Below are 55,844 nucleotides of genomic sequence, written 5' to 3' on the forward strand. Positions count from 1 at the left end.
AGCTCCTCCGCGAGCTCACCATCGACCCCGCCCGCAACTACCAGCCACTCGGCCGACCACCCGGACCCCAACCCCACACAAACAGAAGACCGGACCCCGACCCGGGGTCCGGCCTGTCCGGGATCTCCTGAGAGATCACACTGCGCGCCTGTAGGGATTCGAACCCCAAACCTTCTGATCCGTAGTCAGATGCTCTATCCGTTGAGCTACAGGCGCATGCCGCCCGGCACCGGGCCGAACGACTGGTCGAGGATAGCCGACCCCTGCGGCCAGGCCGAAATCAGTGTCCGCCCCCGGTGCCGCCGGGACGACCGAGACACCGGAAGCGGCCCTTCCGTGGCCGGGCAGGAATCAGGCTCGGGTGTCCCGACGACCACACCGCTTCGGTCATGAAAAGGCCGAAGCAGAGCCCTCGAGGAACGCCTTTTCCCGCTCAACTGAGCCGTTGTGACGGACCCCACCCGCCGTTGAACGTTCCAATGTGAGGGTGCGGACGGGTCGGGGTACGGTCGGCCCACCCTCGGGGCCGGAGCGGGTCCGCACCGCCTCCGCGGGGGCCACCCAGAGTCGCCGACAACGACGCCGAGCGAGCCACCGCGACTGCGCGAGAAGGAACCGTTGATGACCGCCACCCAGGCACCCACGACCGACCCCGTCCCCACCACCGGCACCGCTCCGACGACCCACCGGGGGATCCTCGACTTCGTCGCCGAGGTCGCCGAGCTGACCCAGCCCGCCCGGATCCACTGGTGCACGGGGTCCGACGAGGAGTGGACCGAGCTCACCGACACGTTGGTCTCGACCGGGACGTTCACGCAGCTGAACCCGGCGATCAAGCCGAACTCCTTCTACGCCGCCTCCGACCCCATCGACGTGGCCCGGGTCGAGGACCGCACCTACATCTGCTCGGTCGACCCGCGCGACGCCGGCCCGACCAACAACTGGATGGACCCCGGCGAGATGAAGGTCCTGATGCGCGACCTCTACCGGGGGTCGATGCGGGGCCGCACGATGTACGTCATCCCGTTCGTGATGGGGCACCTCGACGCGGAGAAGCCGATGTTCGGCATCGAGCTCACCGACTCGGCCTACGTCACCGCCTCCATGCGCGTGATGGCCCGCATGGGCTCCGCCGTCCTCGAGCGGATGACGGAGCTGGACGCCGACTTCGTGCCCTGCATCCACTCCGTGGGCCACCCGCTCGAGCCCGGCCAGGCCGACGTCGCCTGGCCGTGCAACGACACGAAGTACATCGTGCAGTTCCCCGAGGAGCGCGCGATCTGGTCCTACGGCTCGGGGTACGGCGGCAACGCGCTGCTCGGCAAGAAGTGCTACGCCCTGCGGATCGCGTCGGTGATGGCCCGCGACGAGGGCTGGCTCGCCGAGCACATGCTGATCCTCAAGCTGACCTCCCCTGAGGGCACCGTGAAGTACGTCGCGGCGGCGTTCCCCAGCGCCTGCGGCAAGACCAACCTGGCGATGCTGCAGCCGACCATCCCCGGCTGGAAGGTCGAGACGCTGGGCGACGACATCGCCTGGATGCGGATCGGCGAGGACGGCCGTCTCTGGGCGGTCAACCCCGAGTACGGCTTCTTCGGCGTCGCACCCGGCACCAACGAGCACACCAACCCCAACGCGATGCGCACCATCAACAAGGGCAACTCGGTCTTCACCAACGTCGCGCTCACCGAGGACGGCGACATCTGGTGGGAGGGCCTGGAGAACCCGCCGGCGAAGGCGACCTCCTGGAAGGGCGAGCCGTGGACGCCGGAGTCCACCGAGCTCTCCAGCCACCCGAACTCCCGCTACTGCACCCCGATCACGCAGTGCGACATCCTCGCCCCGGAGTACGACGACCCGCGCGGCGTCCCGATCGACGCGATCCTCTTCGGCGGCCGGCGCAAGACGACGGTCCCGCTCGTCTTCGAGGCCCGGGACTGGGCCCACGGGACGTTCCTCGGCGCGACGCTCTCCTCGGAGACCACCGCCGCCGCGGTCGGTGCGGTCGGCGTCGTGCGCCGCGACCCGATGGCGATGCTGCCCTTCATCGGCTACAACGCCGGCGACTACTTCAGCCACTGGATCAGCGTCGGGAAGGACAACGACGAGGCGAAGCTGCCGCGGATCTTCTACGTCAACTGGTTCCGTCGCGACGACGAGGGCGGCTTCCTCTGGCCCGGCTTCGGCGAGAACAGCCGGGTGCTGAAGTGGGTCGTCGAGCGCATCGACGGCCAGGCGGCGGCCGTCGAGACCCCCATCGGCCACGTCCCCGCGCCGGGCGCGCTGGACACCGACGGGCTCGACCTGGCCGAGGACGCCCTGGCCGCCGCGCTGGCGGTGGACGTGGAGGAGTGGCGGGCCGAGCTGCCGCAGATCCAGGAGTGGTTCGAGAAGTTCGGCGACGACCTGCCCGCGGTGCTGTGGACCGAGCTGGACGGCCTGCGCTCGCGGCTCGAGGGCTGACCACACGTCGTACCGGAGGGCCCCGTCCGCCGGACGGGGCCCTCCGGCGCGTCACCTGTGGAATCATCAGCCACAGGAGTTGACGCTTCGGGGGCCCGGTCGGAAGGAGCAGGCGCGGCGTGGAGACCATCGGCCCTGAGGACCGCGCGCTGTTCGAGTCCGCCGGCACCGCGCTCTTCGAGGAGCTGGTGGCGGCCGGCGGGCTGCCGACCACCGACCGTCGGCTCGTCGAGGGCGGCGAGCTCGCCCCCGCGCTCGAGCTCCTGCGGGACCTCGGCCTCGCGCGCCAGTCGGCGGACGGCGTCCGCTGGGAGGCGCAGGACCCCGGTGCCGCCCAGTCCCGCGTGGTGTCCCCCCTGGGCCAGGAGGGTGCGCGCCTGCTCTCGGAGTCGTCGCAGTGGGCGACCGCCTTCGGGACGCTCACCCATGCGTGGCGGCGCGCGCCGGGAGCGGTCGGCGGCGGGCCGTTCACCTACCTCCCGCTCGAGGAGATCGATCCCTTCATCGCGGGTCTGGTCGCGGACTGCGAGGAGGAGGTCCTCACGGCGCAGCCGCAGGCGATCCGTGACACCCGGGACCTCCCCCACGTGGTCCTGCGCGACACCGCGCTCCTCGAGCGCGGTGCCCGGATCCGCACGCTCTACCAGCACAGCGCCAGGCGCAACTCCACGACCCGGCAGTACGTCGCCGCGGTCACCGAGCGCGGCGGCGAGGTCCGCACCCTGGACGAGTTCTTCAACCGGATGATCGTGGTGGATCGCCGGACGGCGATCATCCCCAGCAAGGAGACCCACCGCGTGGCGCTCGTGGTCCGCGAGCCCTCGGTGGTGGCCTACCTCGTCGACGTGTTCGAGCGCTCCTGGGAGCGCGGCCGGCCCTTCACCAGCAGCGAGGCGCCGGTGATGAAGGACATCGCCTCGGAGCAGCGGTCGATGACGTTGCGGATGCTCATCGAGGGGCACTCCGACCCGGTGTCGGCGAAGCGGCTGGGGGTCAGCCCCCGCACCTATGCCGGGTACATCGCCGACCTCAAGGAGGAGTTCGAGGCGGAGACCCGGTTCCAGCTCGGCTACACGATCGGGCGGCGGGGCATCACCGGACAGGACGACGAGGACGCCGAGCGCCCCGCGCCTGCCAGCGAAGTGTGACCAGACGCGACGAAGGGCAGCGACCCGAGTCACTGCCCTTCGTCGTGGAGGCCGAGCCAGGCCGGGGGGGTGGCGCTGGGACCGAACAAGTGGGGGGTGAGTTGGGTCCCCGGCTCGACCGAGATCAGTGTCAGCGGTGGGTGATGCCCACCCGTCCGCTCCAGCTTGTGTCTGCGTGCGCCGGGGCCGAGATCCCCAGAAGGCCGACGCTCAGCGTCGCTGTCACCAGTGCGATGGCTACCTTTCGTGCAAGGTTCATTTCCCTCTCCACCTTCTAAGTCATCGGACCCCACGGAAGGCCCGGTACGACCAGTGTCGGTGAGCGGTGGCAGGTAGGACGAATGGATCAGTGCCTCAGAAATGTGCATTGCACATTTCTGCAGCGGCTGCAGGTTCTTGCAGCGGGGTGCCGGGACGTCCCGACGCGCCACGGCCCCCTCACGCGGGGCGGAGGGGGCCGTGGGCTGGCGGAGGCGGAGGGATTTGAACCCTCGATGGGGTTGTAGCCCCAAACCCGCTTAGCAGGCGGGCGCCATAGACCGGACTAGGCGACGCCTCCCGACAGCCAGCACAGGCTACAAGCAGCCCACCGTGGACCACCAATCAGGGGCGGGTGCCGCGTGCAGGCCCGGTGCAGCCCCGGTGCGGCCCGGCACGCCTCAGAGCGGACGGAGCCCGTGCCCGTGCTGGAGGTGGCGCTGGAGGTCCCGCACGAACTCCTCGCGGTCGCCGTCGAGGGCCTGGACCGGGATCGTCGTCGCGCGCCCGTCGCGGAGCTTGAGCACGACGACCGGCGTGCCCGACGGCGACGCCGTGACGGCCTCGCGCACGTCGGGCCAGGGGGCCCGGTCGACGCCGACCCCCCGGACCAGGCGGACCCGGTAGCCGTCGGTCCCCAGGTGCACGACCGGCACGGCGCGGAGGACGACGTACGCCGCCACCAGGACCGCGACGACCCCGAGGGCGGCCGCCCCCACCAGCACCCCGAGGGGCAGGTCGAGCAGGGCCACCAGCACGGTCAGCACGGCGAGCAGCCCGGCCAGCACGACGAGCAGCCCGCCCACGAAGCGGACGGCGAGGGCCGGCGCCAGCCGATAGTCGGACACCCCGGGGGTGGGCGCGTGCTGCTGCATGACTTGATTGAACAAGACACCGGATTCGTGACCGGCACCGGGTTGTCGGGCGGGCCCGGTGGAGTCACACTCGAAGTCCCACCGCTGCGGGCCTCGGGAGGTTCCCATGACCATCACCTCCACCAGCACGAGCGCCGCCCTGCAAGGTCTGGCGCACGCCCTCGACGCACCCCGCGGCGCCGGTGTCCCGCTCGGGAGCTGGCGCTGGACCGTGCGGAAGCGGATGACCGCCGTCCGGGACCAGCTCGTCGCCGAGACCCTGCCCGTCGGCGCGTTCCCGGCGCGGGAGGTCGGCCTGGCGCGCGAGCGCGACGCCCTGCTCGCCCGGCTCAGCGCCCTGGGCGCGAAGGTCCTCGTGGACCCGGACGTCGACCGGGTCCGCGACCAGCTGCACCGGCTCGTGGTCGACGTCGCCCACCACGTCCAGCGCCGGCACGACCTGGCCTACGACGAGGTCGAGCTCGAGCTCGGCGGCTCGGAGTAGCAGGACCGGCCCTCCTACACTGCTCGGGTGTCCCGGCCTGCCGGGCCACGGAGGGGTGCCGGAGTGGCCGATCGGAACCGCCTTGAAAGCGGTCGTAGGGAGACCTACCGCGGGTTCGAATCCCGCCCCCTCTGCGCTACGCGGTGATCTCGACCAGCACGTCGCCCTCCTGGACGACGTCGCCGGGTGCGACCCTGACCGCGCGGACGGTGCCCGGCGCTTCGAGGATGACCGGGATCTCCATCTTCATCGACTCCAGCAGCACGACGGTGTCGCCGACGGCGACGGGGTCGCCGGGGGCGACGGCGATGCTCAGCACGTTCGCCACCATCTCCGCCACGATCTCGATCACCTGCTCGCGGGCCATGGGTGCGAACCTAGCCGTTACCCGCAGGTACCCGGGAACCGCCGGCCGGTCAGAGCAGCGGGCGGGTGCGCGGTGGCTCGGGCCGCAGTGCCATCGCCTCCTCGGCCCGGCGGCCCCGCCGCCCGGACGAGCCGGTGACCGCGAGGTCGAGCCGGATCACGACGAAGCCGATCAGCAGGCCGACCACGACGCCGTACCCGACGGAGAGCGCGGCCTCCTGCAGGGTCAGGGCCGGGTTGACCAGCGCGTTGACGATCGGCGTGGCGGCCGCGACGCCGAACGCGCAGACCCACCAGCCCTGCCGGCGCCGGGCGCGCATGTGGGTGCCCCAGGCGAGCGCGGGAACGCCGAGGACGGTCTCCAGCGGGCGGGGGAAGGCGCCGAGGTGCTCCCGGCTCCAGCCCACGCCGTCGAGCACGTGGTCCATGAGCGCCGGGGTGCCGTAGCGGCGCAGCAGCTCGGCGTAGGCGAGGGTCACCGCGAGCACGACCGATCCGAGCAGCACCGTGACGAACCCCCGGCGGCCCAGCCCGTGCAGCCCGGCGCCGAGCCGGTAGATGATGGCGAACGCCCCGAGCAGGGACAGACCGAGCGTCGTGTACTCGAACCGGGCCAGCGTCACGGCCGGCTCGAACCCCACGACCGCCACGGCACCGACCACGGCGACGAGCACCGCCACCAGGACCTCGCGGACGGCGTGCACGAAACGGACCGCCGGCACGGTGGACATCACGGCGAGGACCGCCGTGACCACGGTGGTGAGGACCGCCGCCCCGGTGCGCAGCGAGTCGTCGTCGCTCACGACCGCCACGGTGCCGAGCGCCACCGCCAGGAGCCCGACGACGACCGGACGGCCCCCGGTGCGCGCCGCCAGCGCCCAGGAGTAGGCGGTGGCGACCGCCACGGCACCGGCGCCACCGATCCAGTCGGGACCGACGTCGAGGGTGCAGGCCGCGAGCCCGGCCATGCCGGCGGCCACCAGGACCGCCCAGCCGACGACCGGCGCCCGCGAGCTCGCGATCCTCTCGGTGCGCGCTCGCAGCGCGGCCGCGGCGCGGCTGCGGCGGGACGGGGGCCGCTCGGCACGACGACGTGGAGCGGTCCGGGACACGGCAGGCCAGGTTACAGACGGCGGTTGGCGAGCGACGGGTTGGTCCGGCGCGCCGCCTCGAGCCCGGCGTGGTCGATCTCGGCGACCAGCACCTCCGGGCCCTCGCCGGCCTCGGCCAGCACGTCGCCCATCGGATCGACCACCATCGAGTGGCCGGTGTAGCGCGGCCCCGGCTGCGCCGCCGCGGCGACGAAGACGGTGTTCTCGATCGCCCGGGCCCGCAGCAGGGTGCGCCAGTGGTCGACCTTGCGGGGGCCCGCGACCCACGCGGCCGGCAGCGCGAGGACCTCGGCGCCCTCGTCGACCAGCAGCCGCGCCAGCTCCGGGAAGCGCAGGTCGTAGCAGGTCATCAGGCCGACCCGGAACCCCGCCACGTCCACGATCGCGGGCGCCACCGGACCGGCCCGGAGCCGGTCCGACTCGCGGTAGCCGAAGGAGTCGTAGAGGTGGATCTTCCGGTACGACGCCTCCGCCTCGCCCCGCACGACCAGCGTGTTGAACGGTCGGTGGGGGTCGTCGCCGGTCTCGAACATCCCGGCCACCACCGTGGTGCCGTGCTCGCCGGCCACCCGGGCGACCTCGGTCGCGAACGGACCGTCCACGGGCTCGGCGTACCGGCTCACGTCGGAGCCGGGCTCCCCGAAGTCACGGGCGAAGGCCTCCGGGAAGACGACCAGGTCGGCCCCGGAGGGGGTGAGGTCGGCGAGCAGCTGGCGGTTCGCGTCCGGGTCGAGGCCGGAGGCGTGCTGGACGAGCGCGAGGCGGAGTCGGGCCACGATGCGAGACTGCCACACATGGAGCTCGAGCCCGGCACGATCGGCTTTGCGGTCGTCGTGCTGGCCGGCGGCCGGGCGGTGCGCCTCGACGGGGCCGACAAGGCCTCGGTCGAGCACCACGGCCGCTCGCTGCTCGAGCACGCGATCGAGGCCTGCGTCGACGCCCAGGAGGTCGTCGTGGTCGGCGACCCCGTGCCGACCACCCGGCCGGTGACCTTCTGCCGCGAGAGCCCCCGGTACGGCGGCCCGGTGGCCGCCCTGCTCACGGGACGTGACGCGCTGGTCCGGGCACCGCGCAGCCTCGGCGTCCTGGCCGTCGACATGCCCCGGGTCACCCCGTGGACGTTCCGCCGGCTGCACGAGGCCCTGGACGGCCACGACGGGGCGTTCCTCACCGACGGCACCGGGCGCCGCCAGCTCGCGGGAGTGCTGGACGTGGCCCGGCTCGACGCCGCGCGGCCCGACCACGAGAGCCAGCACGGCATGGCCATCCGCCGCCTGCTCGCGGGTCTGGACATCGTCGACGTCGCGCCCGTGGGCGACGAGGGCCGGGACGTCGACACGTGGGCCGACGTACGTGATCTCGCCGACGATCGCTGACCGGGGCTTGCGGAGCACGCCCGAGTGGGCGAGATTCTGATCGTGAACCTCCACGACTGGATCGACGAGCTCAGCGATGTCCTCGACGTGGACACCGAGGTCGACGAGGGCCTGGTGCTGGACCTGGCCCGGGTCGCCGCGCACAACGTCGCGCGCCCGGCAGCGCCGATCACGGCGTACCTCCTCGGGTTCGCGGCCGGGGCGCAGGACGCCGACCCGGACGAGGTGGAGGCGCTGGCCGCGAAGGCGCAGCTGCTCGCCGACGGCTGGGACCGCCCCGCCGGGGCGCCGGACCCGGAGGAGGCCGCGGTCGAGGTCGAGGTCCCCGACGACAGCACGGTCGACCACACCGGCGACGCGTTCGAGGAGGAGTGACTCCTCGCCTGACCTCCTAGGCTGACCGCATGCGTGCCGTCGTCACCGCCGGGGCCGGCGGCCCCGAGGTCCTGTCCGTCGCCGAGCTGCCCGACCCCGAGCCGGGTCCGGGCGAGGTGGTGCTCGACGTCGCCGCCGCGGCGCTCAACCGCGCCGACCTGTTGCAGCGCCAGGGGTTCTACCCGCCGCCACCCGGCGCGTCGGACGTCATCGGCATGGAGTGCAGCGGCACCGTCGCCGCGGTCGGTGACGGCGTCAGCGGGTGGTCCGTGGGCGACCCCGCGTGCGCGCTGCTCGCCGGGGGCGGGTACGCCGAGCGGGTCGCCGTACCGGCCGGCCAGCTGATGCCGGTGCCGGCCGGGGTCGACCTGGTCACCGCCGCCGCGCTGCCGGAGGTCGCGTGCACGGTCTGGTCGAACGTCTTCATGATCGCCGGGCTCAAGCCGCACGAGGTGCTGCTCGTGCACGGCGGCGCGGGCGGGATCGGCTCGTTCGCGATCCAGCTCGCCCACCAGCTCGGGGCCACCGTGCTCACCACCGCCGGGACCGAGGAGAAGCGGGCCGCCTGCCTCGCGCTCGGCGCGGACGTCGCGATCGACTACCGCGAGCAGGACTTCGTCGCGGTCGTGAAGGAGACCACGGACGGCCACGGCGCCGACGTCGTGCTCGACAACATGGGGGCGAAGTATCTCGACCGGAACATCGACGCCCTCGCCACCGAGGGACGGCTGGTCGTCATCGGCATGCAGGGCGGCTCCAAGGCCGAGCTCGACATCGGCAAGCTGCTGCGCAAGCGGGCGGCCGTCATCGGCACCACGCTGCGCGCCCGCCCGGTCGAGGAGAAGGCCGCGATCTGCGCGTCGGTCGTCGAGCACGTCTGGCCGCTCGTCGCCGAGGGGCTGGTCCAGCCGGTGGTCAACGGGACGATGCCGCTCGCCGAGGCGGCCGCCGCGCACGCCCTGATGGAGTCCGGCGAGCACAGCGGCAAGATCCTGCTGGTGGTCTGAGCGGGTGCGGTGGATACCGTGGGGGCCATGAGCGAGCAGCACCCGGAGGAGCAGGACCAGCAGGTCGTCGTGATCGGCCCGGACGGACAGTCGGTGGGCACCGTCCCGGCGTCCGCGCTCCAGGCCGCGGGCGTGACCGTGCCGGACGGCACGGACGACCCGGACGGCGACGCCGAGGCGGACGCCGACGAGCGCGCGATCACCGACCTGGTCGAGCAGCCCGCGAAGGTGATGCGGATCGGCAGCATGATCCGCCAGCTCCTCGAGGAGGTGAAGGCGGCGCCGCTCGACGAGGCCAGCCGCAACCGGCTCAAGGAGATCCACCAGGCCTCGATCAAGGAGCTCGAGGAGGGCCTCGCCCCCGAGCTCGTCGAGGAGCTGGACCGGCTGACGCTGCCGTTCAGCGAGGACGCCACCCCGTCGGAGGGCGAGCTGCGGATCGCCCAGGCCCAGCTGGTCGGCTGGCTCGAGGGGCTCTTCCACGGCATCCAGACCGCGATCTACGCCCAGCAGATGGCCGCCCGCGCCCAGTTCGAGCAGATGCGCCGCGCCCTGCCGCCCGGCGTGATCGCGCCCCAGGCCGACGCCGGCCCCCCGCAGCAGCCGCAGACCCCCGGCGACTCGGGCGGGATGTACCTGTAGCTCCTCCCGGCCGACCCCGCGCAACGTCAGACGAACCGGTCGCCCCGGAAGCCACCACGCATGACGTCCCGGCCGCTCCCGCGGGACGTCATACGAACCGGTCGCCCCGACAGCCACCACGTATGACGTCCGGACCGCTCCCGCGGGACGTCATACGAACCGGTCGCCGCAACAGCCACGCCGTATGACGTCCGGACCGACCCCGCGCAACGTCATACGAACCGGTCGCCGCAACAGCCACGCCGTATGACGTCCCGACCGACCCCGCGCAACGTCATACGAACCGGTCGCCCTAGAAGCCACCACGCATGACGTCCGAGGGGGCGCCGGGCGAGGTCAGGCCTTGCGGCGGCCGAGGCTCACGACGAGCAGCAGGCCGAGCAGCCCGACGATCACCAGCGCCATGCCGGGCGCGGCCAGCCGGGTGCGGCTGGTGGGCTCGCCGGCGACCAGCGTGAAGGTCGCCTGCTCCGGCTCCGGCGGGATCGGCGAGGTGCCGGCGCCGAGCAGCCGCTCGACCGTGGCGAGGTGGGCGTCGGTGGCGCGCGTCGTCCCGCCGTCGGAGGAGATCGTCAGGTCGCCGCCGTCGTCGGTGGCGAAGAACACGTAGTCCGCGCCCTCGACGAGGTCGGGCAGGCCGCAGGCCCGGGGGTCGCGCGAGGTCATCACCATCGCCTGCTCCCCCACCTCACCCTTGTAGCTGCGCTCGACCTGCACGTCGTAGTGGATGCCCGGCCCCTGGCGGGTGCGGGAGGTGACGGTCCCGGTGAAGACCGCGTCGGCGGCCTGCACCTGCTGGGCCGGGGTCGACGAGGACCGCGGGCACGCGGCGGCGGGCGCCGCCGTCGCCAGGACGGTCGCGACCAGGCTCCCCACGAGGAGCAGCAGCACCGCCAGCAGTCGTCTCACGTCACCCATCTCAACAGATCACCGGGCGCGCAGGCCAACCAGGACCCGCTCCAGGACCTGGGCGACGCCGTCCTCGTCGTTCGCGGGGGCGACGTGCGCCGCCGCCTCGAGCACGGTCGGGTGCGCGTTGGCCATCGCGTACGCCGTGCCCGCCCAGGCCAGCATCGGCAGGTCGTTCGGCATGTCCCCGAAGGCCAGCACGTCGGCCGCGTCGACCCCGAGATCGGCGCAGACCAGCGCGAGGGTCGACGCCTTGGTGACGCCGGGGGCGCTGATCTCCAGGAGGGAGGACGCCGACGACCAGGTGATCACCACCCGGCCGCCGACCGCCTCCTCGGCGAGATCCCAGAACTCCTGTGGCGCGAGCTCCTCGTGGCGGGCGAGCAGCTTGAGCGCGGGCCGGTCGAAGAGCTCGGCCAGCGGGCCCCGGCGCGCGCCGTCGGGCACCGGGTGCCGCTCCAGGAACTCCGGCTCGAGGCCGATGCCGTCCAGGGTCTCCACGGCGTACGTCGTCCCGGGCAGCGCCGCGCGCAGCACCTCGCACACGGCGAGGCCCAGCTCGGGGTCGATCGGCCGCTCCAGCCGCGGCCGGTGCGCGGCGACGTCCCAGACGAGCGCCCCGTTGGAGACGATCGCGAGGCCGTGCTCGCCCACGTGCTCGAAGACGTCCTCCGCCCACCGCAGCGGCCGGCCGGTCACGAACACCACCGGGATGCCGGCAGCCTCCACCCGCGCCAGCACGTCCGCGGTGTACGACGACACCGAGCCGTCGCCGCGGACCAGGGTGCCGTCCAGGTCGGTGGCGACCAGCCGGACGCGGCTCATCCGGCGGGCAGCGGCCGGGCCATGACCAGGTGGCCGTCCTCGTTGCTGCCGCGGAGCTCGGTGAAACCGCACTTGGCGAGCACCCGGATGCTGGCTGCGTTGGCGGGCTCGACGCTGGCGCGGATCCGGACGCCCTCGCGGTCGGTCTCGACGAGCAGCGCCCGCAGCGCCTCGGTCGCGAAGCCCCAGCCGTGCGCCTCGTCGACGAGGCCGTAGCCGACCTCCGTCTCGGGGACGCCGTCGGCGGCCTCCTCGGGCGGGCCGAAGAAGCCGATCGAGCCGAGCGCCGTCGTCCCGCGGACGACGTGGCGGGGACCCCAGGGGTCCCCGGCGCGGTACATGGTGGCGGCGTCCCGGTCGTCCTGGCGCGGGTAGTCGCGGTGCCACCCCGGGCGGTGCCGGCCGTCGAGGATGTCCGCCGCCTCGTCCGGGGACCACAGCGGCAGCCGGAGCCGCTCGGTGACGACCACCTCGGGGAGCGTCACGCGACGTCCCCGGGACCCGGGAACCAGCGCTGGAGCTCGGTGGCGAGGCCGTCCTCGTAGACGCTCCCGGTGAGGTCGTCGGCCGCGGCGATGACCTGCTCGATCGCCTGGCCCATCGCCACCGAGCGGTGCGCCCACGCGAACATCTCGAGGTCGTTGCGGCCGTCGCCGACCGCGAGCGCGTCGGCCCCGGTCAAGCCGAGGTGGCGGGCGACGTGCTCGAGACCGGACGCCTTGGAGACGCCCACCGGCGCCAGGTCGAGCCACGCGGTCCAGCCCACGACGTAGTTGGTGCCGTGCAGCCCGAGCTCGCCGGCGAGGGCCACGAACTCGTCGGCGGTCGAGTTCGGGTCGCGGATGATGACACGACTGACCTCGGCGGCGAGCAGGTCGTCGACGTCGGTGAGGATCATGTCGCCGGAGAGCTCGCCGTCCGGGAAGTGGGAGTTCACCCGGTAGCCCACGCCGCGCTCCTCGACGGCCACCAGCGCCTCGGGGTGCCGGGCGAGCACGGCCTCGACGGCCGGCCGGGCGTCGAAGGTCTCCTCGTGGACGACCTCGAGCGGCGGGTAGCGGAACACCACCGCGCCGTTCGAGGCGACGACCCAGAGGCGCTCCCGGTCGGGGGCGTGCAGCTCGAGCAGGTCGGCGATGGGGGCCATGCCGTGCGGGGACCGGCCGCTGGCGAGCACGACGTGCGCGCCGGCGTCCAGCACCCGGCGTACCGCGTCCTTGACAGCCGGCGAGACCTCCTCGTGGGTGGTCCCCGAGCCCTCCACCCACTTCAGGATCGTGCCGTCGATGTCCAGGGCGACCAGGCGCGGCCGCCAGCCCGCGTCGCTCACCGGGTGACCGGCTCCAGGACCTCGCGGCCGCCCAGCCACGGCTGGAGCGCCTTGGGGACCCGCACCGACCCGTCCGCCTGCTGGTGGGTCTCGAGGATCGCCACGATCGCCCGGGGGACCGCGCACAGGGTGCCGTTGAGGGTGGCGATCGGCTTCACGCCGCTGGACCCGTCCGGTCCGGCGAACCGGCCGCGGATGTCGAGGCGCCGGGTCTGGAACTCCGTGCAGTTCGAGGTCGAGGTCAGCTCGCGGTACTTGCCCTGGGTCGGGATCCAGGCCTCGCAGTCGAACTTCCGGATCGCCGACAGGCCCAGGTCGCCGGCCGCCGTGTCGATGACCTGGTAGGCGAGCTCGAGCTTGTCGAGGAACTGCTTCTCCCACTCCAGCAGCCGCTGGTGCTCGGCGTAGGACTCCTCGACGGTCGTGTAGACGAACATCTCGACCTTGTCGAACCAGTGCACCCGGATGATGCCCTTGGTGTCGCGGCCGTGCGAGCCGGCCTCCTTGCGGAAGCACGGGCTGAACGAGGCGTACCGCCGGGGCAGCGACGCGGCGTCGAGGATCTCGTCGGAGTGGTACGCCGCCATCGGCACCTCGGACGTCCCGACGAGGTACATGTCCTGGCCCTCGATGCGGTAGACGTCGTCGGCGGCCTGGCCCAGGAACCCGGTGCCGTCCATCGCGCGCGGCTTCACCATCGACGGGGCGATGACCGGGGTGAACCCGGCCTCGCGGGCCTGCTCCATGGCGAGGTTGACCAGCGCGAGCTCGAGCTCCGCGCCGACGCCGGTGAGGAAGTAGAAGCGCGCTCCGGACACCTTGGCGCCGCGGTCGAGGTCGATCGCGCCGAGGATCCGGCCGAGCTCGACGTGGTCGCGCGGCTCGAACCCCTCGGCGGCGAAGTCGCGGGGTGTGCCGATCGTCTCGAGGACGACGAAGTCGTCCTCGCCGCCGGCGGGGGTCTCCTCCGCGGCGAGGTTGGGGATGCTCATCAGGGCGTCGTTCCAGGCCGCCTCCGCGGCGACCTGGGTGGCCTCGAGCTCCTTGACCTCCGCCGCGAGCGCCTTGGTGCGCGCGAGCAGCTCCTGCTTCTCCTCGCCCTGCGCCTGCGCGACCTGGCGGCCGAGCTGCTTCTGCTCGGCCCGCTTGGCCTCGAACGTCGCGATCGCCGTACGCCGCGCGGTGTCGGCCGAGAGCGCCCGGTCCACGACCTCGTCGGACAGCCCGCGCTTGGCCTGGCAGGCACGCACGCGGTCGGGGTCGTCACGGAGGATGCGCGGGTCGATCATGTTGAGAGGCTATCCGGGGCCCGGCCGCCGACGCGCGGGAGATAGCGTGCGGGGCATGCTCGAGCGACCCCGCGCCGTCGTGGCCGGCTGGGCTGCCCTCTGCTTCGGGCTCGTCGCGCTGCTGGCTGTCGCCGTGGACCAGGGCTGGGGCGGGGTGCGGGCGCTCGACGACCGCGGCGAGCCCGCCGAGGGCTGGGCGGTCGACACCGGCTGGCTGCGGCACCCGCTCGTGCTCGTCGAGGACGCCTTCCGGACCTGGGGCGTCGCTCTCGTCACCGTCGTGCTGGTGGTCTGGCTGCTGGTCCGCGGCTACCGGCGGGCGGCGGTCTTCACCGCAGGAGTCATGGTCGGGGCGACCCTGGCCTACACGCTGCTCAAGGGCGTGGTCGGCCGCGACCGGCCGCCGTGGCAGAACCCCGCCGACCTGGCGCACAGCCTCTCCTACCCCTCCGGCCACGCCACGTCGATCGCCGCGCTGGGCGGGGTGCTCGTCGTGCTGGTGTCGATGTTCGTCCGCCGCGCGAACCTGCGCCGGGCGGCGTACGTCGGGATCGTGCTGCTCGTGCTGGTCGTCGGTGCGGACCGCGTGCTGCTGGGACGGCACTACCCCAGCGACGTGATCGGCGGCTACCTGCTGGGCGTGGGCATGGTGCTGCTGGGCATCGCCCTCTACAACCCGCTCCCACGCAGCCACGCCGCGACGGCCGAGCCGCTGCAGGAGGTCTACACGTCCGAGCGACGGCTGGCGGTCGTCCTCAACCCGATCAAGGTCGAGGACGTCGGGCAGTTCGAGGCGATCGTGACCGCGATGGCGCACGAGGCCGGCTGGTCGACGCCGACGTGGCACTACACGACGGTCGAGGACCCCGGCACCGGGATGGCGGAGGCGGCCGCGGTGGCAGGCACCGACCTGGTCCTGGTCTGCGGCGGCGACGGCACCGTGCGCGAGGTGTGCGCCGAGCTGGCCGGCACCGGCATCCCGGTCGGCATCGTCCCGGCCGGGACCGGCAACCTGCTCGCCCGCAACCTCAACATCCCGCTCTACCTGCGCGCCGCGATCGACGTCGCGCTGACCGGCCAGGACCGCGCGATCGACATGGTCGACGTGTCCGGCGACGGGTTCGAGGACACCCACTTCATGGTGATGGCGGGGATGGGCTTCGACGCCGCGATCATGGAGGGCGTCAACGAGGACATCAAGAAGCGGGTCGGCTGGCTCGCCTACGTGCTGTCCGCCCTCAAGTCGCTGATGTTCCCCGCCGTCCGCATCGAGGTCTCCGTCGACGACGGCGACTTCACCAAGCACCGCGCGCGCACCGTCGTCGTCGGCAACGTCGGGTTCCTCCAGGCCGGGATGCCGCTCCTCCCGGACGCCGCGATCGACGACGGGCTGCTCGACGTCGTGATCCTGCACCCGCGCAACCTGCTGTCCTGGATCCCCCTGGCCTGGCGGGTGCTGCTCAAGCGGCCCCACACCGACGACCTGGTCAACCGGATGACCGGGCGCACGGTCGTGATCCGCGCCTCGACCGAGACCCCGCGCCAGCTCGACGGGGACTCGATCGGGCCCGGCAAGGAGCTGCGGATGACCTGCGTCCCCGGCCGACTCCTGGTGCGGGTGCCGCGCTAGCGGCCCGGTCGGCGACGCCGGGGCGTCAGGGTTGCGTCAAGGTTGCGTCAAGGGCGGAAGCGGGACCGTCAAGGAGGCGTCAGGGACGGGTGTGAGCGGCCGTCGGCGCGCCTAGAACGGAGGTGTGCCTGATCTCCTCTTCCTCCTGTTGACGCTCGTCGCGTTCGGCCTGCTCGCCGTGCTCGTCGGCGTGCTCGACCGCCGCCTCTCCGACGACCGTCCCGCCGCCGAGCGCCCGTCCGCCGAGCGCCCCCCGATCGAGCAGGGTGCCGAGTGAGCGCCGTCGGCCCCGCGATCGGACAGGTCGCCGTCCTCGTGGTCGCCCTCGTCGTCGCCGTGCCACTCCTGGGCCGCTACCTCGCCCACGTCTACACCTCCGAGAAGCACCTGGCGGTCGAGCGGGCGTCCTACCGGGTGATCCGGGTCGACCCCGACGCGGACCAGCACTGGCGCACCTACGCGATGGCCGTCCTCGGGTTCTCCCTGGTCGGCGTGCTCGCCCTCTACGCGTTGGGTCGGCTCCAGCAGCACCTGCCGCTGAGCCTGGGCTTCTCGGCCCTCCCGGCCGACGGCGCCTGGAACACCGCCGTCTCCTTCGTGACCAACACGAACTGGCAGTGGTACTCCGGCGAGGTGTCGACCGGGCACCTGATGCAGATGTCCGGCCTGACCGTGCAGAACTTCGTCTCGGCCGCCGTCGGCATGTCGGTCGCGGCAGCGCTCGCCCGCGGCCTGGCACGGAACCTGGCCGGTGGCCGGGTCGGCAACTTCTGGGCCGACCTGGTGCGGACGACGGTGCGCGTGCTGCTGCCGATCGCCCTCGTCGCCGCGGTGCTGCTCGTCCTCCTGGGCGCGGTCCAGAACCTCCTCGAGCCCCAGGTCGTGCACACGCTCAGCGGTGGCACCCAGGCGATCACGGGTGGCCCAGTGGCCAGCCAGGAGGCGATCAAGGAGCTCGGCACCAACGGTGGCGGCTTCTACAACGCGAACTCGTCGCACCCGTTCGAGAACCCGACCCCGGTCACCGACGTGCTCGAGATCTTCCTGCTGCTGGTCATCCCGTTCTCGATGGCCTGGGCGTTCGGGATCATCGTCGGCGACCGGCGCCAGGGAGGTGCGGTCCTCGCCGTGATGGCGCTGCTCTGGGGTGGCGCGGTCGCGCTGCTGACCTGGGCCGAGATGGCCGGGCACGGGACCGCACCCCAGCTGGCCGGTGGCGCCATGGAGGGCAAGGAGGTCCGGTTCGGCGAGGCTGCCTCGGCGCTGTTCGCCTCGTCGACCACCGGCACCTCGACCGGCGCCGTCAACGCCATGCACGACTCCCTCACCGCACCCGGTGGTGGCATCGCGATGTTCAACATGATGCTCGGCGAGGTCGCGCCCGGCGGGGTGGGATCGGGCCTCTACGGCATGCTCATGCTCGCCGTCATCACGGTGTTCCTCGCCGGCCTGATGGTCGGGCGGACGCCGGAGTACCTCGGCAAGAAGATCGGCCAGCGCGAGATCTGGCTGGTCGGCACCTACGTCCTCGCGACGCCGGTGCTCGTGCTCGTCGGGATCGCGGTCGCGGTCACGGCGCAGGACGGGCTCGCCGGTCTCCAGGAGTCCGGGCCGCACGGCCTCTCCGAGGCGTTGTACGCCGTCACGTCGGCGTCCAACAACAACGGCTCGGCCTTCGCCGGGCTGACGTCCGGCACGCCGTTCTGGAACACCCTGCTCGGGCTCTGCATGCTCCTCGGCCGGTTCCTGCCGATGGTCCTCGTGCTCGCCCTCGCCGGCAGGTTCGCCGGTGCCCAGCACCTGCCCCCCAGCGCCGGCACCCTGCCCACCCACAAGCCCCTGTTCGTCGCCCTGCTCACGGGCGTGGCCCTGGTCGTGGTCGGTCTGACCTACGTCCCGGTGCTCGTCCTCGGTCCGATCGCGGAGTCCCTGTCGTGAACACCCACCACCCCGCGCCCGTCCGGCGCTCCCTCGGCACCCAGCTCCGCGAGGCGCTGCCCGCTGCCGTCCGCAAGCTCGATCCGCGCGAGCTCGTCCAGACCCCGGTCATGCTCGTCGTCGAGGCCGGCGCCGTCCTCACCACGGTGATGTCGGTCCTCGACCCGAGCACCATGGGGATCGGCGTCACGATCTGGCTCTGGCTGACCGTGCTCTTCGGCACCCTCGCCGAGGCCGTCGCCGAGGGCCGCGGCAAGGCCCAGGCGGCCAGCCTGCGATCGCTCCAGCAGGACACGACGGCCCACCGTCGCCGTACCGACGGCACCGTCGAGGAGGTCGCGAGCACCGCCCTGCGGGCCGGGGACGTGGTCGTCGTCGACGCCGGCGAGCGGATCCCCGGGGACGGCGACGTCGTCGAGGGCGTCGCCTCCGTCGACGAGTCCGCCGTCACGGGTGAGTCGGCACCGGTGATCCGCGAGTCCGGAGGCGACCGCTCGGCCGTCACCGGCGGCACGGTGGTGCTGTCGGACCGGATCGTCGTCCGGATCACCTCCGAGCCGGGTCACTCGTTCGTCGACCGGATGATCGCCCTGGTCGAGGGGTCCGAGCGCCAGCGCACCCCCAACGAGATCGCGCTGAACATCCTGCTCGCGTTCCTGACGATCATCTTCGTGGTCGTGGTCGGCTCGCTGTACTACGTCGCCGACTACAGCGGCGCGCACCAGTCGTGGATCGTGATGATCGCGCTGCTGGTCTGCCTGATCCCTACGACGATCGGCGCCCTGCTGTCCGCGATCGGGATCGCCGGGATGGACCGCCTGGTACGCCGCAACGTGCTCGCCATGTCGGGTCGTGCGGTCGAGGCGGCCGGTGACGTCGACGTGCTGCTGCTCGACAAGACCGGCACCATCACCCACGGCAACCGGCGGGCGACCGAGCTGCTGCCCGTCGAGGGCGTCACCCTCGCCGCGCTCCAGGAGGCCGCGCTGCTCTCCTCGCTCGCGGACGAGACCCCGGAGGGGCGCAGCATCGTCGAGCTCGTCGACCTCGACCGGGCCAGGACGGTGCCCGCCGGCGCGACGCTCGTGGAGTTCACGGCGACCACCCGGATGAGCGGCATCGACCTGCCGGACCGGGTGGTCCGCAAGGGCGCGGGCTCGGCCGTCGCGCAGTGGGTGCGGAGCACCGGCGTCCCCGCCGAGAGGACGGCGGCCGGCCGGCTGCCCGAGCTCGTCGACGAGATCAGCCGCTCGGGCGGCACCCCGCTGGTGGTCGCCGAGCAGCGCACCGGCGAGCAGGCCCGCGTCCTCGGGGTCATCCACCTCAAGGACGTGGTCAAGGAGGGCATCCGCGAGCGCTTCGACGAGATGCGCGCGATGGGGATCCGCACCGTGATGATCACCGGCGACAACGCGATCACCGCCCGCGCGATCGCCGAGGAGGCCGGGGTCGACGACTTCCTGGCCGAGGCCACGCCCGAGGACAAGATGGCGCTGATCCGCCAGGAGCAGCGCGGCGGCCGGATGGTCGCGATGTGCGGGGACGGGACGAACGACGCGCCCGCCCTCGCGCAGGCCGACGTCGGCGTCGCCATGAACACCGGGACCATGGCGGCCAAGGAGGCCGGCAACATGGTGGACCTCGACTCCGACCCGACCAAGCTGATCGACGTCGTCGAGATCGGCAAGCAGCTGCTCATCACCCGGGGGGCGCTCACCACGTTCTCGGTGGCCAACGACGTGGCGAAGTACTTCGCGATCCTGCCCGCCATGTTCGTCGTGGCGTTCCCGGACCTCGACGTCCTCAACGTCATGCAGCTGTCCTCACCGGAGTCCGCGATCCTCTCGGCCGTCGTCTTCAACGCGCTCGTCATCGTGGCGCTGATCCCGCTCTCGCTGCGCGGCGTCCGCTACACGCCGTCGTCCGCGGTCGCCCTGCTCCGCCGCAACATCCTCATCTACGGCGTCGGCGGCCTGATCGCCCCGTTCCTGGGCATCAAGCTGCTCGACCTCGTCATCTCGACGATCCCGGGGGTCTGACATGAAGGACATCTACAGCCTGTTCCGCTTCAGCCTCGCCGGCCTGCGGATGATGGTCGCCGCCACCCTGGTCCTCGGGGTCGCCTACCCGCTGGCGGTCCTCGGGATCGCCCACGTCGTGGCCCCGTGGCAGGCCGCCGGGTCGCTCGTCACCGCGTCGGGCGCCCACACCACCGACCCCGACCAGGCCGTCGGGTCGGCCGTCATCGGCCAGCTAGTCGACGGCGAGGACGCCGCCGCGCTCTTCCAGCCGCGGCCCTCGGCCGCCGGCGACGGCTACGACCCGCTCAACACCTACGGCTCCAACTGGGGTCCCGAGGCACCCGAGCTCGTCGCGGCCATCAAGGACCGCAAGGCGGAGATCGCCGACCGCGAGGGCGTCGACCCCGCCGACGTGCCGCCGGACGCGGTGACCGCGTCCGCCTCCGGCCTGGACCCCGACATCTCGGTCGCGTACGCCGACCTGCAGGTGCCTCGCGTGGCCGCCGCGAACGGGCTCGACGAGGAGCAGGTGCGCGCCCTGGTGGCCGAGCACACCTCCGGACGCACCTGGGGTGTCCTGGGTGAGCCGCGCGTCAACGTCCTGGAGCTCAACATCGCGGTGCGGCAACTGGCAGGATCATGACCATGGAGGAGCCCCGGCGGGGTCGGCTGACGGTCTACCTCGGCGCCGCACCGGGTGTCGGCAAGACCTACGCGATGCTCGGCGAGGGCCAGCGCCGCCGCGAGCGCGGCACCGACATCGTGGTCGGCTACGTCGAGACCCACGGCCGGCAGCACACCGCCGACATGGTGGACGGGCTCGAGGTGGTGCCGCGGCGGCAGCTCGCCTACCGCGGCACCACCTTCACCGAGATGGACGTCGACGCCGTGGTGGCGCGCAAGCCGGCCGTCGTGCTGGTCGACGAGCTCGCGCACACCAACGTGCCGGGCAGCCGGCACGAGAAGCGCGCCGAGGACATCGAGGAGATCCGCCGCGCCGGCATCGACGTGATCACCACCGTCAACATCCAGCACCTCGAGTCGCTCAACGACGCGGTCGAGCGGATCACCGGGGTCCGGCAGCGGGAGACGGTCCCGGACGAGGTCGTGCGCACGGCCGACCAGATCCAGCTGGTCGACATGTCCCCCGAGGCGCTGCGCCGCCGGATGGCGCACGGCAACATCTACAAGGCCGAGCAGATCGACGCGTCCCTCACGTCGTACTTCCGGGTCGGCAACCTCACCGCGCTCCGCGAGCTCGCCCTGCTCTGGCTCGCCGACCGGGTCGACGACGCGCTCGACGACTACCGCCGGGCGCACCGGATCGAGCAGCCGTGGCCGGCCAAGGAGCGCATCGTCGTCGCGGTCACCGGCGGCGGTGAGAGCGAGACCCTGCTCCGCCGCGGTGCCCGGCTCGCCCAACGCGCCGCCGGCTCGGAGCTGCTGGCCGTCCACGTGATCGCGAGCGACGGGCTGACGAACCCCGACGAGCGCCGCATCTCGCGGGCCCAGCAGCTGGTGGGTTCGCTCGGCGGCACCTTCCACTCCGTCGTCGGCGAGGACGTCTCACAGGCGGTCGTCGACTTCGCCGCCGGCGCCAACGCGACGATGATCATCGTCGGCACCTCGCGCCACGGGCGGGTGCGACGGCTCTTCACCGGCACCACCGGCGAGCGCATCGCCTCGCTCGCCGGCTCGATCGACGTGCACCTGGTCACCCACGACCAGGGCGTCGGGGCCGGGCGATCGCGCTGGTACGCCTCACCGTTGAGCCGGCAGCGGCAGCTCGTCGGGCTGGTGCTCGCCGTGCTCCTGCCCGGCCTCCTCACGGTCGGCCTCCGCACGTCGGCCGACGCGGACCAGCTCCCCCTCGACGTGCTGCTGTTCCTCGCGGTGACCGTGCTCGTCGCCCTCGTGGGCGGCCTCCTCTCGGCCCTCGTCGCCGCGCTCGTTGCCTTCTTGGTGATGAACTGGTTCTTCACCCCGCCGACCGGCCAGTTCACCATCTCCGAGCCGGCGAACGTCGTGGCGCTGGTCGTCTTCGTCGCGGTGGCCGTCGGCGTCGCGACCGTGGTCGACCGCGCGTCGCGGCGGGCGTCGGACGCCGTCCGCGCCCGCACCGAGGCGGCCACGATGAGCTCGCTGTCGCGCTCGGTGCTGACCGGACAGGACACGGCCGAGGCGATCGTCGCCCGGCTCCAGGAGACCTTCGGCCAGCGGGCGGTGTCGCTGCTCCAGCGTGGACCGGCGGGGTGGACGGTGGTCGCGTCGACGGGTGCCGACCCGGCCTGCGCCCCGGCGGACGGCGACACCCGGGTCGAGGTCGACGACGACCACGTCATCGTGATGTGCGGCTCGCCGCTGCGTGCCTCGGACCGGCGGGTGCTCGAGGCCTTCGCCGTGCAGACCGGCCTGGTGCTGGAGTACCGGCGGCTCCGCGAGCGCGACGAGCGCGCCGCCGACCTCGAGCGGGCAGAGGCCACCAGCACCGCGATCCTGCGCGCCGTCTCGCACGACCTGCGCACCCCGCTGGCGACGATGCGCACCGCCGTGGACGGCCTGGTGTCGGGCTCCCTGGACCCGGCCGACCAGAAGGAGCTGGTCGGTGCGGTCGAGGCCTCGACCGAGCAGCTGGAGCGGCTCATCGACAACCTGCTCGACCTCTCCCGCATCCAGTCCGGGCTGCTGCACCCCGTCCTGCGTGACCGCAGCCTCGAGGAGGTCCTCCCGCTGGCGGTCGCCGGCCACGCCCCGGGCACGGTCACCCTGGAGCTCGACGAGACCACGCCCCTCGTGCACACCGACGCCGGGCTCCTCGAGCGGGTGGTCGCCAACCTGGTCGGCAACGCCGTCCGGGTCTCGGCCGGCCGGCCCGTCCGGGTCCTGGTCCACGTGCTGCCGGGGACCGTCGAGGTGCTCGTCGTCGACCAGGGCCCCGGGATCGCCCCTGCCCTGCGCGAGCGGATGTTCGAGCCGTTCCAGCGCCTGGGCGACACCAGCCCGGGCGGCCTCGGGCTCGGGCTGGCCGTCGCTCGCGGACTGACCGAGGCGATGGGCGGCACGCTCACGGCCGAGGACACGCCCGGCGGCGGGCTGACGATGGTGCTCTCGGTCCCGAGGGCCGCCGGGTGAGGACGACCCCATGAGCAAGGTCCTGGTCGTCGACGACGAGCCCGCCCTCGCCCGGGCGCTCGCGATCAACCTGCGTGCCCACGGCTGGGAGGTCGTCACGGCCGCCGACGGCCGGTCCGCGCTGGAGGCCGCGGCGACCGAGCACCCCGACGTGGTCGTCCTCGACCTCGGCCTGCCCGACCTCGACGGCACCGAGGTCATCACCGGGCTGCGGGGCTGGACCAGCGTGCCGATCGTGGTGCTGTCCGCGCGGCAGCACGGCGAGGACAAGGTGGAGGCGCTCGACCTCGGCGCGGACGACTACGTCACCAAGCCGTTCGCGATGAACGAGCTGATGGCGCGGCTGCGGGCCGCCGTACGGAGGAACCAGGACGCGGCGCCGGAGCAGTCGGTGGTCGAGGTGGGGCCGCTCGTCATCGACCTGGCGCGCAAGCGGGTGGCGCGCGACGGCGTCGACGTCCGGCTCACCCCGACCGAGTGGTCCTTCCTGGAGCTGCTCGCCCGCAACGTCGGCCGCCTCGTCACCCGGGAGCAGGTGCTGCGCGAGGTGTGGGGGCCGGCCTACGAGCACGAGAGCCACTACCTGCGGGTCTACGCCGCGCAGCTGCGTCGCAAGCTGGAGGACGACCCCGCCCACCCGCGGCACCTGATCACCAGCGCCGGGCTGGGCTACACCCTCGAGCCCTGAGCCCGGCGGGGACGCCGACTCCGCGCGCTATCGGGGGGTCAGGCGGAAGACCGGCAGCTCGCGGTCGGTGCGCTCGGCGTACTTCTGGTAGTTGGGCCAGGTCTCGAGGAGCACCGGCCAGATCCGCTCGCGCTCCGGCCCGACCAGCTCCTGGGCGTCGACGGCGATCGTGCGGCCGCGGAAGGTGATCGTCGGGTCCTGGGCGGCGCGGAGGTTGCCGACCCACTCGGGCGGCTTGGGGCCGCCCCAGTTCGAGCCGACGACCAGCCAGGCGTCGTCGTGCGGCACCGTCAGCAGCGGGGTGGTGCGCAGGATGCCGGACTTCCGTCCCGGCACCTGGAGCACCAGCTCGTCCAGACCGGTCGCCAGCATGATGGTGAGCCGGCCGCGGGTCACCTGTTGCAGCGCCTTGTCGCTCCCCACGATGAGCGGCGCGAACCGGGGCAGCCACGGCTGGGCGCCCAGCGCCAGCGCCATCCGCCGCATCGGGTTCATGGCCGGAGCATAGGGGGCCCTAGGGGCGGGCGTGCTCGATCGCCTCGAGCTCCTCGGGCGAGAGCTGCTGCTCGCAGGACCAGCCGGTGATGCTCTTGGCGTAGGTCCGCGCCTCGCTCCGGCCGTGGATCGAGGTCAGCACGACACCGTGGCCGCCGTCGTCGAGCACCGCGAGCGACCAGGACAGGTGCCCGCCCATGTCGCCGAAGGCGTCGTAGCGCACCACGGCCAGGTGGCGCAGCGCGTCCTTGGCCTCGGCCCGCAGGGCGGCGACCTCCTGCCGGAGCCCGTGCACGTCCTCGGGCAGCGCCTCGACGCCCTCCCCCTTGCGGGGCCGGCCGCGCCACAGCCCGAGCAGCGCGAGCAGCAGGGCGACGACAGCGACGGCGAGGGCGGTGGTCTCCACGCGCCGAGCCTAGGTCCCGGCGGTCAACCGGCCGGTGAGCGCGGCGAGCGTGTCCACGTCGCCCTGTCCGTGGCGCCGGTCGATGCGGACGGCGGCGAGGCCGAGGGCGGTCGCCCCGGCGCAGTACGACGCCTGGTCGTCGACGAGCACGGCGCGCTCGGCCGGCACGTCGAGCCGCTCGAGCGCGAGCCGGAAGATCCCCGGCTCGGGCTTGGCCACCCCCACCTCGCACGACAGCACCAGCTCGTCGACCAGGCCGCTCAGTCCCAGCTCCTCGAGCAGCGGACGGGTGTTCTCGGCGCAGTTGCTCACGAACGCGGTGCGGACCCCCGCCGCCCGCAACGACTCCAGGAACGGGACCGAGTCGTCGTGGAGGACCGCGAGCTCGGTGATCAGCTCCCGGTCGGCGGCGACCAGGCTCGCGACCAGGTCGTCGTCGGCGACCACGCCGCAGTCGGCCAGCACCACGGCCAGGGCCTCGCCGAGGGTGGCGCGGCCGTCCGTGACGAGCGGGCCCCACCGGCCGGCGGCGGCGGTGAACGCCTCGGTGCTCACGCCCGCCCGGTCCGCGAGCGCGGCGCCGTGCCGGAGGTGGTCCACGCTGAGCACGGTCTCGAAGACGTCGATGAGGCAGGCGTCGTACGTCGGCACCCCCTGAGCCTAGGCTGCGGCCCGGCTCGCGGACGCCGTCGGAGCCGCCCGCGCGTGCGTGGGACCATGGCGGCCGTGACCCGACGCATCGCCTACCAGGGCGAACCCGGCGCCAACTCCCACATCGTGTGCCGCGAGCACTACCCCGACTGGGAGGCGCTGGCCTGCGCGTCGTTCGAGGACGTCTTCGCCGCCGTGGAGTCGGGCGACGCCGAGCTGGCGATGATCCCGATCGACAACTCGATCGCCGGCCGGGTGGCCGACATCCACCACTTCCTCCCCGACTCGGGGCTGCACATCATCGCCGAGCACTTCCTGCGGATCCGGTTCTGCCTGATGGCCGTCCCGGGCGCCTCGCTCGACACGATCCGCACCGTCCACAGCCACGTCCACGCCCTCGGCCAGTGCCGCAAGATCATCCGCGAGCACGGACTCACGCCGGTGATCGCCGGCGACACCGCCGGGGCCGCGCGGGAGGTCGCCGAGTTCGGCGACCCCACCCAGGCCGCGATCTCCCCGCCGCTCGCCGCCGACATCTACGGCCTGGAGATCCTCGTCGAGGACGTCGAGGACGAGGAGCACAACACCACCCGCTTCGTGGTCCTCTCCCGCGACCTGGTCGAGGCGACGGCGGGCGGCGGCCCGGTCGTCACCAGCTTCATCTTCAACGTGCGCAACCTCCCGGCGGCGCTCTACAAGGCGCTCGGCGGGTTCGCGACGAACGGCGTCAACATGACCAAGCTGGAGAGCTACATGGTCGGCGGCGAGTTCACCGCCACCCAGTTCCTCGCGGAGGTGGACGGGCACCCCGACGACATCGGCGTGAGGCGCGCGCTCGAGGAGCTCGCGTTCTTCACCACCGACGTCAAGATCCTCGGGGTCTACCCCGCCGACCCGTTCCGTGCCGAGGTGTCCCGCTAGGAGAGCCGGCGGGTCAGCCGGCCATCAGGTTGAACATCCCGCCCTGGGGGTCGGCCAGCACCGCCATCCGGCCGACGCCGGGCACGTCGAAGGCGGGCGCGACCACGGTGGCACCGAGCCCGGTGGCCCGCTCGATCGCCGCGTCGACGTCCTCCACGGCGAAGTAGACGCCCCAGTAGGGCGGGATGCCCTCCATCGGCGGCGGCATCGCCCCGCCGACCTGGCGCCCGTCGACGACCAGGCAGGTGTACGGCGGACCCTCCCCCATCGGCTGGTCCTCCCAGGTCACCCCGAGCACGTCGGCGTAGAACGCGGTCGCGGCCGGGACGTCGGGGGTGACGAGCTCGTGCCAGATCGGCGTGCCGGGCTCGTTGGCCCGCACCGTGCCGATCGTGGCGCCCGCCTGCCAGAGGTTGACCCGCGCCCCGGTCGGGTCGGCGATCGCGGACATCCGCCCCAGGTCCATCACGTCGAACGGCTCGGCGTCGACCCGGCCACCGGCCGCCGCGACCTTCGCGGTCACCGCGTCGACGTCGTCGACGGTGAGGTAGACGGCCCAGAACGCGGGGTGGTCCTCCATCCCCGGCATCGGGCCGCTGATGCCTGCCACCGAGTCGCCCTCCTTGCCCACCGCGACGTAGTAACCGGCGTCACCCAGCGGCACGTCCTCCAGCTCCCACCCGAAGAGCGGGCCGTAGAAGGCCTTCGCGCCCTCCTGGTCGGGCGTGACCAGCTCCACGTAGCTCGGCGTGCCCTGCTGGTACCTCTCGAACCTCGGCATCCCTGCCTCCTCCTCGCTCGGCGACCCCACCAGCCAGCCAACACCCGCCCACCGACAGTGGCAACGGCAACGGCCCGCGGGTGACCGGGAGCACGATCCCGGGACGTGATCCGCGCGCGAACGCCGGATAGGTTCCTCACGTGGAGCAGCAGGACCCCCGCATCACCGACCTCGGCTTCGCGCGCGTCGACGTCGACCGCGCGTCGCGCACCGGCGACCCCGAGGTCGTCTACGGGTCGGGGAAGACCCCCGACCAGGTCGTGGCCATCCTGCGGGCGCTGCACGACAAGCACCCCGAGCGGGCGGTGCTGGCCACCCGGCTCGCCCCCGAGGCCATCGACGTCGTCGCCCGGGCCCTGCCCGACGCCTCCGTCGACCTGGTCGCCCGGGCGGTGACCCTCGGGCCGCTGCCCGAGCCGCGCGGCCGCGTCGCGGTCGTGGCGGCCGGCACGTCCGACGCCCCCGTCGCCGCGGAGGCGGCGCTGACGGTGGCCGTGCACGGCGCCGGGGTCGACCGGATCGACGACGTCGGCGTGGCCGGCCTGCACCGGCTCCTGGGCGTCCGCGAGCGGCTCGACGCCGCCGACTGCCTCGTGGTCGTCGCGGGCATGGAGGGCGCGCTCCCGTCCGTGGTCGGCGGCCTCACCGGCGTGCCGCTCGTCGCCGTGCCCACCAGCGTCGGCTACGGCGCCTCCCTCGGCGGCGTCGCCGCCCTGCTCGCGATGCTCAACTCCTGCGCGCCGGGCGTGACGGTCGTCAACATCGACAACGGCTACGGCGCCGGCGTGCACGCGGCCCGCGTCGCCCGGCAGTCCGTGTCGCAGTCCGTCCAGCGCTCCGTCGCGCGGGACGAGCCGCGATGACCGTCGCCTGGGTCGACGCCTCCGCGGGCGCGAGCGGCGACCTGCTGCTCGGCGCGCTCGTCGGTGCCGGCGTGCCCCTCGGGGTCCTCCAGGACGCCGTGGACGCCGTCGCTCCCGAGCCGATCGCCCTGCGCGTGGAGGAGGTACGACGAGGTGGGCTCGCCGCGCTGCGGGTCCACGTCGACGCGCCGGACTCCCGGCACCACCGCACCTGGCACGACGTCCGCACGATCCTCGACGCGGCCGCGCTCGACGGCCGGGTCCGCTCCCTCGCGCTCGCGGTCTTCGAGCGGCTGGCGACCGCCGAGGCCGCCGTGCACGGCACCGACCCCGAGGCGGTCCACTTCCACGAGGTGGGGGCGCTCGACGCGATCGCGGACGTCGTCGGCGTCTGCGCGGGCTTCGTGCACCTCGGCGCCACCGCGGTCACGGTCTCCCCCGTCGCCGTCGGCTCCGGCACCGTCGAGACCGCCCACGGCACGCTGCCGGTGCCGCCGCCCGCGGTGGCCGAGCTGCTGCGCGGGGTGCCCACCCACGCCGGCCCGGTCCCCATGGAGCTCTGCACGCCGACGGGTGCCGCGCTGCTGACCGGCCTCGCCACGGCGTACGGACCCCAGCCCGCGATGGTGGTCGACACCATCGGCGTCGGCGCCGGGAGCCGCGACCCTGAGGGCCACGCCAACGTGCTCCGGCTGTTCGTCGGCGCCACCGCGGACCCGGCGCCCGACGAGCGGCCGCTGCTGATCGAGACCAACATCGACGACCTCGACCCGCGGGTCTGGCCGGCGGTCATCGCCGCGCTCCTCGACGCCGGCGCCTCGGACGCCTGGCTCACGCCGATCCTCATGAAGAAGGGCCGGCCGGCCCACACCCTGCACGTCCTCGTCGACGCGGCCCGCGCACCCGCCGTGCGCGCCACGGTCTTCGGGCACACCACGACCATCGGGCTGCGCGAGCAGCCGGTCACCAAGCACGCCCTGGACCGTGAGATGGTCGAGCTGCGGGTCGACGGCGAGCCGGTCGCGGTCAAGCTGGCGCGGCACCAGGGTGTCGTCGTCAACGCCCAGCCGGAGTACGACGACGTGGCCCGCGCCGCGGCGGCGCTGGGCCGCCCGGTCAACGACGTGCTCACCACGGCGCAGGCCCTCTGCCGCGCCCTTCTCGGGACAGGAGACGGAACGCCCTGATGGACCCCGTCGTCATCGGCCTCACGTTCGTCGCGATCTTCGTCGTCGAGCTGCCCGACAAGACCTTCCTCGCGACCTTGGTGCTCGCGACGAGGTACCGCCCGATCCTGGTCTGGATCGGCGTCGGCCTCGCGTTCGCCGTGCAGACCACGGTCGCCGTGCTGCTCGGTCACGCGGTCTCGTTCCTGCCCGAGGAGGTCGTGCAGGCCGCCGCCGGGGTGATGTTCCTCCTCGGCGCGGTGATCCTCATCCGCGAGGGTCGCGGCCACCAGGCCGCCGAGGACGAGGAGGTCGTCACCAAGGACGTCAGCGGGCACCGGGCGATCGTGGCGAGCTTCCTCGTGCTGTTCGCCGCCGAGTGGGGCGACCTGTCCCAGCTCCTGACGATCTCGCTGGTGGCCAAGTACGAGCAGCCGGTCGCGGTGTTCATCGGCGCCCTGGGCGCGCTGCTGGTCGTGAGCGGTCTCGCCGTCGTCGCCGGGAGGTCGCTGCAGCGCTTCGTCAAGCTGCACGTGCTGCACTACATCGGGGCGGGTGTCTGCCTGCTGCTGGCCGCCGCGACGGCGTACGAGCTCCTGACCTGACCGAACTAGGGTGTCCGCATGGCAACGCATGGCGCCGACAGCGAGGTCGGCACTCTCGAGACCGTGATGCTGCACCGACCGGGGAACGAGCTCAAGCGGCTCACCCCACGCAACAACGACCGGCTGCTCTTCGACGGGATCCCCTGGGTGGCCCGCGCGCAGGACGAGCACGACGAGTTCGCCACCCGCCTGCGGGACAAGGGCGTCGAGGTCCTCTACCTCACCGACCTGCTCACCGAGACGCTGCAGGACGACGACGCACGCAACCACGCCATCACCACCGGCCTCGCCGGGCTGCACCTCGGCGACACGCTGCGCGAGTACCTCGCCCGGTTCCTGCGCGAGGCCTCGCCCGAGGAGCTGACCGGCTACCTCACCGCCGGCATCCGCAACGACGAGGTGCGCGGTGGCTTCGGCCTCGTCACGTCGCTGCTCGCGAGCGACGACTTCCTCGTCGACCCGCTGCCCAACCTGCTGTTCACCCGCGACTCCAGCGTCTGGGTCAAGGACCGGGTCGCGGTCACCTCGCTGGCGATGCCGGCGCGCACCCGGGAGACGCAGCTGACCGAGCTGATCTACACCGAGCACCCGCGGTTCCGCGGCACCCGCAAGATCCACGGCTGGCACCACGAGCACGTCGAGGGCGGCGACGTCCTGCTGCTCGCGCCGGGGGTCATCGCGGTCGGGGTCGGCGAGCGGACCACCCCGGCGGGCGCCGAGCGGTTCGCCCGCCAGGTCTTCCACGCGGGGCTCGCGCACACCGTCCTCGCCGTACCCATCGCGCAGGAGCGCGCCACCATGCACCTCGACACCGTGTGCACGATGGTCGACGTCGACAAGATCGTGATGTACCCCAACGTCGCCGACTCGCTCCGCGCGTACGCCGTCACGCTGGCCGACGACGCCGAGGACGACCGCGACCTGACGCTGACCGTGGCCGACGCCGAGCCGTTCCTGGTGGCGGCCGCGAAGGCGATGGAGATCGACACGCTGCACCAGATCGACACCGGGCTCGACCCGGTCACCGCCGAGCGCGAGCAGTGGGACGACGGCAACAACACCCTGGCCATCGCGCCCCGGGTCGCCGTCGCCTACGAGCGCAACGACGAGACCAACACCCGGCTCGAGGAGGCCGGCATCGAGGTCGTCCGGATCGCCGGCTCCGAGCTCGGCTCCGGCCGCGGTGGCCCGCGGTGCATGAGCTGCCCGATCTCCCGGGCGCCGCTGCCGACCGACTGAGCGGAGCCGCTGGTCCGTAGCTGTCGCCTCAGGCGACCTCCGGGCACGCCTCGGCCGCGGGGTCCGCATCCGCGTCGCCGTCGAGCTCGGGCATCACCATCGGCTTGGGGCGCAGCAGCGTCCCGCCGACCAGGGCGGCGAGGGCGGCGGACGCCGCTCCGACCGCGAACGCGAGCTGGAACCCGCCGTTCAACGCCTCGAGCGCGCCGGCACCGGACGCGGCCAGCGACTCGGTGCGCGCGGTGGAGAGCGCGACGAGGACAGCCAGGCCGAGCGCGCCGCCCATCATGAACGACGTGTTGACCAGGCCGGACGCGAGCCCGGACTCGTGCGGCTCGACGTCGCCCATCGCGGCCAGCAGCACCGGGTTGAACGCGATGCCGGCGCCGGCGCCGAGCAGCAGCATCGAGGGCAGCACGTCGGTGAGGAAGCTGCCGTCGACCGGCGCCCGGGAGAAGAGCAGCAGGCTGATCGCGGCCAGGCCGAGCCCGGCCACCAGCGGCGGGCGGATGCCGAACCGCATCACCAGCCGGTCGGAGACCCGCAGCGAGCAGAACGCCATCACCACGCTGGTCGGGATGAACGCCAGGCCGACCTCGAGGGCGTCGTACCCGAGGACCTGCTGGAGGTAGAGCGCGGACAGGAAGAACCACGCGAACATCGCGGCGGCCCACAGCACGCCGACGACCTGCGAGACGACGACGTTGCGGAGCCGGAAGAGCCGCAGCGGCACCAGCGGGTCGGCGGTGCGCGACTCCCGGAGAACGAACGCCGCGAGCAGGACCGCGCTGGCCCCCAGCAGCGGCCAGGTGCTGCTGACGATCGCGTAGACCGAGAGCACCAGCGCGGCGGTCACGAGCACGGCGCCGAGCACGTCGAGCCGGCCGCGCCGCTCCAGGGTGCCGTCGGCGGGCAGCACCCTCGTGGCGGCGACCCAGACGCCCAGCCCGATCGGCACGTTCACCAGGAAGATCCAGTGCCAGGAGAACAGGCCGGTCAGCACGCCGCCGAGAAGCACGCCGACGGCGCCGCCCCCCGACATCACGAAGCCGAAGAAGCCCATGGCCCGGGCCCGCTCGCCGGGGTCGGAGAAGAGGTCCATGATCAGCGACAGCGCCACCGCGGACACCGCGGCGCCGCCGAGCCCCTGGACGGCGCGGCCCGCGACCAGCAGCTCCGCGGTCGGGGCGAGCCCGCACGCGACCGAGGCGGCCGTGAACGCGATGACCCCGCCGAGGAACACCCGCTTGCTCCCGAGCAGGTCGCCGAGCCGGCCCGACAGCAGCAGGAAGCCGCCGAAGGTCAGCAGGTAGGCGTTGACCACCCAGGCCAGCGCGGACTGGGAGAAGCCCAGGTCGTCCTGGATGGACGGCAGCGCGACGTTCACGATGCTCGAGTCCAGCACGATCATCAGGTCGCCGAGGCACAGCACGTACAGCGCCAGCCAGCGGCTCTTCAGGTCGGTCATCTCGGTCTCCTCGGTGGAAGGTGCGTCACCTTCGCCACGAACGCGGGGCTACGGAAACGACAGACCCGGCACGCAGATCTTTCTCATCGGCGGCGTCCCACGGCAACCGGTTTGCGCTCCCGCTATTCAGCGTTACTATGTACCTGGTAGTCAGCATCACTGAGTAGCAGATCCGACAGCGAGGAGCGGCCGTGGGCAAGCAGGAGACGGAGATGCTCAAGGGGACCCTCGAGGGCATCGTGCTCGCGATCTTGGCGGGTCGGCCGGCGTACGGCTACGAGATCACCGCGTGGCTGCGCGAGCAGGGCTTCGCCGACATCGCCGAGGGCACCGTGTACGCCCTCCTCGTCCGGGTCGAGCAGCGCGGGCTCGTCGACGTGGAGAAGGTCCCGTCGACCCAGGGCCCACCGCGCAAGGTCTACACCCTCAACGCCCAGGGCCGGGCGCACCTCGACGAGTTCTGGAGGACCTGGAGCTTCCTCTCGGAACGTCTCGACCAGCTCCGCGAGAAAGGCGTCTGACATGGCATCGAAGTGGATCGAGCGGGTCACCGGGTCGCTCGAGCAGAAGAAGCAGTACAAGGAGCAGCAGGCCCGGATCGAGGCGCTCCCCGAGCCCTACGGCGCGGTCGCCACGGCGTTCCAGCGGTACCTCATGTACCACGGCGGGATCGTCGACGGCGAGACCCTGGTCCGGATGGGCGGCGACTTCGCCGACCTCTGGGAGCGGGCCGCTGCGGACGGGACTCCCGTGCGCGACGTCGTCGGGGAGGACCCCGTCGAGTTCGCCGACACGTTCGCCGAGGCCTACACCGGCCGGCGCTGGATCGACAAGGAGCGGGCTCGCCTGGTCCAGGCGGTCGACGACGCGGAGCGGGGTGAGCGGTCGTGACCGCCGCCGTCGAGGTCCGCGGCCTCGAGAAGGCGTACGGCGAGGTGAGCGTGCTGCGTGGTGTGGACCTGACGGTGGCCCGCGGCACCATCCTCGCCCTGCTCGGCTCGAACGGGGCCGGCAAGACGACGATCGTGAGGATCCTGGCCACGCTCGTCGGAGCCGACGCCGGGTCGGCCACGGTCGCCGGCCACGACGTCACGGAGCACCCCGAGGACGTCCGTGCGGCGATCAGCCTCACCGGGCAGTTCGCCGCGGTCGACGAGGTGCTGACCGGCCGGGAGAACCTCGTGCTCATAGCGCGGCTGCGGCACCTGGCCGACCCGGGCCGGGACGCCGAGGGCCTGCTCACCCGGTTCGGTCTCACGGAGGTCGCGGACCGGCGGGTGGCCACCTACTCCGGCGGCCAGCGGCGCCGGCTCGACATCGCGATGAGCCTGCTCGGCGACCCGCCGGTGGTCTTCCTCGACGAGCCGACCACCGGGCTCGACCCGCAGTCGCGGGCCGAGGTCTGGAGCAGCATCCGCGATCTCGCCGGGCGAGGCACGTCGGTGCTGCTCACCACGCAGTACCTCGACGAGGCCGAGCAGCTCGCGGACCGGATCGCGATCCTCCACGAGGGCCGCATCATCGCCGACGGCACCCTCGCCGAGCTCCAGCGGCTGCTGCCGCCCGCCCGGGTCGAGCTCGTCGAGAAGCAGCCGACGCTCGAGGAGGTCTTCCTCGCCGTCGTCGGCACCCCCTGACCACGCCACGAGAGGAACCACCATGAGCACCCACGTCCTCGGGGACACCCGCGTCCTGCTGGGCCGGTCCCTGCGCCACGTCGGCCGCAGCCCCGACACCATCATCACGACCTCGGTGATGCCGATCGCCTTCCTGCTGCTGTTCGTCTACGTGTTCGGCGGCGCGATCGACACCGGCTCCGAGCCGTACGTCGACTACCTGCTGCCCGGCATCCTCCTCATCACGATCGCCTCGGGCGTCTCGTACACCTCCTACCGGCTCTTCCTCGACCTGCAGAACGGCATCGTCGAGCGGTTCCGGTCGCTCCCGATCGCCCGGTCCTCGGTGCTCTGGGCGCACGTGCTGACCTCGCTGGTCGCGAACGCCGTGTCGGTCGCCGTCGTGGTGCTCGTGGCCCTGCTGATGGGGTTCCGGTCGGGAGCCGGCCCGCTGGCCTGGCTGGGCGTGGCCGGGATCCTCGCGCTGTTCACGCTGGCGCTGACCTGGCTCGCGGTCCTGGCCGGGCTGTCGGCCCGGTCCGTGGACGGCGCGGCCGCGTTCTCCTACCCGATCGTGTTCCTGCCGTTCATCAGCTCGGCGTTCGTGCCGACCGAGACGATGCCCGGCCCGGTGCAGGCCTTCGCCGAGCACCAGCCGGTCACCTCGATCGTGGAGTCGATCCGCGCCCTGCTCACCGGCCAGCCGGTCGGCAGCGACCTCGTGGTCGCCCTCGCCTGGTGCACGGCGATCCTGCTGGTCGCCTGGGCGCTCGCCCTGGGCGCCTACCGCCGCCGGTTCGCCTGAGTGCCGCTAGACGTGCCGGCGTGACTGCACCACCCGGAACCGCGGCGCGACGTAGGCCCCGTCCGTGTACGACGCGTTCGCGGCCGGGTTCGCCCCGGTGCCGTGGAAGTCGGAGAACGCCGCCGACTGGTTGACGAAGACGCCGCCGAGCAGGTTCTCCGACAACGCGACGCCGGCGTCGAGGGCGGCGTCCCGCATCGCCTCGACGACCTCGTCCGAGGTCGAGTAGACCGACGCCGTCATCGCGCCGTGGCGCTGCACGGTGTCGCGGAACAGGTCGATGGACCGGTCGGTCCCCTCGGTCTCGATGAGGTAGGCGACCGGGCCGAAGCACTCCGCCTCGTAGACCTCGGCGTCCGCGGCGGTCAGCCGGAGCAGCGTCGGCGTGCGCACCGTCGCGCCGTCGTACGACGGGTGGCTGACCACGCGGCTGGGGACCAGGACGTCACCGGCGCCGGCGGCCTCGAGCCGGGCGAGCACGCCGTCGTTGACGATGCCGCCGAGCAGCTCGACGGCACGGGCGTCGTCCCCGAGCAGCCGCTGGAGCGCGGCGCCGATCCCCTCGGCGACCTCGGCGGGTGACTTCACGCCCTCGTCGGTGGCGATGCCGGCGGCGGGGAGGTAGACGTTCTGCGGCGCGGTGCACATCTGGCCGGAGTAGAGCGAGAACGAGAACGCCAGGTTCTGGCACATCGCGGCGAAGTCGGAGGTCGAGTCGACGACGACCGTGTTGACGCCGGCCTTCTCCGTGAAGACCACGGCCTGGCGCGCGTGCTCCTCGAGCCAGTCACCGAAGGCGTTGCCGCCGGTGAAGTCGACCAGCTTCACCTCGGGCCGCACGGCGAGCGTGGCGGCGAGGTGGTCGTCGGGCTCCTCGGCGGCGAGCGTCACCAGGTCGGGGTCGAAGCCGGCCTCGGCGAGCACCTCCTGGCAGACCTGCACGGTGATCGCGAGCGGCAGCACCGCGGCGGGGTGCGGCTTCACGACGACCGGGTTGCCGGTGACCAGGGACGCGAACAGCCCGGGCCAGGAGTTCCAGGTCGGGAAGGTGTTGCAGCCGATGACCAGCGCGACCCCGCGCGGCACCACGGTGAACGTCTTCTCCATCCGCAGCGGCTCGCCCCGGCCGGGCTTCTCCCACAGCGCGGTGGCCGGGGTCCGGTGCATCTCGGTCCAGGCGTAGGCGATCGCCTCGAGCGCCCGGTCGAGCGCGTGCGCCCCGCCGGCCTGGAACGCCATCACGAACGCCTGCCCGCTGGTGTGCTGCACCGCGTTGGCGAGCTCGAAGACGCGGGCGTGCAGCCGCGCCAGGATCTCCAGGCAGACGCCCGTGCGGCCGTCGGGGCCGGCGTCGCGCCACGCCTTCATCCCGGCGCGGGCCGCCGTCAGCAGCGCGTCCACGTCGACCACCCGCGGGTAGGAGGTCCCCAGGTCGAAGCCGTACGGCGACCGCTCGGTCGCCACCACGCCGGACGCCCCCGGCGTGCTGAGCGGGAACGCGCCCCCGAGCCACCCCTCGAACGCCGCCTTGCCGGCGCCGGCCGCCTCCTCGCCGTACACCCGCGGGGACGGGGACTCGTCGAAGGCGGAGTACCAGGTGCGGGTCGCGCACGCGGCGACCGCGTCGTCGAGGGTCTGGCGGTGGCGGTCGAGGAGGGCGGCGGGGGTCGTGGGCGTGGTGGTGGTCATCCGAGGCTCCGCGGGAGAAGGTGGGTGTGACAGGTTCCGAACACTCTCGCACAGACCTGTCACACGAGTCCGCTCCCCGTCGCTCCGGATACCCTCCTGCCCGTGAGGGTGCGTTGGATCGGGCTGGCGCTCGCGCTCGCGCTGGTGGGCGCGGCCGCGGGGTACGCCCTCGGCGTGCTCCGCCAGGACGAGGCGACCACGTTCGCCGCGGCTGCGCCGGTGCCGGCCCACGACCCGTCGGTCCCGGTGCTGCCGGACCGGCCCTACGCGCCGGACATCGACTACCCGCCGCTGGCCACGGACCTGACCTACCGCACCCACGGGATCGGCGGCCCGACCTACCGGTGGCACTACGACGTGCCGACCGGATGGACGCCGGAGGAGGTCTCGCCGCTGTTCGAGGTGCGCTGGCGGCCCGCCGACGAGCCGACCGTCGGCGGCTACAGCCTGCGGGTGAAGCTGGTCAACGAGCACCAGACCACCGAGGAGATGGTCTCCGAGAAGGAGGCGGCGGTCGCGGCGATCTACGACGACGTGCACGTGCTCGCGCGCACCGACGACATGCTGTCCTTCCGCTACCGCGAGCCCGACACCAACCGGAAGCGCTACGACACCTTCGTCTGGTTCCCGGCGCCCGGGAGCTCGACCGCGGAGTTCGAGATGAGCGTGGTCGGCCGTGCGGTCGACCGTCCCGGTCTCGACAGCCTGCGGGACCACGTCGCGGCCAGCATCCAGCGCCTGGTCTGACCGGCCGCGGACCTCGTCCGTGCGGCCCTGTCAACTCCCCCGACTCGGGTGAGGCAGCGGGCACCGAGCCGGGTCGACGATCCGCAGATGCGCGAAACCACCCAGCCGCGCACCAGCCGCTACGTCCTCGCGGTCGGCCTGGTGCTGCTCCTCTGCGGCCTGCTCTTCGGCTACGACCAGGGCGTCATCTCGGGGGCCCTCTCCGGGATCGAGGAGGACTTCGACCCCTCCACGCTCGTCATCGAGATCATCACCAGCTGGGTGACCCTGGGCGCGATGGTCGGCGCGCTCGTCGCCGGTGTCCTCGCCGACCGGCTCGGCCGACGCTTCACGCTCGTCCTGGCCTCGGGGATCTTCGTCGCCGGTGCCCTGCTCGAGGCGCTCGCGCCCGGGACGGTCGTGCTGGTCGTCGGCCGGCTCGTGCTCGGCGCCGGGGTCGGCATCGCGTCGGTGGCCGGACCGCTCTACGGCGCCGAGAACGCCGCCGCGCGCGACCGCGGCCGGATGGTGTCGCTCTACCAGATGGCCGTGACGATCGGCATCTTCCTCGCCTACTTCGCCGACTACCTGCTCATCGAGAGCAACGGGTGGCGGCTGATGCTCGGGATCTCGGCGGTCCCTGCGGTGGTGCTGGTGCTCGTGATCTGGCCGCTGCGCGACTCGGCCACCTGGTACGCCAAGGTCGGCCGGCGTACCGATGCGGAGGCGGTCGTCCGGCTCGCCGAGCCCGACGTCGACGCCGCGGCGCGGGTGGACGAGATCGAGCGCGGCCTGGCCAGCGAGCAGGCGGCGAGCTGGGGCGAGGTCTTCTCGCCCACGTGGCGCAAGCCGCTCGTCGTCGCCGCCGGGCTGGCGGTCCTCCAGCAGCTCACCGGGATCAACGCGATCATCTACTACGCCAACACGATCTTCGCCGCGGCCGGCTTCGACTCCCCGACCCAGCAGAGCCTGGCCACGCTGTGGGCCGTCGGCGGCGTGAACGTCCTCGCGACGCTCATCGCCGTCGTGTACGTCGACCGCTTCGGTCGCAAGCCGCTGCTCATGATCGGCAGCACCGGGATGCTGCTCAGCCTGCTGCTGGTCGCCGGCGCCTTCGCCCGCCTCGACGAGGTGACCGCCTCCGACTCCGCCGCGCACGGTCCGTCGAACGCGGGCCTGCTCGCGCTGGTCGGCATGGTCACCTTCATCGCGTCGTTCGCGTTCTCGCTGGGCCCGATCGTGTGGACGGTCATCAACGAGGTCTTCCCGAGCCACGTGCGCGGCAAGGGGGTCGCGGCCGCCACCGCGCTGAACTGGTTCGCCGCCTGGGTGGTCACCCAGACCTTCCTCTCGGTCGTGGACCTGACCAGCACCTCCGGCGCGTTCTTGATCTTCGCGTTCTTCTGCGTCGTCACCCTGTTCTTCGTGCACCGCTACCTGCCCGAGACCAAGGGCCGCACGCTCGAGGAGGTCCAGGAGATGTGGACCGACCCCGACGCGCTGCAGCAGGCGATCAGCAGCCGCGACTGAGCCGGCCACGGCCGGGCTCAGATCCCGCGGGTGTCGACGGCGTCGAGGACGGTGTTGGCGGTGGCGCTGTCGGCGCTGCGGATCTGCACCCACAGCAGCCGGTTCGCCGCGAGCTGGACGACGCGCTCGACGGTGACGCCGCCGGGGCAGCCGGTGTAGAGCACCGTCCGCGAGTCGCGGTCCTCGAAGGAGGAGTCCACCGGTTCCTGGGCGGTGTCGCACTCGGGGTGGCGGGGCATCTGCGCCGGTAGCTCGGTGCCGGGCAGGATGCCGACGAACACCCCCTGGGCCGAGGACCGGACGTCGGTCCAGTCCGCGGTGGTCCCGACCGAGAGCGCCGGGAACTCGCCGCCGTCCAGCGGTGCGGTCCACCCGTCGGCGGCGACCGCCCGCGCCCAGTCGTCGGGGACGGTCACGAACAGCGTCCCGGTGTCGTCGCCGACCGTCTCGTCCCCCTCGCCGCGCTGCTCGACCCAGAAGCCCACGCCCAGCCCGACCGCCACGGCGAGGACCCCCACCAGGCCGCCGGCGAGCAGCCGGGCCCGGCCTCGCCGGGGCGGCACCGGCGCGGGCAGCGAGTCGTGCGACGGCCGGGCCGAGGGCCGGGCGCCGGGCTGGGTCAGGTCTGGGTCCACCGGCAGCCAGGACGACGCCGCGTCGTCGACCACCACCGGCGCCAGGGCGTCCTCCAGCGCCGCGACGAAGGACGCGACGTCCGGCCACCGCTCCGCGCGGTCGGCGGCGAGCCCGCGGCGCACGACCGCCTCGACCTCGGCCGGGAAGGGCCGCTCCGGGGACGAGAGCGGCGGCGGTGACGACGGCGCGGCGGCCGCGGCCAGGGACGCGTGGGCGTACGGCGCCCGCCCCGCCAGCAGCAGGTAGGCGAGCGCGGCGAGGGAGTACTGGTCGGCCCGCGGGTCCAGCGGCTCGCCCTGCGCCTGCTCGGGGGCCACGAACGAGGGCGTGCCGGCGATCATCGTCAGCCGCGACGACATGTCCAGCGCCTTGCCGAGCCCGAGGTCGGCGACCATCGCCCGCACGGTCCCCTCCTCGGCGTCCTCGACCGTGCGGAACAGCACGTTCGCCGGCTTCACGTCCCGGTGCAGGACGCCGCGCTCGTGCAGCGCCTGCAGCCCCGCACCGACCTGCCGCACGACCTCCATCGCCTGGGCGGGCGTGAGGCCCTCGACCTCGAGCCGGTCGGCGAGGGTGCCCTGGTCGGCGTACGACATCACCAGGTAGGGCCGGCCGTCGTCGAGCTCGCCGGCGTCGTAGACGGTCACGACGTACGGCGACTCGACCTTCCGCAGGAACCGGCCCTCCTCGAGGAACCGCTGCCGCACCGCGGCGTCCTCGGTCCAGTTGTCGGCGAGCACCTTGACCGCCACCGGGGAGTCCAGCTGCTCGTCGTAGGCGAGCCACACGGTCGCGAACCCGCCCGACCCGATGCGTCGGCGCACGGCGTAGCGACCGAGACGGGAGGGCATGGACACCGGGCCATTATCCGGGCCGTGACCTGCGAGCGCCGGTCGCACCCCGGGGCCCGACCCCGAGGCCGGACCCCGAGAGGAGCCGGGGTCCACTCAGGGGCGGGACGTCGGACTTCCCCGATGTGGCGGGCCCCCGGTCGGAGCCAGGCTGTCGGACATGATCACGGTCGACTCCCTCACGAAGAAGTACGGCGGCTTCACCGCCGTCGACGACGTCAGCTTCAGCGCCCGGCCCGGACGGGTCACCGGCTTCCTGGGCCCGAACGGCGCCGGCAAGTCCACGACGATGCGGATCATGGTCGGCCTCACGCCGGCCACGTCCGGCACCGCCTCGGTCAGCGGCCGCCACTTCGCGGACCTCCCCAACCCCGGGCTCGAGGTCGGCGTCCTCCTCGACGCCTCCGCCCAGCATGCGGGCCGCACCGGCCGCGAGATCCTCACGATCGCCCAGCGCACCATGGGCCTGCCCTCCCGCCGCGTCGACGAGATGCTCGAGATGGTCAGCCTGACCCCGGAGGAGGCGGGCCGTCGGGTCCGCAACTACTCCCTCGGGATGCGCCAGCGCCTCGGCATCGCCACCGCGCTGCTCGGCGAGCCCGAGGTCCTCATCCTCGACGAGCCCGCCAACGGGCTCGACCCGGCCGGCATCCGCTGGATGCGCGACCTGCTGCGCGGATACGCCGACCAGGGCGGCACCGTGCTGCTCTCCTCCCACCTGCTGCACGAGATCGAGGTCATCGCCGACGACCTCGTCGTCATCGGCCACGGCCGGATCGTGGCGCAGGGCACCAAGACCGAGCTGCTGGCGACCGCCGGCACCCTGGTCCGCACCCGCGACGTGCCCACGCTCGCGCGGGCCCTGGTCGACGCCGACCTGGACTTCAACAACCTCACCGACGCGCTGCGCGTCGACGCCGACACCGACACCGTCGGCGCGATCGCCCTCCGGGCCGGCGTCGCCCTGACCGAGCTGCGCCCGGCCGAGGGCGCCGGCCTCGAGGAGATGTTCCTCGAGCTCACCGCCGACACCCAGCGCGACCACACCCCGAGCACCGAAGGAGCAGCAGCATGACCACGACCCCCGTCGACGCCGACCTCGTGACCGAGGTCGCGCGGCCCGCCCGGCCGGCGCCCGCCCCCATCCCGATGTCGCGGATCGTGGGCGTCGAGCTCCGCAAGTCGTTCGACACCCGCTCCGGCTTCTGGCTGCTGGCCAGCGTCGGTATCCTCGCCGTGCTCGCGACCGCCGCGACCATCGTCTTCGCCCCCGACAGCGCGATCACCTACGACACCTTCGGCGCGGCCATCGGGATCCCGATGGCGGTCATCCTGCCGGTGATCGCGATCCTCTCGATCACCAGCGAGTGGAGCCAGCGCACCGGCCTGACGTCGTTCACGCTCGTCCCGCACCGCGGCCGGATCATCCGCGCCAAGCTCGTGGTCGCCCTCGGGGTCGGCGTCGTCTCGATGCTGCTCGCCTTCGCCATCGGTGCGCTCGGCAACGTCGTCGGCGCCTCGATCGCCGGCGTCGACCCGGTGTGGAACCTCGGCGTGGTCGACTTCAGCGAGCTGATCCTCTTCCAGATCCTCAACATGCTGATCGGCTTCATGCTCGGGGTGGTCTTCCGCAACTCCGCCGGGGCGATCGTGGGCTACTTCGTCTACGGGTTCGTGCTCGGCACGATCACCTCGCTGCTGTCCGCCACGCAGGAGTGGTTCGCCCGGGCGCAGCCCTGGGTCGACTTCAACTACACCCAGGGCACCCTGACCGAGACCGGGTCGCTCTCGGGCGAGCAGTGGGCGCAGCTCGGCGTCACCGGCCTCGTCTGGCTGGTCGTGCCGCTGGCCGTCGGTCTGTGGGCCGTGCTGCGGTCCGAGGTCAAGTAGGGGTCCGGGTAACGGTTGGATCAACCCTTCCCCGTCCGCCGACTACTGTCGACGGCACGGGGAAGGGTGGTGCCGTGACCACGGAGGGACTCTCGGCGGACGAGATCGACGGGCTCGCCCGACGGGCGCAGGACGGCGACCGCACGGCGCTCGAGCTGCTGCTCGCCGCCGTCCGGCCGCGGGTGCTCAACGTGTGCCGCGGGGTGCTGCCGCACCTGCCGGACGCCGAGGACGCCTGCCAGGACGCGCTCATCAACATCGCGGGCAAGATCGGCTCCTGGGGCGGCCGCGGGCGGTTCACCACGTGGATGCACGTGGTCGCCGTCAACAGCGCCCGGACGACGTACCGCCGGATGCGGAACCAGGCGATCGCCGCCGACCCGCAGGAGGTCGGTCCCCTCGAGCGTCCCGACCCCCGCACCACGAGCGTCATCGCCGGCACCCGCCTCGACCTGCTCGAGGCGATGGAGACCATCGAGCGCGACCACCCGCAGTTCGTCGAGCCGCTGCTGCTGCGCGACGTCTACGGGATGTCCTACGAGGAGATCGCGCAGCAGGTCGGCTCGCCGCTCGGGACGGTCAAGGCGCAGATCCACCACGGTCGCAAGCTGGCCCGCCCGCTGCTGCGGGGCGAGGGGTGAGCCGCCGGGTGCGCGGCCATGCCGTCGGCCTGGTCGCGGCCGCGCTGCTCCTGGCCGGGTGCACCTCCGACGGCGACCAGCCCGACGGCTCGCCCTCACCCGCCGAGCCGCCCTCGCCGGCGCAGGTCGCCCGCGGCTACAGCACCCCGGTCGAGGACTCGGTCTACCCGGAGGTCGGGGACCCCGGCGTCGACGCGCTCCACTACGACCTCACCCTCGACTGGGACCCGGCGACACGGACGCTCGACGCCGTCGAGGAGCTGCGGCTGCGGGCGACGGCGGACGACGACGAGCTGCGCCTGGACCTCGCCCCGCCGCTGCGACCCAGCAGCGTCACGCTCGACGACGCGGAGGTGCCCTACCGCCACGACGGCAAGGACCTCGTGGTCGAGCACGCGGTCGACGCCGACAGCGAGCACACCCTGGTGCTGCACTACTCCGGCCGGCCCGAGCCGGTGCCGGCGCCGGTCGAGCGCAGCGACTTCGACAGCACCGGCTGGACCGTCACCGGCGACGGCGGCGTGTGGACCATGCAGGAGCCGTACGGCGCCTACACCTGGTACGCCGTCAACGACCAGCCGTCGGACAAGGCGCTCTACGACGTCACGATCTCGGCGCCGTCCCCGATGGTCGGGGTGTCCAACGGCCGGCTGCTGTCGCGCCGGACCCGCGGCGGCGACACCGTCACCCACTGGCGGCTCGACGAGCCGGCGTCGTCGTACCTCGCGACGGTGGCGATCGGCGACTTCGCGACGGACGAGGACCGCTCGCCGTCGGGCGTGCCCATCACCTACTGGACCCCGCCGGACAAGCCCGAGCTCGCGCGCCGCCTGCACGCCGCACCGGCGGCGATGGCCTGGCTGGAGGACCGGCTCGGTCCGTTCCCCTTCGACGAGCTCGGCTTCCTGGTCGTCGACTCCAGGAGCGGCATGGAGACGCAGACCATGATCACGCTGGGCGACACGCGCTACGCGACGTCCCCGGAGGTGCTCGTCCACGAGATGGCCCACCACTGGTACGGCGACGAGGTGACGCCGGTCGACTGGCGCGGCGTGTGGATGAACGAGGGGATGGCGACGTTCCTGCAAGGCACGTGGATGAGCGAGCACGGCGGGCCGCCGGCCGACCAGCTCTTCGCCGGGTGGGCGTCCTACGACGAGCAGCTGCGCTCCGAGGCCGGCCCCCCGGCGGCGTTCCACCCGGACTCCTTCGGCTCCGGCAACGTCTACTACATCCCGGCCGTCATGTGGAACGAGCTGCGCGAGAAGCTCGGCGACGACGTCTTCTGGCGGTTGGTGCGCGAGTGGCCGACCGTCCACGAGAACGGGAACGCCGACTACGACGACATCACCTCGTGGTGGTCGGAGCAGAGCGGCGAGGACCTCCAGGAGTTCTTCGCGACCTGGCTGCTCTCGCCGGACTCGCCGCAGACCTGAGGGCAGACCCGAGCTCGGGACCCGCGCCCTCGATCGCCCCCAAAGGGCTGATGCCGTCATCCGCGGGGCTCTAGGTTGCTGCTGTCGCGTACTCCCGCCGCGCGACGACACCCCGTCGGAGCCCAGACATGACCGAGAAGACCCTCCTCCCGGGTGCGAACCCCGCGAGCCCCCAGCACAGCGAGCACGCCGGACGCCGGCCCCGGCCGCGAGGTCCCGTACCCCGCGTCGCCGGTGCCGCGCCCGTCGCGCTCGGCACGGCCGACCTGCACCTCGCCCGCCGGTTCAGCTACGGCGTCACCCCTGAGCTGGCCACCCAGGTGAAGGCGGCCCGCGTCGGGAAGCACCGCCGCGGCCCAGCCTGGATCCGCCAGCAGCTCACGCCGAGCGGCGTCCCCGACCCGGTGGGCGACACGATCGACCGGAGCTGGTTCCCGCACCTGCGGCTCACGCCGCGCCAGCTCTGGGAGCTCGACCAGCGCCAGGACGACACCGCCGTCTACGTCGGCGACGTGATGACCGAGCTGAGCCGCTGGACGGTGTCCCGGCGGGTGCACAGCACCCGGCAGCTGCACGAGGTGATGGTGGACTTCTGGTCGAACCTGCTCCACGTGCCGCTCTACGCCAACGAGTCGCAGTACTGGCGGGTCTCCTACGACCGGATGATCCGCACCTACGCCCTCACCACCTTCGAGGACCTGCTGCAGCGGGCGATCACCCACCCCGCGATGGGGCTCAACCTCGGCAACGCCTACTCGAGCGCCGACGACCTCAACGAGAACCTCGGCCGCGAGCTCCTCGAGCTGCACACCGTCGGGGTCGACGCGCAGTACACCCAGGACGACGTGGTGACCTCGGCGCTGATCATCACCGGCTACCGGGTCGACGTGTGGGACGACTTCGCCCACGCGTATGACAAGGACTCCCACGCCACGGGCAAGGTCACCCTGGTCGCCGACCCGGTCGACCACCCCGACCTCGTCTTCACCCGCACCCTGAGCAACCGGACCGACCCGGCCGGGCAGGCCGACACCGCCGCGTACCTGAAGTACCTCGCCCACCACCCGACCACCGCGAGACGGATCGCCCGCCGGCTGTGCGTGCGGTTCGTCCGCGACGACCCCTCCGACGCGCTGGTGGACGCCGTCGCCGCCGCGTGGACCAGGAACGGGACGGCGATCCGGCCGACCCTGCTGGCGATGGTGGAGCACCCCCACTTCGCCCCGGCGCGCGGCCTCAAGGTCCGTTCGCCGCTCGAGGACTACGTCGCCGCGGTCCGCGGGCTCGGGATCACCCTGCAGAAGCCCGGCTCGCCGTTCGACTACGACGACAGCGGCGACGGGGTCGCGCACGCCTACGACTTCGTCAACGCGATGCACGACCAGTACACGGCGCTCGGGCAGGCGCCGTACGACTGGCCGGCCCCCAACGGGTTCCCCGAGGTGGGCGCGGCCTGGGCCAGCGCCGGCCGGGTGCTGACCGCCTTCGACACGCACGGCGACGTCGCGACCGCGTCCTGGCCGCCCCAGGGCGCGACCTGGCTGGAGGACTCCTCGCTCCTCCCGGCGCTGCCCGCGACGCTCCAGACCGTGATCGACACCGTGGCCCTGCGCGTCGTCGGGCAGAAGGCCGGGCCCACGGTCAGCGCCGCGGTCGCCGGCCTGCTCGGCAGGCAGCTGGGCGACACGATCCGCAAGGACCCGACGTACTACGGCGACTACGGGCGCGAGACCACCCTCGCGACCGCGATCGCGATCGCCCTGCTCGACTCCCCCCTCCACCTCCACCGGTGATCGCCATGAACGCACCAGACCCCGCCGCGACCGGCCCTGTCCAGGACTGCGGCTGCCCCGAGTTCCAGGGCTTCCGGCTCAGCCGGCGCCGGCTGCTCGGCGCGATGGCCGCCGGCGGCGCCCTCGCCACCGTCGGCACGTACGGCGGCGCCTTCCGCCAGGTCGCCTACGGCGCCGAGCCGGGCGGGAACGTCGTCGTCGTGCTGTCCATGCGCGGCGGCGCCGACGGCCTGTCGATCGTCGTCCCCCGCAGCACCGAGTACGACCTGCTCGCCGGCTACCGGCCGTCCATCGCCGTCCCCGAGGGCCAGCTCTGGGGCAACGACCCGCGGTTCGGGTTCCACCCGGCCCTGAGGGCGGGCCTCCAGGACATGTGGGACCAGGGGTCCTTCGGCGCGGTCCACGCGGTCGGGCTGCCGGAGTCCAACATGAGCCACTTCGACGCGATGGTCGAGATCGAGGAGGCGACCCCCGGCTCGTCGCTGCGGGTCGGCTGGATCAACCGGATGGTCGGCATCGACCCCGCCAACGGACCCGAGACCGCGATCGAGATCGGCAGCGCCATGCTGCCCACCTCCCTGCTGGGGCCGGCCGACGCCCTCGGCGCCTACGGTGTCGCGGACCTCAGCGTGCGCTCCCTGGGGACCCCCGGCGCGCGGGACCGGGCGCTCAAGGACATGTGGGAGTCGGACAGCCGCCTGCTCAGCGGGAGCGTGCGGACGGCGATGTCGGCGCTCGACCGGTTCGCACCCCTGGTGGCGGCGGCGGACGCCGACCCGTCCGAGGTGCACCGCGACCTCTACCCCGACTACGCCGGGTACGACGACTGGGGCCCGCTCAAGGACGTGCTGGCCAACACCGCCGCGCTGATCCGGGCCGACCTCGGCACGTCGACGGTCACCATCGACTACGGCGACTGGGACATGCACGTCGGCCTGACCGACGGCTCGCTCGACCCGAGCACCGACTGGATGGCGGCCCAGCTCGACCACCTCGGCGGCTCGCTGAAGGCGTTCTTCGCCGACCTCGGACCGCACGCCGACCGGGTCACCGTCGTCACGCTGAGCGAGTTCGGGCGCCGGGTCGACGAGAACGGCGACCGGGGGCTCGACCACGGCTACGGCAACGTGATGCTGCTCTTCGGGGCCGGCGTCGCCGGCGGCCAGGTGCACGGCAGCTGGCCGGGCCTGACCACGCTCGACCCCGACAACAACCTGGTCGCCGACAAGGACTTCCGCAACATCCTGTGGGAGATCACCTCGAACCGGCTGGCCATCTCCGAGTCGGACCGGACGACGGTCTTCCCCGGCCTCGGCCCGGTCACCCCGATCGGCCTGATGGCCTGACCGACGCCTCCGGCAGCGGCCCGACGGTTCTGCCGTCGGCGGAATCCCTTGCCCGGCCACGGCCCTGCACGCGAACGTGGCCACCATGCAGATCCTGGTGCTCGGCGGCTCGGTGTTCCTGTCCAGGGCGGTGGCGGAGGACGCGCTGCGCCGCGGCCACACCGTCACCTGCGCGTCCCGGGGCTCGACGGGGTCGGTGCCCGACGGCGCGCGGTTCGTGCGCTGGGACCGGGGCGACCCGGTCCCCGACGAGCTGGCCTCGTCGTCGTACGACGCCGTGGTCGACGTGGCGCGGCTGCCGTCGTGGGTGCGGGCCGGCGTCGCGGCCTGGCCGGACGCGCACTGGGTGTTCGTCTCGACCGTCAACGTCTACGCCGACGACACCACCCCGGGTGGACGGCCGGGGACGCTGCCGCTGCGCGACCCGCAGCCCGACGACGTCGACCTCGCGACCGACCCCGAGGCGTACGGCCCGATGAAGGTCGCCTGCGAGCAGGTCGTGCGCGGCGGGGCCGCGTCCTGGACGGTGGTCCGGCCCGGGCTCATCGTCGGGCCCGGCGACCCCACCGGGCGCTTCACCTACTGGCCGGTGCGGCTGGCCGACGGCGGCGAGGCCCTCGCGGGAGGCCGCCCCGAGGACCTGATGCAGGTGATCGACGTGCGCGACCTCGCGGCGTGGGTCGTGACCTGCGCCGAGTCCCGGACCGACGGCGACTTCGACGGGGTCGGCGAGGTCCACCCGCTCGGCGACCTGCTCGCCGAGGTGGCGCGCGGCGTCGGCGTCGCGCCCGAGCTGACCTGGGTGCCGCAGGAGGTGCTGGTCGAGCAGGGGGTCGAGCCCTGGATGGGGCCCGAGGCGCTGCCGCTGTGGCTGCCGCGGCCCGAGTACGACGGGCTGGGCACCCACGACCCGGCGCCGTCCCTCGCCGCGGGCCTGGTGCTGCGCCCGGTCGCGGAGACCGCACGCGACACCCTCGCGTGGCAGCGGGCCACACCGGACGCCGCGGTCAGCGGGATGTCGCGCGAGAAGGAGGCCGCGGTCCTCGCGGCGTGGCACCGCCGATAACCCGTTGCCGCCGGCCCGGGGCCGGCGCACACTCGCGAGATGCACCGGATCACGGTCGTGACCGGCACCTGCTCGGTCCTCGGAGGCGCCGCCTGGACGGTCGCCTGCTTCGCCCAGAACACCCTGCCGCAGGGCTGCATCGGCGACGGGTGCGACACCCGGCCGATGCGCGGCTCCTCGGCGACGGCGACGGCGGTCGGCTCCGTCGGCTTCGTCTGCCTGGCGGTCGCGGCCGTCGGCCTCCTGCTGCTCTCCCGTGAGGGCGCCACCCTCGGCGGCGCCGCGCGCGCCGGCCTCGTGACCGGCGCCGCCGGCATGGGTCTGCTGGTCGTCGCGCAGGTCGTCTCCTGGCTGGCCAACGACTGGGAGGGGATGCCGGGACTGGTCGTCCCCGGTGTCGTGCTCCTCGTGGCCGGCTTCGCGATCCTGGCCTGGACCGTGCTCCGCTCGGGCGTGCTGCCCCGGTGGCTCGCGGTGCTCCTGCTCGCCACCGCCGTGCTGATGCTCGGGGCCAACGAGCAGACGACCCGGATCCTGCTCGCGGTCCCGTTCGGGCTCACCTGGGTCCTCGTCGGGGCCGTGCTGCTCCGCCGGGGCCGAGCCGCCGAGCAGGAGAGCGGCCGCACGGCTGCGGGCTCCAGGGCATAGCCTGCAGGCGTGACCGAACCGCCGGTGCGTGCGCGGCGTCTGTCCGCAGCCGAGCTGATCGACCTGGTGCTCGACGAGGGCTCCTGGACGTCGTGGGACACCCCGCCGTCGTACGGCGACATCTCCGAGGCGTACGCCGCCGAGCTGGCCGCGGCGCGCGAGAAGAGCGGGGTCGACGAGTCGGTGCTGACCGGCGAGGGCCTGATGAAGGGTCGCCGGGTCGCGGTGCTCATGGGCGAGTTCCGGTTCCTCGCCGGGTCGATCGGGCGGGCGTCGGCCGACCGGCTGGTGGCCGCGATCGAGCGCGCCACGCACGAGGGCCTCCCCCTCCTCGCCGGACCGGTCAGCGGCGGCACCCGGATGCAGGAGGGCACGCCCGCGTTCGTCCAGATGGTGCGCATCACCGAGGCCGTCGCGGCCCACAAGGCCGCCGGCCTGCCGTACCTCGTCTACCTGCGCCACCCCACCACGGGCGGCGTGATGGCGTCGTGGGGCTCGCTCGGCCACGTGACGGTCGGCGAGACCGGTGCCCTCATCGGGTTCCTCGGACCGCGGGTCTACGAGGCGCTCTACGGAAAGCCGTTCCCCGAGGACGTGCAGACCGCCGAGAACCTCTACGCGCGCGGCATCATCGACGCCGTCATGCCCCCGGAGGAGATCGCCGGGATCCTCGACCGCGCCCTGGCGGTGCTGCTCGCGCCCCGGCACGGCGTCGCCGCGGTGCCCGACCCGCCGCACCTGCCGGTGCCCGACGTCGAGACCTGGGACGCGGTCACCCGGTCGCGACGGCCCGACCGCCCCGGCGTACGACGGCTGCTCAAGTACGCCGCCGCCGACGTGATCCCGCTCAACGGCACCGGCCAGGGCGAGCACGACCCGGGACTGCTGCTGGCGCTCGTGCGGTTCGGGGACGCGCCGTGCGTCTTCCTCGGCCAGGACCGGCGCGGGCAGACGCTCGAGCACCCGATGGGCCCGGAGGCGCTGCGCGAGGCCCAGCGCGGGATGCGGCTGGCCTCCGAGCTCGGGCTGCCGCTGGTGACCGTCATCGACACCCAGGGCGCGGCGCTCTCGCCGGAGGCGGAGAACGGCGGCCTGGCCGGCGAGATCGCCCGCTGCCTCAGCGAGCTGGTGACCGTCCGGGCGCCGACGCTGTGCCTGATGCTCGGCGAGGGGAACGGCGGCGGCGCGCTCGCCTTCCTGCCCGCCGACCGGGTCGTCGCCGCGCAGCACGCGTGGCTCTCGCCGCTGCCGCCGGAGGGGGCCAGCGCGATCGTGCACCGCGACCTCACCCACGCCCCCGAGATGGCCCGCGCCCAGCGGGTCCGCGCCCTCGACCTGCAGCGGCTCGGCATCGTCGACCGGGTCGTCGCCGAGCTCCCCGACGCCGCCGACGAGGCCGAGGCCTTCTGCCAGCGGGTCGGCGCGGTCCTGGAGCACGAGCTGGTCGAGCTGCTCGGGCGGGGGCCGGGCACCCCGGCCGAGCGGGCCCGGCGCTACCTGTGACGCGGTCACCCGAGCTGCTGCGCCGAGCCCACTAGAACGCGTTACAGTTCCGGCCCATGAAGACGTACGTCGTCAGCGGGGCCGCGTCGGGGATCGGGGCCGCCACCGCCGAGCTGCTGCGGAGCCAGGGCGGGCGGGTCATCACGGTCGACCTGCACGACGCCGACGTCACCGCCGACCTCGGCACGGCGGAGGGCCGGGCGGCCGCCGTGGCGGGCGTGCGCGAGCGCACCGCCGTCGTCCACGGGCTCGTCCCGGCCGCCGGGATCGCCGGCCGCACCGGCGTGCCGTCCGACCTGCTGGTGTCGGTCAACTTCTTCGGCGCGGTCGCGCTGGTGCGGGGCCTGCACGCCGAGCTGACCGCCGCGGGGAGCGCGGGCGGCGCGGGCGTCGTGCTGCTGGCCTCCAACTCGATCACCGGCATGCCCGGGTGGAACGCCCCCGTCGCCCAGGCCTGCCTGCGCGACGACGAGCCGCTCGCCCGCGCGGAGGCGGCGAAGGTCGACTCGGTGATGGTCTACCCCTCCAGCAAGGCCGCCCTGGCCTGGTGGGCCCGCCGCGAGGGCGTGAAGCCGGAGTGGGCCGGGGCCGGCATCCGCCTCAACTCGGTCGCCCCCGGCGCGACCGAGACCCCGATGGTCGACCAGATGCGCGCCGACCCGCTGCTCGGGCCGGCGATCGACGCCTACCCCAACGCGGTCGGCCGGCTCGGCCGCCCGGAGGAGGTCGCCGCGGCGATCGGCTTCCTGCTGTCGGAGCCGGCCGCCAACATCGTCGGCGCCGTCCTCTTCGTCGACGGCGGCACCGACGCGATGCTGCACCCGATCTCGCCGCCCGGCTGGGAGGTCGGCCAGATCGAGCCGTGAGCCGGCCGGCCTCAGCCGAAGCAGGACTGCGCGGCCCGCGTCAGCGACCGCCTGATCTCCGGCTCGTCGGCGAGGTCGGGGTCGAGGAAGTGCCCGTCCGCAGTGAAGAAGCCGGCGTCGACCAGGGCGTCGAACCCGAGGTCGTCCACGACGTACGACGCGACGCAGTCGGCCTGCGACCGGGCCATCGTCCCGGTCAGCGACCCCGCGAGCTCGTCGGTCGCCAGCTGCGGCGCGTCGGCGCGAGGGGACGCCGGACCCGACGGCGGTGCCGGGTCGCCGTCGGAGCGGGTGACCGCCCAGAGCGTCCCGACGACGACCACCAGCACGACCGCCGCGACCGCGGGTCCGGCGACCCGCCAGCGCCGGGGCCGCGCCGGCTCGTCCGGCAGCCGCGCCGCCTCGGTCAGCGCGTCGCGGAACGCCGCGGCGGAGAGGCGGCGGTCCTGCGGCCGCTTCGCCAGCGCCGTGCGCAGCACCCGGTTCACCGCGGCCGTGCGCGGGTCGCGGCCGGGGAGCTGGGGCACCGGCCGCTCCCGGTGCGCGGTGGCGACCTCGAAGTCCGACCCCCCGGCGTACGGCGCCGCACCGGTCAGCCCCGCCCACAGCAGGCAGCCCAGCGCGTAGACGTCGGTGGCGACGCCGGGCGCGCCCCCGGTGTGCAGCTCGGGTGCCTGGTACGCCGGCGTGCCGGCGGTGCCCGTGGCGGTGACCTCGGCGCCGAGCGGGCGGGCGATGCCGAAGTCGGCGAGGCAGGCGTGGATCCGCGGGCCGCGGCGCAGCAGCACGTTGGCCGGCTTGATGTCGCGGTGGACCAGGCCGGCCGCGTGCGCGGCGGCGAGCCCGTCGGCCACCTGGCCGACGAGGTCCAGCGCGACCGGGACCGGCAGGGCGCCGTACCGGCGCAGCAGCGCACCGAGGTCGCCGTCGGGCAGCAGCTGGGTGGCGATCCAGAGCCGGCCGTCGTCCTCGCCGTGCGCGTAGACGCGGACCACGTGCTCGGAGTCGAGCGCCGCCTGCGCGCGGGCCTCGCGGGTGAACCGCGCGCGGAAGCCGGGGTCGTCGGCGAGCTGCGGCGAGATCACCTTGAGCGCGACCGGTCGCTCCAGCCGGGTGTCCCACGCCTCGTGGACCACGCCCATCCCGCCCCCGCCGATGCGGCGGACGAGGTGGTACGGACCGAGCGACTCCACGGACGAGACCTACCCGGGATCCGTAGGGTGCAGACATGCCCTCCCTGCGCGTCGCCCTCGCCCTGGGATCCGGTGGCGCACGGGGCTACGCGCACATCGGCGCGATCGAGGAGGTCCGGTCCCGGGGCTACGAGATCGTCGCCATCGCCGGCACGTCGATGGGTGCCCTCGTCGGCGGGCTCGCCGCCGCCGACCGGCTGGAGCCGTACACCGAGTGGGCGACCTCGCTGACCCAGCGTGACGTGATCCGGCTGCTCGACCCGAAGTGGTCGGCTCCCGGCGCGATCAAGGCGCAGCGGATCTTCGGGCAGGTCGAGCAGATCCTCGGCGACCAGCTGATCGAGGACCTGCCGATCCCCTTCACCGCGGTCGCGACCGACCTGCACGCCCGGCGCGAGGTCTGGTTCCAGCGCGGTCCGCTGACCTCGGCGATCCGGGCGTCGATCGCGATCCCGGGTGTGATCACGCCGGTCGAGATGAACGGCCGTCTGCTCGCCGACGGGGGGCTGATGAACCCGGTCCCGATCGAGCCCACCGCCGCCTCGGCGGCCGACCTGACGGTCGCCATCTCCCTCTCGGGCACCCGGCTGCCCCAGGAGCAGTCCACGCCCGCTCGCGAGCCGGCCGAGACGACGTGGCGCGAGGAGCTGGTCGACCGGGTGCGGCGCAGCGTCGGCCGCTCCACCGAGCCGATGCCCCCGTCGGTGCCGAGCCTGCTCGACGAGCTGCGCATCTCCGACGTCATCGGCATGTCGATGGACGCCATGCAGGGGCTGATCGGCCGCTACCGGATGGCCGGCCTGCCGCCCGACGTGCTGGTCACCGTGCCGGTCAGCGCCGCCCGGTCGCTGGAGTTCCACCGGGCCGGCGAGATGATCGACATCGGGCGCCGGCTCACCGCCCAGGCCCTGGACGCCGCCGGCCACTGAGGCCGACTCGTCACCAGCGGTTGCGGGCCTCCTCGGCCCAGCCGACCAGCCCGTCGAGGTCCACCCGCTCGCCGTCGTCGGTGCTCGCCCAGCCGGCGAAGTGCCCGAAGCACTGGTGGGTCTCGTTCGCGACGACCCCGAGGTTGGTGGTGTCCGCGCGGTCGTGGAAGGGCTCGAACCGCAGGTCGACCCGCGGCCCGTGGATCCGCCACGGGCGCATCCAGTCCGCCCGGTCGTACTCCCACGCCAGCTGGTCCCCGATTTTGTGCAGCAGGCCGTCGACGAACAGCCCGTTCTCGGTCGAGCCGGTGCCGTCGGTCCACTTCCCGCCGAGGGTGATGCCCACGCCGTCCGCGAACCCGGCGGCCCAGTTCCACGTGATCGCGTAGGGCCACTTGCCGCGGCCGTGGTCCAGCACGCCGCGGCCGTCGACGTCGTACGACGTCCCGTCGAGCCGCAGGGTGCCGTGCACCGGGCGCCCGACGTCCTTCACGGTGTACTGGAACCTGCGGCTGCTCCACGGCACCACGACCCCGAGGCACTCGGCGCCGGGACCGACCTGCAGGTCGACCTCGATCCCCGGTGCCGACGCACGCAGCGCCGAGCCCGAGAGCTCGAGGCGGAGCCCGGAGGCCTCGACGCGCGCCACCCCCGCCAGGTCCGGCGGCAGGGAGACGCCGCGAGCCAGCGGCGGCACCGCGTCGTGCTGCCAGGTCCGCCCGGTCTCCCGGTCCAGCACCCACACGGCGCAGACCCCCGCGTAGTCGAGGGACGAGACGGTCAGGCCGAGGCAGAAGCGGTCCGTGACCACGCCCCAGTACTCCCACCGCTTCGCCCGCCCCCAGCCGCGCAGGTTCGCGCGGTGGAGCGGGTGCCGCGTCCAGCCGACGGCGTCCGGGTTCAGCCGGCCGTCGGGGGTGCAGAGGTCCACGGGCGACGTGATCTCGCGTTCGGCCACGCCGCAGGTCTAGCAGAAACTACCGTTCCGTCGTGCCGCATCGTGATCTCAGCGACCTCGAGCTGCGCGCCCTGGCCTTCGTCGACGAGCGCGAGCTGGTCCGCGACCTCGTCGAGCTGGTCTCGATCCCGTCGGTCAGCGGCTCCGACGCCGAGTGCGACGTGCAGCACCGCCTGGCCAAGCAGGCCGGCGAGCTCGGCCTCGACGTCGACCTCTGGCAGCTCGACCTCGAACGGCTCACCGCCGACCCGGGCTTCCCCGGGTGGGAGGCCCCGCGCACCGAGGCCTGGGGCCTGGTCGCGAGCAGCGGCCCCGGCGAGCCGGAGCTGGTGCTCCAGGGTCACGTCGACGTCGTCCCGAGCGGTGACCTCGGCGCCTGGCGGACCGACCCGTTCACCGCCACCGTGGCGGACCATCGGGTCCACGGTCGCGGCACCTGCGACATGAAGGCCGGCGTCATCGCCAACCTCGCGGCGGTGCGGGCGGTCCGGGCCGCCGGCATCGAGCTCTCCCGGCCGTACGCCGTCCAGCTCGTCGTGGGCGAGGAGGACGGCGGCCTCGGCGCCTTCGCCACCCTCGACCGCGGCCACCGGGGGCGGGCCTGCATCATCACCGAGCCCACGAGCGGCACCGTGACGACCGCGAACGCCGGCGCGCTCACCTTCGAGCTGCGGGTGCCCGGTGCCGCGACGCACGCCAGCACGTCGTACGCCGGGGTGAGCGCACTCGAGAAGTTCCTGCCGCTCCACGCCGCGCTGTCGGCGCTCGAGGAGCGCCGCAACCGTGTCGTGCACCCGCTGATGGCGGAGTACCCGCTCGCCTACCCGCTGTCGATCGGCCGGGTCACCTGCGGGGACTGGGCCAGCACCGTCCCCGACCTCCTCGTCGCCGAGGGGCGGATCGGCGTCGCCCTCGGCGAGGACCCGGCCAGGGCGCGGGCCGAGCTCGAGGAGACGGTCGCCGCCGCAGCGCACGCCGACCCCTGGCTGCGGGAGCACCCGCCCGTCGTCGCGTGGACCGGCGGGCAGTTCGCCAGCGGGGTCTACGCCGAGGCCGACCGCGCGCTGCTCGACCTGGTCGCCACGGCGCACGCGGACGTGACCGAGGGGCCGCGGCCGCGCGAGCGCGGGGCGCCGTACGGCAGCGACCTGCGGCTGTACGCCGGCGCCGGGGTGCCGACGCTGCACTACGGGCCCGGCGACGTGCGGCTCGCCCACGGGCCCGAGGAGTCGGTGCCCGTGAGCGAGCTGGTCGCCGTC

The 55,844-nt window shown here is 73.4% G+C and carries 55 protein-coding genes and 3 tRNA genes (1 of these 58 running past the window's edge); 38 read left to right on the forward strand and 20 right to left on the reverse strand.

Annotated elements, in window-relative coordinates; translation table 11 throughout:
- Positions 1–143: 143 nt before the first annotated feature.
- Positions 144–216, reverse strand: a tRNA-Arg gene (locus tag ACILQ5_RS15345).
- Between the two features lie 405 nt (positions 217–621).
- Between ACILQ5_RS15345 and ACILQ5_RS15350 the strand changes: the two genes are divergently transcribed.
- Together ACILQ5_RS15350 and ACILQ5_RS15355 are read left to right on the forward strand one after the other, a co-directional pair.
- The gene (locus ACILQ5_RS15350) at positions 622–2,463 is read left to right on the forward strand and encodes a phosphoenolpyruvate carboxykinase (GTP) (protein ID WP_395658893.1); all 1,842 of its coding nucleotides are present in this window, start codon (positions 622–624) and stop codon (positions 2,461–2,463) included.
- 119 nt (positions 2,464–2,582) lie between these two features.
- Positions 2,583–3,611 carry a LuxR family transcriptional regulator gene (locus ACILQ5_RS15355; protein ID WP_395658894.1) on the forward strand — a complete coding sequence of 343 codons (1,029 nt, stop codon included), beginning with the start codon at positions 2,583–2,585 and terminating at the stop codon, positions 3,609–3,611.
- A gap of 465 nt (positions 3,612–4,076) precedes the next feature.
- On the opposite strand, the gene ACILQ5_RS15360 is transcribed toward ACILQ5_RS15355, so the two are convergent.
- Both ACILQ5_RS15360 and ACILQ5_RS15365 read right to left on the reverse strand, forming a co-directional pair.
- A tRNA-Ser gene (locus ACILQ5_RS15360) sits at positions 4,077–4,170 on the reverse strand.
- Between the two features lie 100 nt (positions 4,171–4,270).
- On the reverse strand, positions 4,271–4,744 hold the full coding sequence (locus ACILQ5_RS15365) for a hypothetical protein (protein WP_395658895.1): 474 nt from the start codon (positions 4,742–4,744) through the stop codon (positions 4,271–4,273).
- A gap of 106 nt (positions 4,745–4,850) precedes the next feature.
- On the opposite strand from ACILQ5_RS15365, the gene ACILQ5_RS15370 reads away from it, so the two are divergent.
- The gene (locus ACILQ5_RS15370; protein WP_395658896.1) at positions 4,851–5,228 is read left to right on the forward strand and encodes a hypothetical protein; all 378 of its coding nucleotides are present in this window, start codon (positions 4,851–4,853) and stop codon (positions 5,226–5,228) included.
- Between the two features lie 49 nt (positions 5,229–5,277).
- Positions 5,278–5,362: transfer RNA gene (locus ACILQ5_RS15375), tRNA-Ser, on the forward strand.
- Between the two features lie 2 nt (positions 5,363–5,364).
- Here ACILQ5_RS15375 and ACILQ5_RS15380 read toward each other — a convergent pair.
- From ACILQ5_RS15380 to ACILQ5_RS15390, 3 genes are read right to left on the reverse strand one after another with little or no spacing between them, the layout of a single operon-like run.
- The gene (locus tag ACILQ5_RS15380; protein ID WP_395658897.1) at positions 5,365–5,595 is read right to left on the reverse strand and encodes a biotin/lipoyl-binding carrier protein; all 231 of its coding nucleotides are present in this window, start codon (positions 5,593–5,595) and stop codon (positions 5,365–5,367) included.
- A 49-nt stretch (positions 5,596–5,644) separates the two neighbouring features.
- Entirely contained in the window at positions 5,645–6,706 is a 1,062-nt protein-coding gene (locus tag ACILQ5_RS15385) for a hypothetical protein (protein WP_395658898.1), read from the reverse strand.
- An 11-nt stretch (positions 6,707–6,717) separates the two neighbouring features.
- Positions 6,718–7,482: a carbon-nitrogen hydrolase family protein gene (locus tag ACILQ5_RS15390; protein WP_395658899.1), complete on the reverse strand. Its 765-nt coding sequence runs from the start codon at positions 7,480–7,482 to the stop codon at positions 6,718–6,720.
- Positions 7,483–7,500: 18 nt separating this feature from the next.
- On the opposite strand from ACILQ5_RS15390, the gene ACILQ5_RS15395 reads away from it, so the two are divergent.
- Genes ACILQ5_RS15395 through ACILQ5_RS15410 form a run of 4 tightly spaced genes read left to right on the forward strand, consistent with a single transcriptional unit; the run spans position 7,501 to position 10,106 of the window.
- On the forward strand, positions 7,501–8,082 hold the full coding sequence (locus tag ACILQ5_RS15395) for a molybdenum cofactor guanylyltransferase (RefSeq protein WP_395658900.1): 582 nt from the start codon (positions 7,501–7,503) through the stop codon (positions 8,080–8,082).
- A gap of 42 nt (positions 8,083–8,124) precedes the next feature.
- Positions 8,125–8,457, forward strand: coding sequence for a DUF6457 domain-containing protein (locus tag ACILQ5_RS15400; RefSeq protein ID WP_395658901.1), 333 nt, complete (start codon positions 8,125–8,127; stop codon positions 8,455–8,457).
- Between the two features lie 29 nt (positions 8,458–8,486).
- Positions 8,487–9,464 (forward strand): NAD(P)H-quinone oxidoreductase, encoded by a 978-nt coding sequence (locus ACILQ5_RS15405; RefSeq protein WP_395658902.1) that lies wholly within the window; start codon positions 8,487–8,489, stop codon positions 9,462–9,464.
- Positions 9,465–9,491: 27 nt separating this feature from the next.
- Positions 9,492–10,106, forward strand: coding sequence for a bacterial proteasome activator family protein (locus tag ACILQ5_RS15410; protein ID WP_395658903.1), 615 nt, complete (start codon positions 9,492–9,494; stop codon positions 10,104–10,106).
- A gap of 336 nt (positions 10,107–10,442) precedes the next feature.
- Here ACILQ5_RS15410 and ACILQ5_RS15415 read toward each other — a convergent pair whose 3' ends face one another.
- The 5 genes from ACILQ5_RS15415 to serS are packed head-to-tail and all read right to left on the reverse strand — an operon-like array spanning position 10,443 to position 14,459.
- The gene (locus ACILQ5_RS15415; protein ID WP_395658904.1) at positions 10,443–11,015 is read right to left on the reverse strand and encodes a hypothetical protein; all 573 of its coding nucleotides are present in this window, start codon (positions 11,013–11,015) and stop codon (positions 10,443–10,445) included.
- Positions 11,016–11,033: 18 nt separating this feature from the next.
- On the reverse strand, positions 11,034–11,840 hold the full coding sequence (locus tag ACILQ5_RS15420) for a Cof-type HAD-IIB family hydrolase (protein WP_395658905.1): 807 nt from the start codon (positions 11,838–11,840) through the stop codon (positions 11,034–11,036).
- On the reverse strand, positions 11,837–12,325 hold the full coding sequence (locus ACILQ5_RS15425) for a GNAT family N-acetyltransferase (protein WP_395658906.1): 489 nt from the start codon (positions 12,323–12,325) through the stop codon (positions 11,837–11,839). Before ACILQ5_RS15425 ends, ACILQ5_RS15420 begins: the two co-directional genes overlap by 4 nt.
- Complete coding sequence (locus tag ACILQ5_RS15430; RefSeq protein WP_395658991.1) at positions 12,322–13,143, reverse strand: HAD family hydrolase; 822 nt, start codon at positions 13,141–13,143, stop codon at positions 12,322–12,324. Before ACILQ5_RS15430 ends, ACILQ5_RS15425 begins: the two co-directional genes overlap by 4 nt.
- A 23-nt stretch (positions 13,144–13,166) precedes the next feature.
- Entirely contained in the window at positions 13,167–14,459 is a 1,293-nt protein-coding gene (serS, locus tag ACILQ5_RS15435) for a serine--tRNA ligase (protein WP_395658907.1), read from the reverse strand.
- Between the two features lie 55 nt (positions 14,460–14,514).
- On the opposite strand from serS, the gene ACILQ5_RS15440 reads away from it, so the two are divergent.
- The 7 genes from ACILQ5_RS15440 to ACILQ5_RS15470 all read left to right on the forward strand — a co-directional run bounded on the left by ACILQ5_RS15440 (position 14,515) and on the right by ACILQ5_RS15470 (position 23,868).
- Complete coding sequence (locus ACILQ5_RS15440; protein WP_395658908.1) at positions 14,515–16,089, forward strand: YegS/Rv2252/BmrU family lipid kinase; 1,575 nt, start codon at positions 14,515–14,517, stop codon at positions 16,087–16,089.
- Positions 16,090–16,213: 124 nt separating this feature from the next.
- On the forward strand, positions 16,214–16,366 hold the full coding sequence (locus ACILQ5_RS15445; protein WP_395658909.1) for a hypothetical protein: 153 nt from the start codon (positions 16,214–16,216) through the stop codon (positions 16,364–16,366).
- Entirely contained in the window at positions 16,363–18,027 is a 1,665-nt protein-coding gene (gene kdpA, locus ACILQ5_RS15450) for a potassium-transporting ATPase subunit KdpA (RefSeq protein WP_395658910.1), read from the forward strand. Before ACILQ5_RS15445 ends, kdpA begins: the two co-directional genes overlap by 4 nt.
- Complete coding sequence (gene kdpB / locus ACILQ5_RS15455; RefSeq protein ID WP_395658911.1) at positions 18,024–20,066, forward strand: potassium-transporting ATPase subunit KdpB; 2,043 nt, start codon at positions 18,024–18,026, stop codon at positions 20,064–20,066. The genes kdpA and kdpB overlap by 4 nt, the downstream gene beginning before the upstream one ends.
- A gap of 1 nt (position 20,067) precedes the next feature.
- The gene (gene kdpC, locus ACILQ5_RS15460; RefSeq protein WP_395658912.1) at positions 20,068–20,691 is read left to right on the forward strand and encodes a K(+)-transporting ATPase subunit C; all 624 of its coding nucleotides are present in this window, start codon (positions 20,068–20,070) and stop codon (positions 20,689–20,691) included.
- Positions 20,692–20,693: 2 nt separating this feature from the next.
- Positions 20,694–23,180, forward strand: a complete 2,487-nt coding sequence (locus ACILQ5_RS15465) for an ATP-binding protein (protein WP_395658913.1) — start codon at positions 20,694–20,696, stop codon at positions 23,178–23,180.
- A 10-nt stretch (positions 23,181–23,190) separates the two neighbouring features.
- Complete coding sequence (locus ACILQ5_RS15470; protein WP_395658914.1) at positions 23,191–23,868, forward strand: response regulator; 678 nt, start codon at positions 23,191–23,193, stop codon at positions 23,866–23,868.
- Positions 23,869–23,895: 27 nt separating this feature from the next.
- Here ACILQ5_RS15470 and ACILQ5_RS15475 read toward each other — a convergent pair whose 3' ends face one another.
- The 3 genes from ACILQ5_RS15475 to ACILQ5_RS15485 are packed head-to-tail and all read right to left on the reverse strand — an operon-like array spanning position 23,896 to position 25,420.
- Positions 23,896–24,363, reverse strand: coding sequence for a nitroreductase family deazaflavin-dependent oxidoreductase (locus ACILQ5_RS15475; RefSeq protein WP_395658915.1), 468 nt, complete (start codon positions 24,361–24,363; stop codon positions 23,896–23,898).
- Between the two features lie 19 nt (positions 24,364–24,382).
- Entirely contained in the window at positions 24,383–24,769 is a 387-nt protein-coding gene (locus tag ACILQ5_RS15480; RefSeq protein ID WP_395658916.1) for a DUF4446 family protein, read from the reverse strand.
- A gap of 9 nt (positions 24,770–24,778) precedes the next feature.
- A complete protein-coding gene (locus tag ACILQ5_RS15485) occupies positions 24,779–25,420 on the reverse strand; it encodes an HAD family hydrolase (protein ID WP_395658917.1) in 642 nt (213 codons plus the stop codon).
- 75 nt (positions 25,421–25,495) lie between these two features.
- Here ACILQ5_RS15485 and ACILQ5_RS15490 point away from each other — a divergent pair, with 75 nt between their 5' ends.
- Positions 25,496–26,341: a prephenate dehydratase gene (locus ACILQ5_RS15490; RefSeq protein ID WP_395658918.1), complete on the forward strand. Its 846-nt coding sequence runs from the start codon at positions 25,496–25,498 to the stop codon at positions 26,339–26,341.
- A gap of 13 nt (positions 26,342–26,354) precedes the next feature.
- Here the strand turns inward: ACILQ5_RS15490 and ACILQ5_RS15495 are convergent, their stop codons facing one another.
- Positions 26,355–27,122, reverse strand: coding sequence for a VOC family protein (locus ACILQ5_RS15495; RefSeq protein WP_395658919.1), 768 nt, complete (start codon positions 27,120–27,122; stop codon positions 26,355–26,357).
- A 140-nt stretch (positions 27,123–27,262) separates the two neighbouring features.
- Here ACILQ5_RS15495 and larB point away from each other — a divergent pair, with 140 nt between their 5' ends.
- From larB to ACILQ5_RS15515, 4 genes are read left to right on the forward strand one after another with little or no spacing between them, the layout of a single operon-like run.
- A complete protein-coding gene (larB, locus tag ACILQ5_RS15500; RefSeq protein ID WP_395658920.1) occupies positions 27,263–27,985 on the forward strand; it encodes a nickel pincer cofactor biosynthesis protein LarB in 723 nt (240 codons plus the stop codon).
- Positions 27,982–29,172: a nickel pincer cofactor biosynthesis protein LarC gene (gene larC / locus ACILQ5_RS15505; RefSeq protein ID WP_395658921.1), complete on the forward strand. Its 1,191-nt coding sequence runs from the start codon at positions 27,982–27,984 to the stop codon at positions 29,170–29,172. The genes larB and larC overlap by 4 nt, the downstream gene beginning before the upstream one ends.
- Positions 29,172–29,756, forward strand: coding sequence for a TMEM165/GDT1 family protein (locus tag ACILQ5_RS15510; RefSeq protein WP_395658922.1), 585 nt, complete (start codon positions 29,172–29,174; stop codon positions 29,754–29,756). Before larC ends, ACILQ5_RS15510 begins: the two co-directional genes overlap by 1 nt.
- 18 nt (positions 29,757–29,774) lie before the next feature.
- The gene (locus ACILQ5_RS15515) at positions 29,775–30,995 is read left to right on the forward strand and encodes an arginine deiminase (RefSeq protein WP_395658923.1); all 1,221 of its coding nucleotides are present in this window, start codon (positions 29,775–29,777) and stop codon (positions 30,993–30,995) included.
- A 28-nt stretch (positions 30,996–31,023) separates the two neighbouring features.
- Here ACILQ5_RS15515 and ACILQ5_RS15520 read toward each other — a convergent pair whose 3' ends face one another.
- Positions 31,024–32,463: a DHA2 family efflux MFS transporter permease subunit gene (locus ACILQ5_RS15520; RefSeq protein WP_395658924.1), complete on the reverse strand. Its 1,440-nt coding sequence runs from the start codon at positions 32,461–32,463 to the stop codon at positions 31,024–31,026.
- A gap of 191 nt (positions 32,464–32,654) precedes the next feature.
- Between ACILQ5_RS15520 and ACILQ5_RS15525 the strand changes: the two genes are divergently transcribed.
- From ACILQ5_RS15525 to ACILQ5_RS15540, 4 genes are read left to right on the forward strand one after another with little or no spacing between them, the layout of a single operon-like run.
- Positions 32,655–32,984: a PadR family transcriptional regulator gene (locus tag ACILQ5_RS15525; RefSeq protein WP_395658925.1), complete on the forward strand. Its 330-nt coding sequence runs from the start codon at positions 32,655–32,657 to the stop codon at positions 32,982–32,984.
- 1 nt (position 32,985) lies between these two features.
- Complete coding sequence (locus ACILQ5_RS15530; protein ID WP_395658926.1) at positions 32,986–33,354, forward strand: DUF1048 domain-containing protein; 369 nt, start codon at positions 32,986–32,988, stop codon at positions 33,352–33,354.
- The gene (locus ACILQ5_RS15535; protein WP_395658927.1) at positions 33,351–34,100 is read left to right on the forward strand and encodes an ABC transporter ATP-binding protein; all 750 of its coding nucleotides are present in this window, start codon (positions 33,351–33,353) and stop codon (positions 34,098–34,100) included. Before ACILQ5_RS15530 ends, ACILQ5_RS15535 begins: the two co-directional genes overlap by 4 nt.
- A gap of 22 nt (positions 34,101–34,122) precedes the next feature.
- The gene (locus ACILQ5_RS15540; protein WP_395658928.1) at positions 34,123–34,884 is read left to right on the forward strand and encodes an ABC transporter permease; all 762 of its coding nucleotides are present in this window, start codon (positions 34,123–34,125) and stop codon (positions 34,882–34,884) included.
- A 6-nt stretch (positions 34,885–34,890) separates the two neighbouring features.
- On the opposite strand, the gene paaN is transcribed toward ACILQ5_RS15540, so the two are convergent.
- Positions 34,891–36,573, reverse strand: a complete 1,683-nt coding sequence (gene paaN, locus ACILQ5_RS15545; protein WP_395658929.1) for a phenylacetic acid degradation protein PaaN — start codon at positions 36,571–36,573, stop codon at positions 34,891–34,893.
- A gap of 102 nt (positions 36,574–36,675) precedes the next feature.
- On the opposite strand from paaN, the gene ACILQ5_RS15550 reads away from it, so the two are divergent.
- Positions 36,676–37,320, forward strand: a complete 645-nt coding sequence (locus ACILQ5_RS15550; RefSeq protein WP_395658930.1) for a hypothetical protein — start codon at positions 36,676–36,678, stop codon at positions 37,318–37,320.
- A gap of 87 nt (positions 37,321–37,407) precedes the next feature.
- Positions 37,408–38,829: a sugar porter family MFS transporter gene (locus tag ACILQ5_RS15555; protein ID WP_395658931.1), complete on the forward strand. Its 1,422-nt coding sequence runs from the start codon at positions 37,408–37,410 to the stop codon at positions 38,827–38,829.
- A 17-nt stretch (positions 38,830–38,846) separates the two neighbouring features.
- On the opposite strand, the gene ACILQ5_RS15560 is transcribed toward ACILQ5_RS15555, so the two are convergent.
- The gene (locus tag ACILQ5_RS15560; protein WP_395658992.1) at positions 38,847–40,316 is read right to left on the reverse strand and encodes a serine/threonine-protein kinase; all 1,470 of its coding nucleotides are present in this window, start codon (positions 40,314–40,316) and stop codon (positions 38,847–38,849) included.
- Between the two features lie 160 nt (positions 40,317–40,476).
- Here ACILQ5_RS15560 and ACILQ5_RS15565 point away from each other — a divergent pair, with 160 nt between their 5' ends.
- From ACILQ5_RS15565 to ACILQ5_RS15610, 10 genes are all read left to right on the forward strand, one after another.
- Positions 40,477–41,391, forward strand: coding sequence for an ABC transporter ATP-binding protein (locus ACILQ5_RS15565; RefSeq protein ID WP_395658932.1), 915 nt, complete (start codon positions 40,477–40,479; stop codon positions 41,389–41,391).
- Positions 41,388–42,206 (forward strand): ABC transporter permease, encoded by an 819-nt coding sequence (locus tag ACILQ5_RS15570; protein WP_395658933.1) that lies wholly within the window; start codon positions 41,388–41,390, stop codon positions 42,204–42,206. Before ACILQ5_RS15565 ends, ACILQ5_RS15570 begins: the two co-directional genes overlap by 4 nt.
- 74 nt (positions 42,207–42,280) lie before the next feature.
- Positions 42,281–42,847, forward strand: coding sequence for an RNA polymerase sigma factor (locus ACILQ5_RS15575; RefSeq protein ID WP_395658934.1), 567 nt, complete (start codon positions 42,281–42,283; stop codon positions 42,845–42,847).
- On the forward strand, positions 42,844–44,283 hold the full coding sequence (locus ACILQ5_RS15580) for a M1 family metallopeptidase (RefSeq protein ID WP_395658935.1): 1,440 nt from the start codon (positions 42,844–42,846) through the stop codon (positions 44,281–44,283). The genes ACILQ5_RS15575 and ACILQ5_RS15580 overlap by 4 nt, the downstream gene beginning before the upstream one ends.
- A 128-nt stretch (positions 44,284–44,411) precedes the next feature.
- The gene (locus ACILQ5_RS15585) at positions 44,412–46,076 is read left to right on the forward strand and encodes a DUF1800 domain-containing protein (protein WP_395658936.1); all 1,665 of its coding nucleotides are present in this window, start codon (positions 44,412–44,414) and stop codon (positions 46,074–46,076) included.
- Between the two features lie 5 nt (positions 46,077–46,081).
- Entirely contained in the window at positions 46,082–47,422 is a 1,341-nt protein-coding gene (locus ACILQ5_RS15590; RefSeq protein ID WP_395658937.1) for a DUF1501 domain-containing protein, read from the forward strand.
- 85 nt (positions 47,423–47,507) lie between these two features.
- Complete coding sequence (locus tag ACILQ5_RS15595) at positions 47,508–48,488, forward strand: epimerase (RefSeq protein WP_395658938.1); 981 nt, start codon at positions 47,508–47,510, stop codon at positions 48,486–48,488.
- Positions 48,489–48,527: 39 nt separating this feature from the next.
- Positions 48,528–49,136 (forward strand): hypothetical protein, encoded by a 609-nt coding sequence (locus ACILQ5_RS15600; protein WP_395658939.1) that lies wholly within the window; start codon positions 48,528–48,530, stop codon positions 49,134–49,136.
- Between the two features lie 9 nt (positions 49,137–49,145).
- On the forward strand, positions 49,146–50,639 hold the full coding sequence (locus tag ACILQ5_RS15605; protein ID WP_395658940.1) for a carboxyl transferase domain-containing protein: 1,494 nt from the start codon (positions 49,146–49,148) through the stop codon (positions 50,637–50,639).
- A gap of 56 nt (positions 50,640–50,695) precedes the next feature.
- On the forward strand, positions 50,696–51,505 hold the full coding sequence (locus ACILQ5_RS15610; protein WP_395658941.1) for an SDR family oxidoreductase: 810 nt from the start codon (positions 50,696–50,698) through the stop codon (positions 51,503–51,505).
- Between the two features lie 11 nt (positions 51,506–51,516).
- Here the strand turns inward: ACILQ5_RS15610 and ACILQ5_RS15615 are convergent, their stop codons facing one another.
- Entirely contained in the window at positions 51,517–52,698 is a 1,182-nt protein-coding gene (locus ACILQ5_RS15615) for a serine/threonine-protein kinase (protein ID WP_395658942.1), read from the reverse strand.
- Positions 52,699–52,733: 35 nt separating this feature from the next.
- Here ACILQ5_RS15615 and ACILQ5_RS15620 point away from each other — a divergent pair, with 35 nt between their 5' ends.
- Positions 52,734–53,627: a patatin-like phospholipase family protein gene (locus tag ACILQ5_RS15620; protein ID WP_395658943.1), complete on the forward strand. Its 894-nt coding sequence runs from the start codon at positions 52,734–52,736 to the stop codon at positions 53,625–53,627.
- 10 nt (positions 53,628–53,637) lie between these two features.
- On the opposite strand, the gene ACILQ5_RS15625 is transcribed toward ACILQ5_RS15620, so the two are convergent.
- Positions 53,638–54,585 carry a DUF2804 domain-containing protein gene (locus tag ACILQ5_RS15625; protein WP_395658944.1) on the reverse strand — a complete coding sequence of 316 codons (948 nt, stop codon included), beginning with the start codon at positions 54,583–54,585 and terminating at the stop codon, positions 53,638–53,640.
- A gap of 32 nt (positions 54,586–54,617) precedes the next feature.
- Between ACILQ5_RS15625 and ACILQ5_RS15630 the strand changes: the two genes are divergently transcribed.
- Positions 54,618–55,844 carry the 5' portion of an ArgE/DapE family deacylase gene (locus tag ACILQ5_RS15630; RefSeq protein ID WP_395658945.1) on the forward strand. 42 nt of this gene lie beyond the right edge of the window, so 1,227 of the gene's 1,269 nt are visible here — the first part of the coding sequence; the start codon lies at positions 54,618–54,620; its stop codon lies off the right edge, out of view.

It is taken from the genome of Nocardioides sp., from assembly GCF_044226305.1.
Classification (GTDB): Bacteria; Actinomycetota; Actinomycetes; order Propionibacteriales; family Nocardioidaceae; genus Nocardioides.

Bases quoted from the DNA above. Each gene is read 5' to 3' on its own strand.
- paaN (WP_395658929.1), bottom strand. From the start codon at position 36,573: ATGACCACCACCACGCCCACGACCCCCGCCGCCCTCCTCGACCGCCAC.
- ACILQ5_RS15405 (WP_395658902.1), top strand. From the start codon at position 8,487: ATGCGTGCCGTCGTCACCGCCGGGGCCGGCGGCCCCGAGGTCCTGTCC.
- ACILQ5_RS15555 (WP_395658931.1), top strand. From the start codon at position 37,408: ATGCGCGAAACCACCCAGCCGCGCACCAGCCGCTACGTCCTCGCGGTC.
- ACILQ5_RS15350 (WP_395658893.1), top strand. From the start codon at position 622: ATGACCGCCACCCAGGCACCCACGACCGACCCCGTCCCCACCACCGGC.
- ACILQ5_RS15540 (WP_395658928.1), top strand. From the start codon at position 34,123: ATGAGCACCCACGTCCTCGGGGACACCCGCGTCCTGCTGGGCCGGTCC.
- ACILQ5_RS15470 (WP_395658914.1), top strand. From the start codon at position 23,191: ATGAGCAAGGTCCTGGTCGTCGACGACGAGCCCGCCCTCGCCCGGGCG.
- ACILQ5_RS15440 (WP_395658908.1), top strand. From the start codon at position 14,515: ATGCTCGAGCGACCCCGCGCCGTCGTGGCCGGCTGGGCTGCCCTCTGC.
- ACILQ5_RS15570 (WP_395658933.1), top strand. From the start codon at position 41,388: ATGACCACGACCCCCGTCGACGCCGACCTCGTGACCGAGGTCGCGCGG.
- ACILQ5_RS15610 (WP_395658941.1), top strand. From the start codon at position 50,696: ATGAAGACGTACGTCGTCAGCGGGGCCGCGTCGGGGATCGGGGCCGCC.
- ACILQ5_RS15560 (WP_395658992.1), bottom strand. From the start codon at position 40,316: ATGCCCTCCCGTCTCGGTCGCTACGCCGTGCGCCGACGCATCGGGTCG.
- ACILQ5_RS15495 (WP_395658919.1), bottom strand. From the start codon at position 27,122: ATGCCGAGGTTCGAGAGGTACCAGCAGGGCACGCCGAGCTACGTGGAG.
- ACILQ5_RS15530 (WP_395658926.1), top strand. From the start codon at position 32,986: ATGGCATCGAAGTGGATCGAGCGGGTCACCGGGTCGCTCGAGCAGAAG.
- ACILQ5_RS15370 (WP_395658896.1), top strand. From the start codon at position 4,851: ATGACCATCACCTCCACCAGCACGAGCGCCGCCCTGCAAGGTCTGGCG.
- ACILQ5_RS15380 (WP_395658897.1), bottom strand. From the start codon at position 5,595: ATGGCCCGCGAGCAGGTGATCGAGATCGTGGCGGAGATGGTGGCGAAC.
- ACILQ5_RS15410 (WP_395658903.1), top strand. From the start codon at position 9,492: ATGAGCGAGCAGCACCCGGAGGAGCAGGACCAGCAGGTCGTCGTGATC.
- larC (WP_395658921.1), top strand. From the start codon at position 27,982: ATGACCGTCGCCTGGGTCGACGCCTCCGCGGGCGCGAGCGGCGACCTG.
- ACILQ5_RS15600 (WP_395658939.1), top strand. From the start codon at position 48,528: ATGCACCGGATCACGGTCGTGACCGGCACCTGCTCGGTCCTCGGAGGC.
- kdpC (WP_395658912.1), top strand. From the start codon at position 20,068: ATGAAGGACATCTACAGCCTGTTCCGCTTCAGCCTCGCCGGCCTGCGG.
- ACILQ5_RS15585 (WP_395658936.1), top strand. From the start codon at position 44,412: ATGACCGAGAAGACCCTCCTCCCGGGTGCGAACCCCGCGAGCCCCCAG.
- ACILQ5_RS15395 (WP_395658900.1), top strand. From the start codon at position 7,501: ATGGAGCTCGAGCCCGGCACGATCGGCTTTGCGGTCGTCGTGCTGGCC.
- ACILQ5_RS15565 (WP_395658932.1), top strand. From the start codon at position 40,477: ATGATCACGGTCGACTCCCTCACGAAGAAGTACGGCGGCTTCACCGCC.
- serS (WP_395658907.1), bottom strand. From the start codon at position 14,459: ATGATCGACCCGCGCATCCTCCGTGACGACCCCGACCGCGTGCGTGCC.
- ACILQ5_RS15420 (WP_395658905.1), bottom strand. From the start codon at position 11,840: ATGAGCCGCGTCCGGCTGGTCGCCACCGACCTGGACGGCACCCTGGTC.
- ACILQ5_RS15590 (WP_395658937.1), top strand. From the start codon at position 46,082: ATGAACGCACCAGACCCCGCCGCGACCGGCCCTGTCCAGGACTGCGGC.
- ACILQ5_RS15595 (WP_395658938.1), top strand. From the start codon at position 47,508: ATGCAGATCCTGGTGCTCGGCGGCTCGGTGTTCCTGTCCAGGGCGGTG.
- ACILQ5_RS15365 (WP_395658895.1), bottom strand. From the start codon at position 4,744: ATGCAGCAGCACGCGCCCACCCCCGGGGTGTCCGACTATCGGCTGGCG.
- ACILQ5_RS15520 (WP_395658924.1), bottom strand. From the start codon at position 32,463: ATGACCGACCTGAAGAGCCGCTGGCTGGCGCTGTACGTGCTGTGCCTC.
- ACILQ5_RS15515 (WP_395658923.1), top strand. From the start codon at position 29,775: ATGGCAACGCATGGCGCCGACAGCGAGGTCGGCACTCTCGAGACCGTG.
- ACILQ5_RS15465 (WP_395658913.1), top strand. From the start codon at position 20,694: ATGGAGGAGCCCCGGCGGGGTCGGCTGACGGTCTACCTCGGCGCCGCA.
- ACILQ5_RS15475 (WP_395658915.1), bottom strand. From the start codon at position 24,363: ATGAACCCGATGCGGCGGATGGCGCTGGCGCTGGGCGCCCAGCCGTGG.
- ACILQ5_RS15510 (WP_395658922.1), top strand. From the start codon at position 29,172: ATGGACCCCGTCGTCATCGGCCTCACGTTCGTCGCGATCTTCGTCGTC.
- ACILQ5_RS15620 (WP_395658943.1), top strand. From the start codon at position 52,734: ATGCCCTCCCTGCGCGTCGCCCTCGCCCTGGGATCCGGTGGCGCACGG.